The sequence below is a fragment of the Okeania sp. SIO2B3 genome, assembly GCF_010672525.1.
GTDB lineage: Bacteria > Cyanobacteriota > Cyanobacteriia > Cyanobacteriales > Microcoleaceae > Okeania.
On the sequence record NZ_JAAHGH010000004.1, the window covers coordinates 304,307 to 361,977 of the forward strand.

A 57,671-nucleotide genomic window follows, 5' to 3' on the forward strand; every position below is an offset into this window, starting at 1 on the left:
GTCTGCTACAACTTTTGCTTCCCCATTGACTTTACCCTTGAGTTTTGCTGGAGAAACATCAACTACTTCTTTTTCTTTAGCAGCATTTTCGACAATTTCATCCAGTGGCAGATGCAGTTGTAAACCATTATTTATATCCATAGGTGGAGGAGTTCCATCCACTTTCATACATTCGTTAATCTCTTCAGGAGATAAAACCCGGTCATAAATTCGTAGATTAGCAACCTTACCATTATAGTATTCGGTGTTAGGAATGTGGCTACCCAATCTTACCTCAGTAGCTGAACCTATAGGTATGTTTTTACCTTTACCACTGTGCCACAAAATACCACCAAGATAAATTTTCATCTCACCTGTGGCAACATTTTTAGTAAATGCCCAGTAAGTCCATTTACCTTTAAAATCACTAGTCTCAACTAATTTGTCTATTCTGTCAAAAGTGTTAGTATTACTGCCACAATCAAAGTAAATGCGACTATTTGACCAAGGTAAATGAATATTCACTACATAACCATTATTTTCTGCCCGAAGAAGAGTACTGTTTTTAGGTTGAGAATCGCCACCATATGCCCAAAAACCAATTGTGATTTCACCTGTTTGAGGAATAGTTGCTGTTGGTAGTTCAATATAATCATCAACTCCATCAAAGTTGATACAGTTGCCAAAGCGGGAGTCCGCTACAATTGCTGCACCATGAACTTTGCCATTAAATTTGTTGCCTGAAATATCAACAACTTCTTTTTCTTTAGCTGCATTTTCAACAATTTCATTCAGTGGCAAATGCAGTTGTAAACCACTATTTATATCCATAGGTGGAGGAGCTGCATCTATTTTCATACATTCATTGATGTCTTCTGGTGATAATACTCGGTCATAAATCCTTAGATGAGCAATTTGACCATTATAGAAACTATTATAAGTTTCACGACCAAACATCACCTTAACAACTGAATCTAAATCTATAGCTTTGTCTTTACCTGTACCACTGTGCCACAAACTACCATTAAGATAAATATTCATCTCCCCTTTGGCAACATTCTTAGTAAATGTCCAGTAAGTCCATTTATCTTTAAAATCAACAGCCTCACCTACCTTCTCAATTCTGTCAAAAGGATTTCCATAATCAAGGATGATGCGACGATCTGACCATGGTAAATAGACGCGAATAAGTGGCTGATTACCTTTATTATATGCAGATATTAAAACAGTATTTTTAGGTAAAGACTTGCCACCATATGCCCAAAAACCAATTGTGATTTCACCTGTTTGGGGAATAGTTTCTTTTGGCAGATCAATATAATCATCTACTCCATCAAAATGTACACAGTTGCCGAATTGCGAGTCGGGCACAATTTTTGCACCATGAACTTTGCCATTAAGTTTGTTGCCTGAAATATCAACAACTTCTTTTTCTTTAGCTGCATTTTCGACAATTTCATTCAGTGGCAGATGCAGTTGTAAACCACTATTTATATCCATAGGTTTAGTTTCAGGAGTTTCACTAATTGGACTTGTAGAAGTAGTATTACTAGCAACATAAATATCGTGTAGATCGTTAGGTATTGTACCTTTAATCTTTTTTTGTTTGAAAGTAAGAGTAATAGATGTATAACGTTGGTCACTCGGTAACTGAAACAAACCTAGACCCGTATCTGTGCCAAAAGAAGTACCTGGGTTGGGTGGAGTTGGACTGAACTCTTGTTTACCTTGAGAGTTTTTACCAGATATAGTTTGAGTAGCTGCATCTAGGAATACTCGAGCATTGTTCCCTTTGCCAAGGGTCCCACTGTTGAATAATTTCCAGTCAGCTAAATTTACTGGACTACCATCTAGAGTTGTTGCTGTGACTTTTATGGTTGTATATCCAGCTGCAGTACCGTTGAAAAATCTTGAGATGGCCAAATAAGTGTCACCACAGGTAGCGCCATCAGTTGCTTTTGAGCCAGCTAGAGAAGCTTTGTAGTTACTAAAATCTAGAGTAACAGAATAGTTATTTTCACGTCCTATAGTCCTGATTTGAGGCATAGTAACAGTGATACCTTTGACTTGACCCGTTAAGCTAAATTGATTCTCTATTTCCCCAGAGAGGAGGCGATCTTCTGTGATGGGGATACCACCATCTGGCTTTCCTTTCCAAGCACGGTCATCATAGTCTATTTGATTGTAGGTGATACCTATTGTACCTCCTAAACCATCAGAGATTTGCGCTGTTTGGCCAAACCCTGGATACTTATAGTCGGTAGTATCCCAAAAGGTGAGGTTTTTAGTAGCGACTTCAGACATTATAATGCTCCTTATTTATTCATTAATCGGCAATTTCTAGCGATACTAATAATTCTCTGATTGTCTGAAAAAATATACAATCCAGATATTTTTTGCTCAAGTATAAGTTTTTTGATGCATCAACTCAACATTTCTTAATAATACATTTTACCACTGATTAAATTATTCATAGAGTTAAATTTTATTAAGGATTATTGCTAAATTTTGTTCGGGAACAGGCATGGCCAATTTGTCATAAAGTCCAATATTTCAACGATAATAATGGCCTACTTGAAGCTCATAAAATCAAAAACTTTCTATCATTAAGTGATTGACTATATCAAAAAAAATAATGATTTATATGGTTTTTATATTTCAAAGATCAAATGAAATCGATATTAATTAGTAAAGCTGATATCAGTTGTTATTGAAACTAGCAAAATCAGGATTCAATATACTAATATTCCTGATACTATACCATGTCAAATATCAAACTGCTAGTTGCTGCAATACAATACAAAAATATTGGGGATATTCACAATTATATGATTTAATTTGTCTGCCTCAAAATGGTAAAAAAATATCTTTTAAAGAAAGTAAAATCAATCTTATGAATCAGGAAATATTAGTAGGAAATATATTAATTATTGACGATCAAATCAATAATTTACGAGTTTTAACTACTATTTTAAAGGGGAAAAATTATACAGTAAGAAAAGCTATAGATGGTGAAACTGCAATTGAAGCAGCTCAAATAGAACCCCCTAATTTAATTATTTTAGATATAAAAATGCCAGGAATGGACGGCTATGAAGTTTGCAAACACTTAAAATCAAATCAAAAAACTCAAGATATTCCAATTATTTTTATTAGTGCTTTAAGTGAAGTATTTGATAAAGTAAAAGCTTTTGAAGTAGGCGGAATTGATTATATTACTAAGCCATTTCAGGAGGAAGAAGTCTTAGCAAGAATTAACAGTCAGTTAACGATTCAGAAACAACAAAAACTTTTACAACAAGAAAAAGCACTATTGAAACAGGAACAAGAAAAGCTTAAGCAAGAAATTCAACAAAGAAAAGAAGCAGAAGCAATTTTATATCAATCTAGAGCCTTGATTTCTAGTATTTTAAGGAGTTCCCTTGATGGGGTTGCTGCCTTAGAAGCTGTTAGAAATCCCAAAACAGCAGAAATTGAAGATTTTCGCTGCCTGGAAGTTAATCCTATTATTGCTGAAGTCTTCAATCAAGAACGAGAAAATTTAATTGGAAAGTTGATTTTCAGAAGGTTTATCAATAAAATTGATCCTAATTTATTTGCTGCTTTTGTCGGTGTTGTAGAAACAGGAATATCCTTACAAAAAGACTTTAATTATAAGTACAAAGAAGAACAAAAATGGTATTCTTGCATAGCAGTAAAATTAGCTGATGGTTTTGCTATTACGGTCAGAGATATTACTAAAAGAAAAACATTAGAATTAGAGCTAAATCATCTCGCAACTATTGACGGATTAACAGGAGTTTATAACCGTTCCACTTTTGATCAAACTATCGCGCAAGAATGGCAACGTGCTCAAAGAGAAAAACAACCTTTATCTTTGATTTTATTTGATGCGGATTATTTTAAATTATATAATGATTATTATGGGCATCAAGCTGGAGATAATTGTTTGGTACAAATTGCCCATGCTGCTTCAGAAATGGTCAAGCGTCCGGGAGATTTTGTTGCTCGTTATGGTGGTGAAGAATTTGTGATCATTTTACCTAATACGGATCGACAAGGAGCGATCGCTGTCGCCGAGCGTATTCGACAAGCTATTCAGTTACTAGCTATTCCCCACGAATGTTCGGAAGTAAGTTCTGTTGTTTCCGTTAGTATGGGAATTGCTTGTGTTATTCCTACTACAGACAGTTCACCAGAGACTCTGATTAGTATGGCGGATCAAGCAATGTACAAAGCAAAACAGCAGGGGCGAAATCTGGCGATCGTCTACAGTACATAAGATGGGGGGATGGGCAGATGGGCAGATGGGCAGATGGGCGGATGGGCAGATGGGCAGATGGGGACCCACCCCTACTCCCAGGAGGGGAATATCGAGAAAGATTTGGCAATGGCGCTCAGATGGAACATTTTTTTATACCGAATTAAACTGATTTGATGTAAACAGGATTTACGCAAATTCACCTTTAAAATGCCATATGTAGGGGCGTTAACGATAGTTATGCGCAAGCTTTTGGCATTTGCGTTCCGCAAAGCTCCGAATTGCGCCCTCACTTGATACGCGTGTCCGTGCGTAAGTCCTGATAAACATAAGAATAATTAATGCGCTCCTAGGGTGTAATTATCAAAAAGGCGATCGTGTTTGTGTTAATTACTTAACATAGGTGGTGATATAAAGGTTAAAAGCTAAATAGAAAACGGTACAGTTTTTACTTTTAAAATTCAACTTATACCGTTTCACGGAATTCAAAAGTCAAAAGTCATGCATCGAGTGCGTAATTCTGAGGTTTCCTCAGAATGTAAGAGGCACTCAAGACAGTCATGCATTATGATTTTATAGCTCAAAACTTTGATGCTTCAATAATTTCAGCAAATTATTCAAAATCTAAAGTTTGAAACTATTTGTAACATTCTTTTTTCAAATTGGTATTACTATTGTGAATTCTGGGAATTTTAAAAATCAAGCAAATAAGTGTCAGATGATTGCCTTAAAACCTGGAATTCCATGATACAATCTTAATTGTCGATGACCGCCCCGATCGTCGTTTATTATTAATTAAACTTTTACAATCTCTAGTTTTTCAAATTGAAGAAGCTAGTAACGGACAATAAGCCATAGAAAAATGGGAAATAAGGTAACCTAATTTATGATTTATTAGATGTAAAAACTGTATATTTGGTCATCTTAAAATTCTTGATTTTGTTCACAATTTATAGATGTCAATATCAAGGTTTTCACTAACTGTAATAATACTTTGTTCTGGAAATTTTTGCCACCTACCTAAAAATAAAGGTTCAGAAGCTATAATCACAGCATTGGGGAAATGAGGATCGTCTTTTAGCCAATAAAGACTAGGGGGAGTCGCACCTTGGGCAAACCTAGAGGCAACTAATTTATGTCCGTCTGTAATGATTGTATTTGCCAAAAATTTAATTTCCTTTGTTTGAGCAATTTCTGTCAAAATTCCTAATATTTCCTGTAGAGCGTGTTTAAAATTACAGCCAATACCAATATTAGATAATATTTCATTAATTAATAATGCAAAAATATGTTCTGAATCTGTATTACCTTTAATCAATAAATAAGGAATTTCTTTGAGGTAATCGCGTATTTCTTTATAAAGAGTAAATCTGAATTTATCAATATAACCGTTATGAATAAACAATATATTTTTATAACTAAATGGTTGACAGTTACTCAAATCAATTCCTTGACCAGGAGTTGCACTTCTAACATAACCGATCATACATCCTGACTCTATATAACGACCGAGACTATTGAGATTTATATCATTCCATATTGGCTGAATATTTTTATAAGTAAAAGGTAAACTTTGTTTTTGATGATGATACCAACCCACCCCAAAACCATCAGCATTTAGTAATCCTTCTTTCATTTCGCGAGGTTGATAACCTTGAACTATTAATGAGTGTTCTGGTTGACTAACAATTGATTCTAATAAAATTGGCTCACCGAGATAGCCTAGTAATCTACACATATCAATTTTATATTGTTTATTTAATATATTGTCTACTTGTTAATCATAACATTGTGATTATCAAGACAATCAATTTAAAACTAATTCAGTGGTATTTTATGAGATTTTTGATGTCATCAATTACAATTAAATAGTTGAGTTGTGAGTTGACAATTAATATGAAATATGCTGCTTTATTCTTGAGTATTGCTATTGGTTTAATCGTACTGGGAATTAAATTTGGTGGGTGAGGATGGTTATTAGTTTGGTCTGGGGTAGTAATATCATGTCCGGATAATTAGTTATAAAAAAACTTTCTCTTTCAACTCCAGTTCTTCTTCTTTCTTCCCTCTTTCCTCCCAACCCACCCCTAACCCCTCCCAGGAAGGGTTAGGGGTGGGTTGACTCCTGAGGACTCCGTAGTTATTTATTTATCACTGTTTAACCGGACATGATATAACTATTCAACCGGACATGATATAACCCACCAAGGAAAACTAGGTGGGTTTGAGATGAGGGAAAAATATTGAATTATTCTATTGTCGAATTTTCACTTCTAACATTAGACATCTCCTTCAAAATAGGGAACAGGGAACAGGAGTAAAGAATTGACAATTTATAGATAAGAATTGCTTTGATTTTTGATTTTTGGAGATGTCTATTAGTTTAAGCAGCAGCGATCAAACCACTATGTCTCAACAAAGGTTCAGTGTTCGGTTCGCGACCTCGGAAAGTTTTAAATACCTCCATCGGATGCAAACTACCACCTAATGCTAATACTGTATCTCGAAAACGTTTACCACAACTGGCGATCGCTACTTCATCTTCTAAACCAGCTTCTTCAAAAGCAGCAAAAGCGTCAGCACTCAATACTTCTGCCCATTTATAACTATAATAACCAGCAGCATAACCGCCAGCAAAAATATGTCCAAAGGCACATAAAAATGAATCTTCTGGCAATGGAGCTAACACAGTAGTAGTTTGAGCGATGCGGTTACGCACATCCATCACTGTTTCTTCACCACGTGGTTGATAACGGTGATGTAGCTCAATATCAACTAAACTAAAATGCAACTGACGCAACATCCCACTGCCGCTCATATAATTTCTGGCAGCCAAAAGTTTCTGATAATAATGTTCTGGCAGAGTTTCCCCTGTTTCATAATGTTTTGCCATTCCAAATAATGTGGCGCGGTCGTAACACCAGTTTTCCATAAACTGACTGGGTAACTCCACTGCATCCCACTCTACATTATTAATACCAGCAGCTCCTGCATAGTCAACCTTTGTCAACATATGTTGTAAACCATGACCGAACTCATGGAAAAGAGTTTCTACCTCACTAAAAGTCATCAAACTAGGTTTACCATCTACAGGTGGTGTTTGGTTGCATTGCAAATAAGCTACTGGCAAACGCAAAGTAGTTTGACCATTTTCCACAAGTTTCGCGCGAGTTATACATTCACCCATCCATGCACCCCCCCGTTTTTCCGCCGGGCGACTATAAGCATCAAGATAGAAATAAGCGATCGGTGTATTTTTCTCATCACTAACTTGGAAATAACGCACATCTTGATGCCATACTGGTGCTTCCCCATCAGCAGCAGTAATATTAATACCAAATATCCGTTTAACTAAAGCAAATAAACCATCAAGAACTTGGGGGAGTGGGAAATATGGTCGTAACTCTTCGGCAGTAAAAGCAAACTTTTCTTCCCGCAGTCTTTCCGCCCAAAAACTGGTATCCCAATGTTTCAGGTCATTTGCCTCTAGTGCATTTTTACTGGCAGCAAATTTTTTCAATTCTTCCAAGTCTGTAACTGCAGCATCATAACTCACACTGCGTAGCTCTTCTAATAACTTTTCCACTGCTGCGACACCAGGTGCCATTTTACTAGCGAGACTCAGTTCTGCATAACTATTAAAGCCTAAAATTTGAGTTTTTTGTTGACGTAGCTCCAAAATACGTTGAATTAGAGGATAGTTGTTTAACTCTCCACTAGAAGCACGACTAATAAAAGCTTTATACAGTTGTTCTCGCAACTCCCGTCGTTTGCTGTGCTGCATAAAGGGCATAAAACTGGGATAGTCGAGAGTGATGCGCCATGGTCCGTTTTCTGGTGTTGCGTTCTCTGCTCCAGCATCTCTGGCACCTTGAGCTGCCAAACTTAATAAACTGGGAGGTAAACCATCAACTTCTTCTTTGTTTGTCAATGTGAGACTAAAAGCTTTTGTGGCATCCAGGACATTGTTGGAAAACTTTGTAGAAAGTTCTGCTAATTCTAGTTGAATGGTATTGAAACGTTCTCGCTGTTCGCCTTCTAAACCTACTCCCGAAAGTTCTGCATCTCTGATAGCAGCTTCAACTATGCGTTTTTGTCCTGAATCTAGATTTTGCCAACTATCACTATTGTGTAATTTTTTGAAGGCTTGATAAAGAGGTTGACTTTGGTTTAGTTTATTAGAAAATTCTACTACTTTTGGTTGTACTTCATTATAAGCTTTTCTTAGTTCAGGACTATTTTTTACTCCCATTAAATGCCCTACTATTCCCCAACTCCAACTTAAACGGTCTACTAATTTTTGTAGGGGTTCTACCAGGTCATTCCAAGTAGGCTTAACCGTGGTTTCTAAGTGTGTTAATTCTTGCTCTAATTCTATCAGAAGTTCTGTCATTGTAGGGACTACATCTTCTGGTTTAATAGATTCAAAAGGAGGTAATCCTTTACCATTTAATAATGCTTTATTTGTAACTGTAGCTTGAGCATTCATACGCTGTTTTTCTTGATATTCCAATCATCTTTATTTTTGGTGTTATATTATTGTAGCTTAAATGAGCAAAAAATCAAATTTTATTTCAGGTCATCTTTTGATAATTAGCAATAATATTCAAGTGAATTGACTATTAACCGATATAGTAGTCAGGAAGGAGTGAAGTTGAAATAAGTTTTATTTTGAATATTCCATTTTTTGAGGTAAGCTATCAGCTGACGGCTGATAGCTAATAGCTGACGGCTGTTTGCGCAGTATTCCCCAGGAAATGCTTACAAAATCGTTATTTGTTCAAAAATTCATGGGGAATAATTTGTTCGGGACAATTGGGGAACTCTGCCTGTTTCCAAATAGAAGATTTTTTCCAAATAGAAGAGAAAAGCTCTTTATCGGTTTTAAGATCTATTTGTTGATAGGAAATATAACCATATTCCTTCTCTTCATTGATTAGCATTCTAGTCGTAAAAGAGTTTCTTTCAACCAACGAGTTTTCATAAATCATCACATTAGTATTATGCAAATCGTGATTATCAACATTTTTGGCATTAGTACAACAAATATATCGAACTTCTACCCCAGCTTCTGCTTGCTCTCTAAGTACTTGTAGATGTACTTGTGTCGGAGATTCAGGAAGTATAAAAACTGCTTCATAAAACCGATATAAAACGTCATAATTAGTGACATTTTAATGTTTACTTCCTGCTTCCACCGGAACTGTCAGCAGCACTCCGTCCACAGGCATCAACGGTCAAGCCGACCGCATGTCTTGAGTGCGTCTTACATTCTGAGGAAACCTCATCAATTAGCACTCGCTTTCTATAATTTGTTCATCGTATTCACCAAAGCTAATATCTAATACAATACCAATTCCTTGACTTTGATTAATTTCTTCTTCTTCTGCATCTAGGAAAAAATCTAGCTCAACAAGCACTAATTCACCATCATATTTACTGTCTGTTTCTTTTAATGCTTTTAATCGACATACTTTAGCTGATTCTTGTTGTTGTGCATCTAAAGATTGAGAATTATTAAAAATTGCTTTACCATTTACATTGACTACTGAATTTTTATTTCCTTGTACATTATTATCACCTAGTATATTTTTATCTTCTTGTGTATTATTTGTACCAAAAATGGTAGATTTATTAGACGAATTTGGTAATTGATTCATAAAAATATCAAGGTAACATCATCCAAATTTTGCCAGCAGCATATCCTAGATATCCAGCAACTTTTACAACGGTGGGGAAAAGTTCATTGACTAATTCTTTTACTTCAAGAGGGAGTAGGGATGTTGCATGCAACGTCCCTACAGGGAAATAATTTATACAGCATATCCGCTGGTATTGTTTGTATAAAAGTTAGCGTGAATATCTACCAGGAAATTTAAGTTTTTTCTGGCTTTTAAACCTTTTTCCCTCTTCCTTCTTCCTTCCCTACCTAAAATTGATAATATCGTCTATTAAATTCATATCTACATAAGTTCTACCTTTAGCATTTCCAGCTATTACATTAAAAGGTTTATCTGGTTCTCCTAAATGATTTAAAACTAAAAATGCTCCAGTAAAATCTTGATTGTGCGTATAATCATTCACTGTAACAATTGTTTTTAATCCTGCCGCTAAAGCAGCTTTTAAACCATTATCTGAATCTTCAAAGACTAGACAATTATCTGGTTGAATATTCATTTTTTCTAACACATAATAATAAATATCTGGCGCAGGTTTTTTTTGTGGAACCATGTCTCCTGCTGCAATTATTTCAAACCATGATAAACTTTCCTTGCCCAAAGTATTTTCTAATAATGCAATTACATTTTCTAAGGTGCTAGTAGTAGCGATCGCTAACCGTATTTTCTGATTTCGTGCCTCTGTTAATAATCTTTTTACACCCAAGCGCAACGGAATAGTTCCTGTTGCTAATAACTTTTGATAATATTGAGTTTTCGTGGCGTGCAGATTATAAATTAATTCCTGGAGTGGAATAGATGATTTAAGCTCTGGTTGATACCGACTAATATAAAAGTTGATACGTTCTTTGCCACCCGATACTTCTAACAATTCTCCGTAGAGCGAAACTGACCATTCCCAGTCTAACCCCGCTTCAGCAAAAGCCTGATTAAAAGCTACTCTATGGCCATCTCGCTCTGTATTTGCCAAAGTCCCGTCAACATCAAATATTAAGGTCATTTAATTCAAAGTGTGATAATAAATTAATGATTATACTATTCTTAAGTTAAGTTTATTTTATAATCTCAACAAAACATTCACTTCATTAAACATCTACGATAATAAAAAATTAAATCAATTATCCCACTCTTGTTCATCAATTCTTTCTCCCTACTCCCTACTCCCTACTCTCTACTCCCCACTTCCTACTCCCTAAACTAAGCACTAATTCCAAAAGTGATAAAAGTTACTAGACGCTGTACAAGATCGTCAATTTCCTCACTAGAACTTTTTTCACTCAGGGGTTCCAATGGCTCAATTTGATTGAGAACTCGGATCAACATCGCTATCACAAGATCGAGTTTCCATTCTAATTCCATGGGAGATTCATTTGGAAGCACTTTCTGCATCATATCTAGAAATCTTTGGTGAGTTCTACTAAATTCTGCTTCAGCTAATCTCTGAACTGGATAAGGTTCTGTGCGACAACGGCCCATAAATTTGGCATGAATTAGACATTCCTCTGAGCGCTCCTGAATCATTCGTAGGGGTGGGGTAATTACAGCTTCTACAATTTCTGCCACTGAAGGGAGGTCTTCAGAGTCTTCCAAAATTGCCAGCTGTCGCATTTGTTCTTCGACAATAGGTTGCGCTACTCTTCTAATTACTGCAATAAATAGTTCCTCTTTGGAACCAAAATGATAATGGACTGCGGCCAAATTCACATCTGCTTCTCGAATTATGGCCCTTAGAGAAGTTCCAGCAAAGCCCAGAGAAGCAAAAAGTTTCTCGGCAGCATTGAGAATTTGCTCTTTTGTATCAACAGTTGAATTTTTGCTCATTCAGTCGTATGTATGATTTGCTCAATATTCTAGTTTAACACCGAGAGGTCCATTTTGACGGCTTTTGCTACCTGATATAGCAGTCGAAGCAAAGGTCGCGGAAGTATCAAAAGCTTACAGCAGTTTTCTAGTTGATGAGGTACAAAGTTTTATTGCTCTAGGCAACAGCTCCGGAAGGCAACAGCTCCGAAAGGGAATATAGGAATAAATAGTCTTATAGCTGTACCTCACGCTTCCTCAAAAGTGCTGTAAAAATCAGACAACGCAATATTTTTCCTTCTCTACTTCTTCCTTCTTCCTTCTTCCTTGTGCTATAAATCAACTCAGACCTTCTATTGCCCCCAAAGCTTTCAATACTTCCTTGTTACCCTCAGTTAACCCTTTCACTCCAGTAATATTCATACCTTCATAAGGTCTAGGCACTCGCCAAATTCTCCAACAAACACCAGTCTTAACATCCCAAAATTTAATTGTTCCATCCAAACTACCACTAATAACCGTTTCATTATCCCAACTACAATCAACTGATGAAATATGTTTATTGTTACCTTCCAAAGTCTTCAGACATTCTCCAGTAAAAGCATCCCAAAGTTTCAAACTACCATTTTGAGCGCCACTCACAATCAATTTACCATTGGCACTAAATTTCACAGGCCAAACCAAACATTTATGCCCCCGCAGCGTTTTTAGACATGACCCCATTCTCACATCCCAAAGCTTTAATGTACTATCCTCACTGCCACTTACTAAAAACTGACCATCCGGACTAAAAGCGATCGACCTCACGTTATTGCTGTGTCCCCGTAAAGTCTTCAGACATTTTCCAGTACAAGCATCCCAAATTTTGATAGTTTGGTCATCACTACCACTAGCGAGGGTTTGAGCATCAGGACTAAACACAACCCTCCAAATCCAACCTTGGTGTCCTGATAAAACCCTACACTCTCCAGTTTCAATATCCCAAATTTTGACCGTTGAATCCTGACCTCCACTAGCTAGAAACTGACCGCAAGAACTAAATGAAATAGTCCAAATACCCCCTTGATATTGTTGAGTGGGATATAGTAAATATTTCCAGCAGCTACCAGAATTAACATCCCAAATTATAATAGTTTCATCATCGCTACAACTGGCAATTTTCTTACCATCCGGACTAAAAACCACCGTCCAAATCAAACCTTTATGTCCTCTCAAATATTGCAAACATTCTCCCGTTTCCACATCCCATATCCTGACAACATAATCCAAATGACTGCTAGCAATTTTCTGACCATCCGGACTAAAAGCAACTGACCAAACTTGATCGGTATAACCTTGGAAAGTTTTTACACATTTCCCTGTTTTAGCATCCCAGAGTTTCAACACCTGGTCATTATTTCCCGTTGCCACAGTTTTGTTATCGCAACAAAAAGCCAGAGTCCGAATTCCAGTCTGATGACCCTTTCCCGTCGCCAGACATTCCCCAGTCTCAACATTCCAGAATTTAACAGTAGGTTCAAAACAAGCACTAGCTAAAGTTTTACCATCCGGACTAAAAGCAAGCACCTTGATTTCCTTTCGATGACCTGCTAGTTCCTGATAACATTCTCCTGTTTTCACATTCCACAAGCGAATAATTCTTTCATAACCACAACTGGCAAGTTTTTCACCATCTGGAGTAAAAGCTACTGACCAAACACCATCTTCGCTGCCTGTCAAAGTCCGAATACAGGTAAATGTTTCAACATCCCAAAGCTTGATATTGTGATCGGCACTCCCGCTTGCCAAAATTTTGCCATCAGGGCTAAAACTAACGCTCAAAACCCAACCGTTATGATCTGTTAAAGTTTGAAGACATTCACCTGTTGAAGCATCCCAAAGCTTTATAGTTTCGTCATTGCATCCACTGGCAATTATTTTAGCATCCGGACTAAAAGTAAGAGAAAAAATCCAATTTGTATGTCCTTCTAAATTTTGAATACACTGACCTGTAGCGATATCCCACACCTTAATTGTACCGTCAATACTACTGCTGATCAATTTTTCCCCATCGGGACTATAAGCAATGGATAGAACCCACCATCCGTGTTTGTGAAATGTTGCCATCTGTTGCCCATCTGCTACTCTTAATAAACGGACTAACCCATTGGAGTCCCCTGCTGCTAGTAGTTTGCCATCAGGACTAAATGCTAAGGAATGAATACCACCAAAAGATTGAGTAAAAATAGATTGCGTTAAGTCGCAATAGGAAAAGTTAACATTGTGTAAGTTAATTCCTTGGAGGTAAGCTTGTCTGATGGTCAGATGAGAAAAGTTGTAGCCTATTAAGTTGGTATTCAAATGACAGAATAAATTGAGAATATTTCCACTTATATACCCTGATTTAAGTGGTGTATTTTTGCGGAGTTCTTCTAGCAAAGATTGGCAATAATTTTCGAGGTTTTTTTGAGTCTGAAAAATATCAATTAGTCTTTGAATAATAGGTTCAATAAAAATTCTGATTTGAGTATTTCTAATATAGTCTTTGCCTGTAGCCATGAGTAAAGCATGATGATTAAAAAGTAGAAATTTCCCTGTTTCGATTTCTTGGCAAACTGTGGCAATAAATTTTTCTGTTATGTATTCTATTAGCACTGGCTGAAGGGTAAAAAAAATCCCCTCTTGACTTTTTTCTAAAGGCAACTTAATTTGTAGATAATGCAGAGTTTCTGAGATTCTTTCTTGGGCAGTTTTTGTAACTATATCCGATTTTAATTCAGCGATGGAAATCGGCTCTCGATGAATTGCTAGCCAATATAAAATTTCTTTCTCAAAATTAGAAAATCGTTCAAAGTGCCAATCTAATAACTCGCAAATATTAGCAAAAATCGGCTTTCCCTGTGCTAAAAATTCAGCGATATTTCCAGGAAAATCTTTAATATGATGAGCTGCTAGTTCTAATGCCAAAGGATTGCCATTATAAAGTTTAACTAATTGTTGCCATTGCTCATCAGTAGCTACAAAATCACCAATTTCATCAAAAATTGCACGTCCTTCTACAGAATTTAAACCCGCTAATTCAAAAAAACGAACTGGCTTCCGTTTTCCTGATAATCTCTCAATATTATTGATTTTTTCACGACTTGTTAATAGCAAACAACTTTGATGAGGTACTGAGGCAATTTTTTCGAAAAATTGACCATACTCTTCACATCCTGGTTGATATTTTCCCGCAGCATCTCCTGGTGCTAGAATTGTCTCCACATTATCTAAAATTAATAAACAACGATGTTTTTTTAAATAGTCAAGTAACAGAGAAATTTGCTGATATATTTTTTCTGGTAAATTAGTTATTTGTTGATGAGATATAAATTGAATAAAATCTGTAATAATTTCTGTAATGGGGGGCGTATTAATGAGCGATCGCCAAATTACACATTCAAATTCATCTTGAATATTTCGTGCTAAATGTAAAGATAAATCAGTTTTACCAATACCACCTTTGCCTAATTTGATCGACACTGCCGTTTTGCCAATACCACCGATCCCGATAATAGCAATGAGTCGGCAACGGTCTTTGATAATCCATTCTTTGAGTATTTCTAATTCTGTTTCTCTGCCAAAAAAAGCCGGAAGATCGGGAGCATCTCCCCAGTCTTGATGAGATATTTTTTGATGTTGTTCGCTTTGTTGATAATCAGATTTTTCTAAATCTAAGCAAAGATGACTAAAAAAGTTGTCCAGACTTCTTAAAGTCACTCCTTCATTCATTTTGATGATTTTTTTGATCGTAGTGCGGTGTAAACCAGTTGTTTCACAAATTTGATTATAGCTATATCGATCGCCAAATAATTTAGAAAATTGCTTATCAATTTTCTGTTTTCCTGCTGCTGTGAGAACATAAGTACATTTTCTATTGATTTTGGCCATTAGACATCTCTATTCATTTTCAAATATTACTAGATATTAATTTATGGACAGGTCTATTATCACAGTCGTTGCTAAATCTTGTCGATAATCGACAAAAGCTGAAAATATTTCTGTCGAAATTACAATTAGTTTTGTCTAAATAGCTTACTATCAGTAAGTTTGAAGGATTTAAATTATTTGTCAAAAAAATTATCGATCTTCACTGTCGATAATCGACAAAAAGTTGATTTGCTTATCTTACAATTCTTAATTAAGTTATTAGTCAGAACTTACACAAATGCTATATATGCTTTATAACAGGGAAAATACGTAAGTGATGTTAGTTATTTTTAACTAATATATCCGAAGATTTACGGTGCATCAAATAGATATTCAAGAATTAGTTCGTAAAAGTACGGAAAACTAGCCGAGACCTGACAATTAAAAACAGTGCTGTATCTTAAGTTCAGTTGGTAGGTCTAAGTTAGAAATCTCGTTGAGTAAATGATTAATACCATTTCTCTGTAACAATGCGCTTAATAATTCTTACCCAAACCTGAGTTTTACTAATAGCTTTTATCTTTTATTAAGCGCAACTTCATGGATAAATGGTATAAGATTATCGATCTTTAATATACTAGAAAGCAAACATGAACCTACAAACGCCAAGAATAACAACCCCGATCGCTGTTGTTGGATTAGGTTGCCATTATCCTGGTGCCGATGAACTATCAGCTCTTTGGGAAAATATATTAGCTAGACGTTGCCAATTTAGACAGATGCCAGATCGACGCTTACCTCTGTCTGACTATTATGACAGCGATCGGAATGCACCCGATCAAACCTATGGTAGTCAGGCATCTGTTATAGACGGTTTTGAGTTTGATTGGGTAAAGCGACGAGTTCCTCAATTAACCGTTGCCTCCACTGATATTGTTCATTGGTTAGCCTTAGAAGTTGCTTTGAAAGCTATAGAAAATGCAGGTTACAAACGTGAGAGCGTACCAACTCACAAATCTGGTGTAATTTTAGGCAATACCTTAACAGGAGAACACACTCGCTCTAATACGATGCGTTTGCGCTGGCCTTTTGTGAAGAAAGTTTTGTATGCTGCTGCTACAGCTAAGGGTTTACCTCCTCAAGTGATCGAGGAATTGAGTCAAACTATGGAACAATTCTACAAATCTGTTTTTCCCAAGATTACTGAAGACTCATTAGCAGGAGGTCTTTCTAATACCATAGGTGGCAGAATTTGCAATTTCTTTAATTTTGATGGAGGAGGATATACTGTAGATGGTGCTTGTTCTTCCTCATTAATGGCCATCGCCACAGCCGCTACCTCTTTAGCAAATGGCGATTTAGATATGGCGTTAGCTGGTGGTGTTGATATTAGTTTGGATACCTTTGAGCTAATTGGTTTTGCCAAAACAGGTGCTTTGACAGCTGAAGATATGACTGTTTATGACCGTCGTGGTAGTGGTTTTATTCCAGGAGAGGGCTGTGGTTTTGCAGTTCTCAAACGCCTTGAAGATGCTTGTGCAGCAGGAGACTATATCTATGCTGTTATCAATGGTTGGGGAATATCGTCCGATGGCAAAGGAGGTATTACTGCTCCCTCAATAACTGGACAGGCAAAAGCTTTGGGTCGTGCTTATGAAAAAGCAGGATATAGTCTAAGGCAACTTCATTTTATCGAGGGACATGGTACGGGAACGCCAGTAGGCGATCGCACAGAATTGGCAGGAGTAGCTTTAGCTATGGGTACTGATGGGGAAGCGAAAACCCGCTTCTGTGGTATGACTTCTTTTAAATCTATCGTTGGGCACACCAAAGCTGCTGCTGGTATAGGTGGATTTATTAAAGCTGTCATGGCTGTTAATCAAAGAATTTTACCCCCAACGGCTAACTGTGAACAACCGAATCCTGTATTTGATGAGGTAGCTAAATGTCTCTATCCAATTTTACAAGGAGAAATTTATGATCCGACAGAAACTCTTTATGCAGGAGTTTCTGCCATGGGGTTTGGTGGGATTAATTCCCATGTTACAATATCTTCAGGTGATGCTCCGGCAATTTCTTTAAAACCTTCCTTGGATGAAAGAGCTTTATTGGTTTCTCATCAAGATACAGAAGTGTTTGTTTTGAGTGGCGCTGAGGTTGCTGCCTTATTGGAACGAATTCAGCTAGTGAGTCAGCAAGCTGAAGGAATTAGTTTAGCAGAGTTGGTCGATCTAGCAGCAGAACTCTCTAGTCAAGTGAATCTAGAGTTTCCCTGGCGAGCAGCTATAGTAGCTGGAACTCCAAAAGATTTACTAGAATCTCTAAAACAGTTAGAGCAACTGCTCAACGATCGCCCCCCTGCTCCCAACGAAATCAGAGTTACTCAGCAACAAAATATTTGGCTTTCTAATCAAGTTAAGCGCAGTCGTGTGGGTTTTCTCTTCCCCGGTCAAGGGTCGCAGCGATTAAATATGGCTCGTACTCTGGTACAACGCTATTCTTGGGCACGAGAATTTTTGGAACAGAGCGATCTCTGGCTAGAAGAAATGGGATTTTCAGCCATTAGTGAGTATATTTATCGTCCCCTAGACCGTGCAGTTAATACCGAACAAGTACAGAACTGGTTTCAAGAACTGACTGAGGTTGCACCAACTGCAATTTGTTTTGTTTCTTTACTCTGGAAACGTTATTTAGAACGTCTGGGCATTAAACCTGTTGCTGTTGGTGGCCACAGTTTAGGAGAATTGGTTGCTTTTCATCTCGCTGGTGCTTATGACGAAAAAACATTACTAAAGTTTGCTGCCATGAGAGGAGAATTAATGACAGCACAAACCATTCTAGCTGGAAATATGGCAAGTTTAGGATGCGATCGTCAAACTGCTCAACGACTTTTGTCTGGAATTCCTGGTTATCTTGCAGTTGCCAACATTAATAGTCCCGTACAAACAGTAATTTCTGGTGAAAAAACAAGTGTAGAGCTTTTACTAAAACGAGCAGCAACCCAAAATATTCAAACTCGGCAGTTAGCTGTAGCTAACGGATTTCATTCCCAAATGATGGCACAAGCGGCACAACATTTGCGCAGCAATGCACCAATCCCTGAAAAACTTGAACCACCTAACGTTCCATTATTTTCTTGTGTTAATGGTCAGTTAATGGAATCTGGAGTTAACCTCAAAGAACATTTTGCTAGTCAAGTTACAGCTCAAGTAAATTTTATCGATTTGGTTCAGGCGATCGCTCCTCAATGCGATATTATACTCGAAGTTGGCCCTGGCAAGGTGCTTTCAGGATTAGTAAGTGCCATCACAGACTCGTCTTTATGTCTGCCATTGGAATCTAAAGCAGGAAAAGCAAAAGACCTTAATCGAGTTCTAGCTAGCTTTTTCGCCCACGGCGGTCAAATTAACTGGTCAACCGTTTACGAAAATCGTCTAGTTCGCCCATTTATCCCCGCCTCACAACGGCTATTTATTGATAATCCTTGTGAACGACCTTTCTCAGTTTCCGCAGAATACCTATCTCCGATGAACTTATCTTTATCTGGCGATCGGGAACAAGAGGTAGAGTCAAGTACACTATTCAACGATCATGCTATCGCTGAAATCCTATCTAATTATTTTGCCGAACGAGGCTCATTTTTAGCAGATTTAATTCGAGCAGATATCGAAAACTTTCCTCCCACTGTATAGAACCCATTTGAGTTCTATTTAGGGCTTGCTGAATAAAGTATGAGTGGTAGGGGTAGGAGACAGGAGACAGGAGACAGGAGACAGGAGACAGGAGACAACCCACCCCTCGCCCCTCCCAGGAGGGGAGAAATGGGAATTATAGAGGAGGTAGGAGGAAGAATAATCCCTTGATTATTCTGCACAACTCTTACCTAAAATGCGCTCTTTTTTGAACCATTACGACCATTAAGCTTGGACTTTTTTTAACTAAAAAATGCGCTCAACCTTTATATGTCAATGCTTTTAGATTTAATCAGCAAACCCTATTTAAAAAGAAATGGGGAGATGGGGAGTATTTTTCAACCTTTTTCCCTGATCAAAATCATAAGGGTCGCGCAACCCCCCCTTTTAAGGCGCAATATTTTTGGAGCGGGGTTCAAATCTCCTACTTCCCCTCCCCTCCTGGGAGGGGTTAGGGGTGGGTTGGGAGGGGTTAGGGATGGGTTGGGAGGGGTTAGGGGTGGATTAACTTCTGACTGAAATGAAGTGTGTCTTACATTCTGAGGAGACCTCAGAATTACACACTCGCTTCTGACTTCTGACTTCTGACCTTGTTAAACCTTCTCTCTAACTCCTGACTCCTGAGGACTGGCAAAAAAACTGAATCGCCGACAAAGATACGATCAGGGGTTCTATATATTGCGGAACAAAATACCCCTACTGAGTTCTGAGGACTGCAGCCAAAAATACATACCGTGTACAAAGATCCCACATGGGTTCTGTAAAACATACCAACCATCTATATTTTTTCTATGTCTTACTCTGAGCATTCAAATCACAAAGATCTGGTTAAACTCCTTTGCGCTTACTTTTCTCAGCGAGGTTCTTTTTTAGCTCAAGTCATTTGTGCTGATATTCAAAATTTACCTCATCTAACTAAACCTACTCAAACTACTGCTGATAATAAGTCTCAGCATCAGAACATTTCGCCTTCTATCAATAAAGTTACTACAAACCACCACGCCAACCAGGAGCATCCTGTAAAATCGACAAATCCTGTTACTCAAGAAGTTACTCCGCTCCCAAAATCTGTATCTCAATCTCAAGAACAAACTTTAGATGTAGAGTCAATTTTGATCGATCTAGTTGTCGAGCAAACAGGTTATCCAGCAGATAGTATTTCCCTTGATGCCAAACTTCTTGATGACCTGAATATGGATTCCATCAAAGCTAGTGAATTAATTGCTTCTGTTGCCAAAGCTTGCAACATAGCAGGTGTCATCGAACCCTCAAGTTTAGCTAACGCTAGTCTCAAAGAAATTATCCAAGTCATTCACTCAACCATGGGGGGAATAACTCAGACTACACCATCAATAGAACACAACAGTGAAATTATACCTCCACTTTCCCCTGCTACACAAGCAGATCAGGATTTAACCTCGTTACTCCTAGGTTTAGTAGAAGAGCAGACAGGATTTCCCAAAAATACTCTCAGTCTAGACTTGCGCCTGTTAGACGATCTCAATCTCGACTCTATTAAAGCAGCATATTTAATCGCTATAGCTGCGAAAAAAGCTGGTGTCATCGGCAAAATAGACCCCTCTACCCTAACTAACTCTACCCTAGGGGAGCTAGTAGTAGCACTTCAGCAAAACCAGCTAGTTTCACACTCAGAAGAAAAATTCATTCCCCAACGTCAAAAGATAACTCAGGAAAATCATTCCACCTGGGTACGCAATTTTGCCATTGAATATGTTCCTGAAGAAATTTCGGCGGTACAAACTAATTGGTCTCAAGCTCGTGTTTTGATTGTTACTGAAGAAGGCGATCGCCATTTTTCCCAAGTGCTCATGGCTAAACTGCAACAACATCAAGCTCAAGTGAAAATTATCACCTATAACCAAGTAAACTCCTTAGTGAAAATTATCACCTATAACCAAGTAAACTCCTTGGAAAATCATTGGTCAAGCCGTTTTACTCACTACTTAGCTATTTTACCGAAAACATCATCGTCACAGAAGATGCTTCCTTTAGCACAGATGATTGCTCGCCTCAAGAGTATTACCACTTTACCCCCAGCAAACACAAATTATTGTCTGACTTATGTACAATTTGGTGGCGGACATTTTGGCAGTCAAGGAGCAGCTATTTCTCCTGAATTATGTTGTGCGGGTGCTTTTGCTCGCAGTCTTCATTTAGAGCGTCCTCACAGTCGAGTACGAGCAGTCGATCTCTCTCCAAATATTGAAGACTCAAAGGCAGTCGAACTCGTGATCCAAGAAATGGGTACGACAGAAGCGGTCGTCACAGTAGGCTATGATCAGAAATTAGTGCGCTTAGTACCCCAAACTCGCCTTCAACAACCTGCTACCTATAAACCTCGCTCCCTCTCTTGGTCAGCAGAGGACGTGATTCTTGTTACGGGAGGCGCAAAAGGTATTACTGCTGAATGTGCGCTAGCTTTGGCAAAAACCACTGGTGTCAAAATGGCTTTAGTTGGTCGCTGTCCAAGGGAAAACCCAGAAGTAATGCAAACCTTAAAATGCTTCCAATATGAGGAACTAATTTGTCAGTATTATGCTGCCGATATTACGAATTCCCAAGCTGTTGTGGAGTTAGTACAGAAAATTACCTCTGAACTCGGTTTGATTACAGGTGTCATTCATGGTGCAGGGTTAAATACACCCCGTCGTATCGAACAAGTAACTCTAGAAGCAGCGCAAAAAGAAGTTTCCCCAAAAGTCTTGGGCGCTTATAATCTTTTACAAGCTCTCGCCACGACACCTCCTAAACTTGTGATGGCATTTAGCTCTATTATTGGTGTCACAGGAATGCCTGGTAATGCTTGGTATGCCTTTGCTAACGAATCTCTTACCCTTTTACTGCGTCAGTTTCAAGCTAAAAATCCTCACACTCAAGTTTTATCCCTAGCTTACAGCGTTTGGGATGAAGTAGGGATGGGTGCGCGGATGGGTAGCATCACAACTTTAGAAAAAATGGGAATAGAAGCAATTCCACTCCAGGAAGGAGTAGATCGTTTTCTTCAGTTGTTTGAACACGATCCTGGAGTTTTGCAAGTTGTTATTAGCGCTCGTTTAGGAGGTCTTGATACTTGGTCGCCAGTTAAATTAGGTCAAACCCATCTATTTCGTTTTATCGAACGGGTGCTTCATTTTGAGCCTCATGTTGAGTTAACAGTGCGAACCCATCTCAGTCTAGAACGAGATTTGTACGTTAAAGATCATGTCTGGCAAGGCTCTTATTTGTTCCCGACAGTCTTCGGTTTAGAAGCAATGGCGCAAGCAACTGCTTATGTTACTGGGGAAATACACAATAAAATTGCCAGGATTGAAAATGTATCTTTGCATTACCCTATTGTCATTAACCCAACTCATGGGGTAGAAATTGAAATTCATGCCGAAGTTATGGAAGCTTTGGCTAACGGAGAAAAAGCAGTTAAAGTAAGCATTCGCACTGAGCAAACAGAATTTACAACAGATTATTTTGCTGCAACCTTAATTATAGGAGAAATAAAACCTGGTATCAAAACCAATCTTCAGTTAGGAGAACCTCTAGCAATTAATCCCCAAACAGATCTTTATGGAGATTTGCTATTTCAAGGAGAACGGTTCCAACGCATAGGTGGAATATATTCTCTTAGCCAACACCACAGTGTTTTTCGTTCCTACGCCATTACTTCTGAAACAGAGCTAGTTCAAGAAAGCTTTGGCACAGAAATGGAAAGCTATATGCTACTCGGCGATCCTTATTTGAGAGATGTTTTACTACAGTCATTACAGTTAAATATTTTCCCATATATTTGTTTACCAATCTCAATAGGTAAAATAGAATTTTTCCAAAATTCTCATTTTCAGGAAGATGACAGAATAGTAAATGCAAGTGTTTTGTCGATCGAGCAAGAAGGTAAGGAATACATTGGTGAAGTATTTGTGAGCGATCAACAAGGGAATATCCTGGAAAAACTCACAGATTATCGCGTGCGAATTATGGAAGAAAATCTTTCTAATCCCACCGCTGAAGAACTAGCAAATCCAGGACAACGAGATGCTAAGACCCTACAAGATAAATTAAAGGCTGCTTTTGAGGCTTTGGAATTAAAACAACCGGGAGTTGCCTTAGGATATGCCCCAAACTTACAAGTTCTGCCCAAACAACAGCGACGACAACAAGAAAAGCCAATCATTGCCAAAGCTATTCAAGCACAGTTAGGGTTATCCTCAGAACATCCCCTAGACTTTGAAATTACCACCTTAGCATCAGGACAACCAAAATTAGTAGGTACCGCCGTGGCCGGACTCCATGTGTCTTTGTCTCACTGCGATCGCTATTGCCTGAGTGCTGTTGGCTATACTCCACAGGGTGTAGATATTGAACTAATCACTCATCGTAGTCCTCTGAACTGGGTTGCCCTTCTCAGTTTTAAACACAGTACCATTCTGAATGAATTAGCAGAGGAAGGTGACAGTCTGGATCAAGCAGGAACTCGTATCTGGTCATCAATAGAAGCAGTTCGCAAAGCCTTTAATGGAACTCATCCAGAATTCTCAATTGTCAAACATCATCAGGACAGCGTTTTATTAAAGGCCACGATCGCCCAGGGGGATTATTTAGTAGTTACCCAACCTGTAAAACTCACCCGTCACCCAGAACGCATGGTTGCCATTTTGGTTCCTCAAGAACAACTTGTTTCAACTCCATCCTCATCTGACTCTGAAGTAGCAGTATTCAAAGATGATGGCAATAATTCCCATATCCAAGAAGGCTATCTGGGACAAGTAGTTTACGAAAAACGATTTCAGCTCAGTTTTAAAGATAGTGGCAGTCTCAGTCGAAAAGTCTATTTTTCCCAATATTTCAGTTGGATAGGAAAAATCCGGGAATTTGCCCTGGAAAGTATTGCACCACAAATGTTATCTGACTTCTTTACCGGAGATTGTGGCATGGTAACAAACGCAGTCAGTATGCAAGTGTTAGGAGAAGCTACCTCCTACGACACCATTCAAGCAAGAGTGTGGTTAGGAAATGTAGTTGGATCTACCTTTGATGCTTATATAGAATTCTGCAAAGTCTTACCAGACCAATCTCTAGAAAGAATTATCCTTGCAGATGTCAAATCTACATGGGTGCATTTAGAGAGTTACGGGGTTCCAGCACAGGTGCCTTTACCTTCCTATTTCCAAAAATTCCTCAACCAATTTACTTCTAAAGAACCAGTTAGTCTCGATCTCAGAAACCCTCAAACTTTTTCCTTGCCATCATTACCCGCACCTCTTGCTAATATTGAGGCAGGAGCGATCGTCTACCAATCCCCTTCTGAAAATATTTATGGTAATTTACTGTATTCAGAAACTTATCAAACAACCTTAGAAGAGTCAAACCTAGTCGGCAATGTTTACTACGGTAATTATTTTATCTGGCAAGGGCGAACTCTAGACCTGTTCCTGTATTCAGTTGCCCCCGAATACCTAAGAGTCTCTAATCCTCAAGGAGAATTAATTTGTCTCTATACTCGCATGGACTTCTTACAAGAAGCAATGCCTTTTGACAAAATTCTTGTTCTTCTCTATGTAAAATCTATTTCAGAATGTGGGGCTGTTTTCAATTTTGAATTCTTCCGACAAGAACCTGATGGTAAACGTAAAAAACTTCACGTTGGTCAACAAGAGGCAATATGGGCTGGTCGAGGTCAGGATGGAAACCCTGTGGCAACTCCCTGGCCACAAGTTATTTTAGAAGCTCTGATGAATACCTCTGTTCAGCAATACCTTAATAATTAATTATTAATTATTAAGGTATTGCTGAAGCGCCTATTTGATATTAATCCTAATTACTTAGGAGTCAACCCACCCGCGCGCCCCTCCACCGGAGGGGTTATATCATGTCCGAATAATCAGTGATAAAAAAACCTTTTCTCTTCTAACCTTTTCTTTCCTTCTGCCTTCCCCTCCACGGTCGCAGGGCTAATTCATTGTCGTAGCGAGAATATTCATCAGAAATACATTTAATTGTGCAAATATACAAATCTCCCCATCTCCCCTGGGCTAATTCTTTGTCGTAGCGAGAATATTTACAACCCTATATTTTTTTGAGTTCCTTGCTATATTAGCTGTCAGCTATCAGCAACAAGACTCTCTCATATAGGATAGTGTTTAAATTAATATAGACTTTAAGGGCAAGGGAGCCAACTTTTGTAGAGAATTAATAAAGCTTTTATCGTCAACTAAAAGCAATAGCTTTTTGCGTAGCATCCCGCAGGGAAGTGCTGATAGCTGACGGCTGAATGCTTACGATAACTGATGACTGATAACTGAAATTACCTACTTATTCACTACAATTAAATCAAATAAAATATTGTGGAAATTTATCAAATATAAATGGTTATAATCCACTATTTATGCAGAGTCATTTCATTCTAGATTTTGGCAATTAATTTGGGTGTATCTCAATTTTGAATAAAGCCAAAATTTATCGCTTTTAGGCAAAAGCTCATCTGGTAACAGGGAATAGGGAATAGGGAATATATAGGCAAAAAGTATTTTTGCAAATATGAGATGCACCCATGAATTTATTGATTTTCAGACAGCAAAAGATAAATTTCCTAAAGCTTGAAATAACATGGTTTCATCAATATATAAAATGGCACAGTTTAGAATCAAACAGCCCTGCTATTTATGGGGGCTATTTGAATTTAGTAAAAGCATTAGAAGATGTTCTAATTAATTTGAGTTCAAAATATATAATTAATTTTGTGTAGGTACTTATGAATATACTACTCAGCAGGAAAACAGTTTTAAAAGTATGAAATGATTTTATACCAGTTTGATGCCGGGCTGTAAAGAATTATGAAATTTATTAACTTGTCTGTCTCAATTTACAGTCAACTCTGATTAAAATATTATTCTATGCAACTTGATATTAATTTGGTATTAAACCTTTGTTTATAGATATTGATAGTGAAAAATATTCTAAAAATCTTAACTCACTTATGGTATCATTGTAAGAGAGTATCTACGCAAGTAATAATTTACAAAATAATGAGCTTACTATGTAGATAATATTATTACTTTCTTAAAATTAGTTAAATGAAAAGAATAATAATTGTAGACAATGAGCCAGACCTGGAGTATTTATTCAGTAAAAAATTTAGAAAAGAAATTAAATCAGGTTCTCTCAAATTTATTTTTTTTATCTCAGCAATTGAGGTACTATCATACCTAGATTCTCAAGAAAATGATTCCATAGATTTAATTATATCTGATATTAATTTACCTACAATAAATGGCTTAGAAATGCTCAAAAAAATTAAAGAAAAATACAAGAAAATAAAAGTTTTTATGTTAACTGCCCACGGCTATGATGAACACTACAAAATTGCCAAAGAATATGGTACAGATGACTATCTAGTCAAACCAATTAATTTTGAAGAAATTAAACAAAAAATACTCGAATTATAGTACAAAAAATAAATCCTAAAAATCATGTTATCAAAAATACTTGTAGTTGATGACGAACCAGATCTACAATCATTAATTTGCCAAAAATTCCGGAAGCAAATTATGCAAAAAAAAATCAAGTTCGTGTTTGTTCATAATGGTATAGAAGCTTTAGAAGCCCTTGAAAATGAAACTGATATCGATCTAATGCTTACTGATATTAATATGCCTAAAATGGATGGAATAACTTTATTGACAAAGCTCTCAGAAAAACCAAATAAAACAATTAAAACAGTCATTATTTCTGCTTATGGAGATTTTAAAACTATCAGAAAAGCTATGAATTTAGGGGCTTTTGATTTTTTAACTAAACCCTTAGATTTACATGATTTAGAAATTACTCTAAGTAAAACACTCAAAGCTGTGCAACAGGAAAAAGAAGCACGAGAGCAGAAAAAGTTAGCAGAAAAAGCTCATGCAGAACTATTAAAACAACAAACATTGCGCAAAAGTGAAAAAAGATTTAGAGCATTAATTGAAAATTCTTTAGATCTAATAATGATTTTAAATCCTAATGGAAAAGTTATTTATTCTAGCCCATCAGCCCAAAGATTTTTAGATGATTTTAATCACAATAATTTGAATATATCAATTTTCAACATTATTCATGCTAACGACCGTCAATTAATCAAACATATATTGCAAAAAATAGTTAATAATCCATTAGAAAAACAGTATATTAATGAACTTAAAATCATAAATCAACGGCAAGAATTACAAATATTTGAAGCAGTATTTACCAACTTAATCTTGGATGATGATATAACAGGAATAGTAGTTAATTGTCATAATATTACAGAAATAAAAATAGCAGAAGAAAAATTACTCCATGATGCTTTTCATGATTCCTTAACTAAATTACCTAATAGGGCATTGTTTATGGATAGATTATCTCATGCTTTTTCTAGATACAAGAGGTCTCATCAATATAAATTTGCAGTTATTTTTATAGATTTAGATAGGTTTAAAAAGGTTAATGATAGCTTAGGGCATTTAGCTGGAGACCAGCTAATTATTGAAGTTGCAAATAGACTCACAGAAGATATGCGTTATGATGATACTGTAGCTAGAATGGGAGGAGATGAATTTGCTATATTATTAGAATATATTCAATCTGAAGAGAATGCTAAATATATAGCCAAAAGAATTCAAAAATTGCTACAATTATCATTTAAAATAAATAATCAAGAAGTTTATACCAGCGCAAGTATTGGTATTGCTTTCCCCAATCAAGATTATCAAAATTCTACAGATATTCTCAGAGATGCAGATACAGCTATGTATCGTGCTAAAACTCTAGGAAAAGCTCGTTACGAAGTATTTAATCCATCAATGTATGCCGATAATTTAGCACAACTTAAGTTAGAAATAGACCTTCGACAAGCCTTAAAATTTAATGAATTAGAATTATATTATCAACCAATTATTTTGTTAGAAACAGGTTTACTTTGTGGCTTTGAAGCATTACTAAGATGGAAACATCCCCAGCGAGGAATAATTTCTCCAAATGAGTTTATTCCTATCGCAGAAGAAACAGGATTAATTGTACCCATTGGTTGGTGGACACTAGAACAAGCTTGTAAACAAACTTATGATTGGCAAAAACAATTTTCTATCCAGCCTTTAACTATTAGTGTTAATCTTTCTGGTAAACAATTTTCTCAAGCTCAACTGGTAGAACAAATTGATCAAATATTATCTGGTACTGACTTAGATTATCATAGTCTCAGATTAGAAATTACTGAAACTACAATTATGGAAAATGAGAAGAATGTTATGGGAATATTATCAGACCTAAAAGGGATGAATATACAGTTAAATATTGACGATTTTGGTACTGGTTATTCTTCATTAAGTCGCCTGCGAAATTTTCCTATTGATACTTTAAAAATTGACCGTTCTTTCGTGATGACAATGGATACTGAACCAGAAAATTTGGAGATTACTAAAGCAATTATTAGTATGGCAAAAAGTTTAGAAATAGATGTCATTGCTGAAGGTGTAGAAACATCTACTCAACTGGCTTTGCTGAGACAACTTAAGTGTAAATATGGACAAGGATATTTCTTTTCTAGACCTGTTAATAGTTCGCAAGCTACTAATTTAATTGCAGCAGCTAAAATATGGTAAAATTAAATGTATCCCACTTAGTTTTGTGACTATATTGGTAATACAATAATTAATTCCAACTTAAATGAAGTTATGCGAGCAAAAATACTGGTTGTGGATGATGAACCATCCTTTCAATCAATCATCAACCAAAAATTTAGAAAAAGAATTAGGAAAAAAAACCTCCAATTTATTTTTGCTTCTAACGGTTTAAAAGCTTTGGAAAAGTTACAATCTGAACCAGATATAGATATGATATTGACTGATATTACCATGCCAGAAATGGATGGTATTACTCTACTATCTACTCTTTCTGATATTCATCATCCTACACTTAAAACAGTAGTTATTTCTGCTTCTAGCGATCTGACTCTTGTGAGAAAAGCGATGAACTTAGGAGCATTTGATTTTTTAACTAAACCCATAAATTTAGATGATTTAGAAATTACAATTAACAAAACTATAAATCATGTTCAACAGTTAAAAGATGCACTAAAACAGGAACATTTAATAGAAGCAGCTCAACAGTTATATGAAAGTGAAAAAAGACTAGAAAAATTCTTAGAAACTTTGCCAGTAGGAGTATTTGTAGTTGATGCTGATGGTAAACCTTTCTATACTAATCAAGCTGCAAAAAATATTTTTGGTAAAGGGATAGTAGCTGAAACTACTCCGGAGCAAATTCCTAAAATTTATCAAATTTACTTAGCAGGAACAGAACAATTTTACCCCGTTGAACAACAGCCAATTTTCATAGCCTTGAAAGGGCAAAATTCTACAGTCGATAATATGGAAATTCGTCAAGGAGAAAGAATAATACCTGTAGAAGTATCAGCAAGTCCAATTTTTGATGATACTGGTCAACTAATCTATGCGATCGCCACTTTTCAAGATATTACAGAAAGAAAAAAAGCAGAAGCAGAAAGAATTCAATTTACTCAACAATTAGAACTCAAAAATATTGAATTATCTAAACTTAATCAAAGTTATAGTCGGTTTGTTCCGAAACAGTTTCTCCGGTTTTTAGGACATGAAAGTATTGTAGAAGTTTCTTTGGGTGAATCTGTACAAAAAAAAATGTCAATTTTATTTTCTGATATTCGTGCTTTTACTACTCTTTCAGAAAGCATGACTTTAGCAGAAAATTTTAAATTTATTAATGCTTATCTTTCTCGTATGGAACCATTAATTACTGCTAATTATGGTTTTATTGATAAATATATTGGTGATGCCATTATGGCACTATTTGGTCGGTGTCCTGATGATGCCGTCCAAGCTGCTTTAGGGATGCTTTTAGAACTTAATCAATACAATATTATTCGTAATAAATATCAGAAATCACCTATTACTATTGGTATCGGAATTAATACAGGTTCCTTAATGTTAGGAACAGTGGGCGGTACAAACAGAATGGATACTACTGTCATTAGCGATGCTGTAAATTTAGCTTCTCGCCTGCAAGATTTAACTAAAGTATATGGTGCTTCTTTAATTATTAGTCAAAAAACCTTTCTTGAGCTTAAAGATTATACAAAATATAACTACAGATTTCTTGGTCAAGTTAACGTCAAAGGGAAAAAAGATGTCGTGTCTTTATTTGAATTATTTGATGCAGACCCCCCAGAAATAATCGAACTTAAAAAACAAACTAAGACATTATTTGAAGCAGGAGTTATTAGTTATTACTCTCAGCAAATGGAGCAAGCTACTCAAATATTTCAGGAAATTATTAATTTAAACCATCAAGATAAAGCTGCTTATTTCTATCTCGATCGAGACAACAGGGTATAGGGGTAAAAACAGAAGCTCAAATACTATCTAAAGATAATCTTTCCCTAGTTTATTTTCAAATTTTTTAGTGGTAATATCATGTCCGGATAATCACTTACGCTCTAAATAGGGTTTGCTTATGGAAGTCTTATGGGTAAGGGTAGGAGACAGGAGACAACCCACCCCTCGCCCCTCCCGCTCTCAGGAGGGGAAGACAGGAGAAATGGGAATTATAGAGGAGGTAGGAGAAAGAATAATCAAGGGATTATTCTGCGCAACTATAAGCCTAAAATGCGCTCTTTTTTGAACCATTACGAGCATTAAGCTTGGACTTTTTTTAACTAAAAAATGCGCTCAACCAATATAAGTCAATGGTCAAACCTAAAAACTATTGGTATTATGAAGTATCTAAAACAGCACCTCAATATGCTTTAAGGTATTTATCAGAAGCTTGGAAGCGCTGCTTTAACAGAGTATCTGGCCAACCTAAATTCAAGAAAAAAGGTAGGGATGATAGTTTTACTCTAGATGGCTCAATATCGGTAGGCTTTAATCAGATTAAATTACCAAGAATTGGATGGATTAAAACTTATGAAGTATTGCCAGATAATGTTAATCCCAAGTCTGTAACTATCAGCAAAAAGGCAGGTAGATGGTTTATTAGTTTCAAAATAGAGAAAGAAACTCAAATGACTGAGAAATCAGTAGATGTAGTTGGTGTAGATTTAGGTATAAAATCTCTAGCCACGTTATCTACTGGTGAAGTTTTTGAAGGTGCTAAGTCTTACCGAAAGTTAGAAGCTAAACTGTCTAGGTTGCAATATTTAAACCGACATAAAACGAAGTCATCTCGCAACTGGAAAAAAGCACAACTCAAGATAGCCAAACTACACAGCAAAATAGCCAATATTAGAAAAGATGCATTGCATAAATTAACTACTTACTTAGCTAAAAACCACAGCCATATAGTAATAGAAGATTTGAATGTATCAGGAATGATGTCCAATCATAAGTTAGCCAAGGCTATTGGGTCTATGGGTTTTTATGAGTTTCGTAGACAGCTAGATTACAAATGTCAACTGTACGGCTCATCTTTAACCATTGTAGATAGATGGTTTCCTAGTTCTAAGACTTGCAGTAGGTGTGGTTTTGTTAAAGAGTCTCTGTCTTTATCTGAAAGAGTGTTTAAGTGTGAACATTGTGGTTTCAGTTGCGACCGCGATTTAAATGCTAGCTTAAATCTAGCTATGGCGGGCAGTTCGTCCGTGTCAGCTTGTGGACTGGATAACGCCGACGTTGCCAGGTTGAAGCAGGAATAGAACAGATTATTTATAGAAAATCATAGATTTATGTAGATAATCGTAGGTTTCTAAGAACGGTTCTATATAATAAGTGTTAAACCGGATTTGATATTACGCAGGGACTCTATAGATAGCTAGTGCAAATGCCATTCGCTCCTACAGATGGTGCTTTAAAGGTCAACTTGTTTAATATAAAAGTAATTATGCGTAAGTCCTGACTTGGTCCTCTCCTACTGACTCGGTCCTCCCCCTCCCCTCCTGAGAGGGGGAGGGACGAGGGGTGGGTTGACTCCTAAGCAATTAAGATTAATATCATACACGGGCTTCAGCAACGCCGAAAGTCCCTACTACTTTACAAGTGGGTAAACTCTAATCACTACCCAAAAGACTTACTAATAAAGCTTTTTGAGCGTGCATCCGGTTTTCTGCTTGATCCCAAACTCGCGATCGCTCTCCTTCTATCACTTCATCAGTAATTTCTTCATCCCGATGAGCTGGTAAACAATGCAACACTATCACATCATCTGCTGCACTTTCTAGCAACTTTTCATTTACCTGATAGGGCTGAAAAATAGGTATCCGACTATTAGCTTCCTCTTCTTGTCCCATACTTGCCCAAACATCAGTATAAAGCACCTGAGCGCCCTTAACTGCCACTTGGGGATCTTCAGTAACTATCACTTCACTCTTACCATTAGTAATAGTCTTTGCTTGCTCCACAATTTCCATATTTGGTAGATAACTTGATGGAGTTGCTATCCTGACATTCATCCCTACCATTGCACAACCTAACAGTAAAGAATTTGCCATATTATTACCATCACCAAAATAACTTAAAGTTAATCCATCTAGCTTGCCAAAACATTCTTGAATCGTCAATAAATCAGCCATTACCTGACAAGGATGTTCCCTATCTGTCAGAGCATTAATAACAGGAATTTGAGTATAACTTGCAAAAGTTTCTAAATCTTTTTGCTCAAAAGTCCGAATAGCTAAAATATCTAAATATCGGTCTAAAACTCTAGCAGTATCAACCAAAGGTTCTCCACGACTAACTTGAGTAACATTAGGATTCAAATCAATAACTTGACCTCCCAATTGATACATTGCCACAGTAAAACTTACCCTAGTTCGTGTCGAAGCTTTAGAAAATAATAGCCCCAATACTTTATTACATTTGAGATTTATTTTACCTGATTTAAGTTTGGCTGCCAGTTGTAAAATTTCTTTTAATTCATCAGAACTCAAGTCTGCTAAACTTAATAAATTGCGTCCTTTTAAACTATCCATAATTTATCACTAATGTCAGGTTACCAATTATATTGTTTCAGTTAACATTGAAATTATTAAAAAGGTTGAGGCAAGTTTCATAACTGGGATGAAAATTTTCACACCAAATTATTTATATTTAAAACCCGCCATAACGAATTCCAAAGCTACTAGAATTAATATTATTTCTTGATGAGTATAGTTTTACACTTCTCAACTATTTAGAGCAAAGACATTATAATATCTTTACTTTAGTAAGTTAAAAGTTAATTTGGTTCCATCTATAACAATTTTTCTTCAAGTCCCAAAACAGCCGTCGGAGCATAAAGGCCATAGTCCGACACCTAATATCATGTCCGGTTGAATACTTATAAATATAACTATTTATTTGTAGCAAATATTGATTAAATTGGTATAACTGCTGTTTGTGATGCTTAAATTTGGCCACTATCTCCAGACCGACTCTAAACCTTAGTCTTTTTCCTCCTACCATAGGTATAGTTCTAATTTGACTGAAGGATTTCCTGTTATAAACCTATATTTAGAATCTGCCGAATTATAGCCAGAAGTACATTACATCATTTATTAATTTTAGCGATCGTCGATCTATTAGAGACTGTTTGTCAAATAATTTATTCAGAGATTATGGATCGAAGTTCATACAACAGCTAGTAATGGAATTATCAGACAATAATATAATTTGATGAGATGCTTAGTTGCGATAACAAGGATTAAAATAATTGCCAATATCTATCATTAAAACCTTTAATTAACTATCTAAATTTCGGCGATTTACTTGGGCTTGTATGATTCGTTTTTGAAATTATTTGAAATTATTTAAAATTATCAAAGCCCATGAAAAAAAATTACCAAGGACTACTAATAAGAGTAAATCCTGACCAATAAAAAGGATGAGAAAAATCTGTTTCTCCCAAGATTTGTAAACTCTGAGGCAAAAGAATTTCTCCTCTAGAAAATTTCAATTTTTCCCTAGCTAAATACACATCTCCATGAATCATTTTAATTTGAGCTTGTCTGATTGTTTCAGCCTTAGTTGATGCTGTTTTTAACTGTTCATAAAATTCACTCATTAAAGCCAAAGTCCCAAGATCATTAACATACCATAAACTTGCTAATGCAGATTGAACCCCTGCTTGTAAAGCTAATCCAGCAAAACCTAACTCCACATCTCGATCTCCCACGGCTGTTTTACAAGCACTTAAAACTAATAATTCAGCCGGAGGGTCATTCCAATTAATCTCTTTAATTTCGTCTAAATGGAGCTGAGTATTCCAAAGTTGAATATAAGACTTTTCAGGTTTTCCGGGTTTAAATTCTGCATGAGTTGCTAAATGAATAATATTAAAAGATTGAGAAGAAAGTTGATTTTTTAAGTTTTTTAAGGTGAAGTCCTGATTAAGAAATAATTTTCCAGGCCAACCTCTAGAAAGATTTTTAGTTGAGATATTTTCTATGAGATTTTTATCAACAATTGTTGATAGTTCAATTGGAACAGCAGGTAAAGGACTTTGGGTCGGAAATTCTGAAGCACCCATTGCCAAAATTCTGGCTTTTTGAATGGGAGTATAATTGGAATCAATTAAATTAAATGCAGGAATAATTGCTAGGCTATATTTCTCTACTAAAAATTGTTTTCCATCATGTAATGCGGCTATTGGTAGAGTACGCAAACCTGCTCCTAAACAAAACAATATTGTGTCTATTTTTTCTTCTTGGAGATTTGCTTCAAAGGGTTCAACTATCGATTGATAAAGTTGTTGAGCCAGACTTAAGTAAGAATCTGTGAACAGCGTCTGAGGATTAGTAATTTCATTATTAAATAATTTGACTTTACGAATAAGGCTTTCGCGTTTGAGGGAGTCAATATCTTGAACTAAAGGTTTTTTTCCAGGAGAAATTAAAACTAAATGTAAATGTTCAGATTCAGGAATTGCCCAAAATACGGCAGGTCTTATATTACTTTTTTGGCTAATTTCTAACAATTTTTGAGCAATGTCATTACCCGCTTTTGAAACTTCTGAAATTTCTCGATCAAAATAATCCTCAAATTCTTTTTCTAGCCTTTGTTCCATTTTCAGAATTTTTTCCGATTTAGTGATATTAGAAATCATATTGTATCTATCTTTCGGACTTACAGTTATGTCTTCAGAAAGGATTTTTTCAGAATAAAAACTAAGCAGAATAATTAGGGAAAGAATTAACCCAAAAATTGTTCTAACTTTGTATTTGCTCTTAGGAGAGAAGAATTTTCGGAACATATAATAATTGGTTTAATGAATTGAAGATTTAAAACTATATTTAAGGTATTTACATACCCTTGGAAAGTAATATAGCATTTCCCAAGCTAGTGAGGTACAGTAATCTTTTTTATTCCTATTCCCTATTCCCTATTCCCTGTTGCCTGTTGCTTGCTGCCTGTTGCCTAAAAAAACGAATTTTGTATCTCACCAGTATGAGAATTGCTATATTAACACAGTAGGGAAATATATTTGCTAGTGCACTCTGAATATTGCATAGATAATTAAATTACTACTCTATCTACTCTCCTATTTTATTAAACCTATCTACAACTATGGTTAACTCAGCTTATCTTTAACTAACGCCAATTTTGGAATTTTTGGTGCGGATGCTTCGTAAGCATTCAGCATTCAGCATTCAGCATTTCCGTTTGTCATGCTGCGCAAACAGATACATGAACATATTCAAGAAATTACTAAGGTTAGCTGAAGACATTTTTTTTATAAGTTTTAATTCTCCTTGAAGACTAATTCCTATTTTGAGCTGATAATGAGCTAAGAACTCATAGCTGATAACGTAGTTCCGACCATAGGAGGCTAGCTGATAGCTGATGGCTGAATGCTGACGATGCTTCAGTCTGCTTAGAGTTGAGAAACGTGGTATTCTATTTAAGAGTAAATAAATATTTATATGAAAAAATGACAAACGTTATTTGCGCAGAAACTACTCCTAAATTGCTAGTTGTCGCTACCGGTAATCCGGGGAAAGTTCAAGAAATACAGGAATATCTAGCAGATTTGAATTTACAATTACAACTAAAACCAAAAGATTTAGAAGTTGAGGAAACTGGGGAAACTTTTCTAGCTAATGCTCGCCTCAAAGCAACTGAAGTGGCAAAAGCTACTGGAAAATGGGCGATCGCTGATGATTCGGGATTGGCAGTAGATGCTTTGGATGGCAGACCAGGTATTTATTCTGCTCGTTATGCTCCTACTGTTGCTGAACAAATAGAGCGAGTATTAACAGAATTGGCAGATAATTCTAATCGTCAGGCACAGTTTGTCTGCGCTCTTGTCATTGCTAGACCTGATGGCACAATTGCATTAGAAACAGAGGGAATTTGCCGTGGAGAAATTCTATATAGTCTCCGTGGCAATAATGGGTTTGGTTACGACCCCATTTTTTATGTTCCTTCACAAGAAAAGACTTTTGCGGAAATGTCTGCTGAAATGAAGCGATCGCTCTCTCATCGCGGTCAAGCTTTCCAAATATTACTACCTCAGATGAAAGCTCTTTTTGCCTAGTGGTAAAGTGCGCAAATAAAGCGGGAGTTAAACTTATAATGGGAAGAGAAGGAAAAATTATGAAACTAAGATCACAGGAGCAAAGCCAATTGCTATTACTTTAAGCGATCGCCAAAAACAGATTTTAGAGAAAATTTTTTGCTCGCCCTCTTCACCCGGACATGATATTATACCTCAAATCAGCAATGTCAGTTTTTATGGAAAATCACAGACAAATTATTTGCAGGCATTTCTACCATCTCCACAAACCTTAACCCTTCTTTTTCCGCTACTGCTATAACATCCTCTAAATTTCTCAATCCCCACTCAGGATCTTGAGAACGCAAAGACTCATCAAAATTCAGATTACTCGGTGTAGTATGTTCCCCACCTTGTTTGTATGGACCGTACAAATACAGCACCCCATCCTTCGGTAACAAACGCCGCGCACCTGCCATTAATCCCAAACAAGTTGACCAAGGACTAATATGAATCATATTAATATTGACAATAGCAGCAATCTCAATACCTTCTTTTTCCACCGCCCAAACCGACTCTCGCACATCAATATCAAGAGGAGAATGCAAATTATCTGACGGACTATGTTGTTGCCAAGCCACAATACTATCGCGCAACATTGGGTTAGGGTCAGAAGGAAACCACTGACGAGGTTTTAGGTGGGGAGAAAAGAAAACAGAATGTTCTCCCGTACCACTAGCAATTTCTAAAATATTTCCCGTTGGAGGCAAAACTCGCTGTAGCACTTCCAAGATAAATGAGCGGTTGCGTTCAGTTGCGGGAGCATATTGCCGAGCATCGCTAAAAGAAGTCATAGTTCAAGAATTTAGAATTTAGAATTTAGAATTTAGAATTACTTCTTCTTATTTATAAGAAGATTGACTAATCATGAAAATTTTTCTTTATTATCCCCTTAAAAGGCTATGCTTTAAACCACAATTTTTCGGTAATGATTAAATTTTTTAACTAGCTATTAGCATTTATAGTCATTTAACTTTAGATTGAGACAAAGCTTTCTTGCTCTGAGGAAGTTTCAGACGAAAAAACGTCTCATTTTTAAGTTAAACAACTATAGTTGAGGACTTAGCAGTTAAGAATATGGTCAAGAATCACAACCCACCCCCATCCCCTCCCGGGAGGGGGGCAACAGGGGTGGGTAGTGATGCCAACTGGGGAGAATTAGTTAGGCAACTAGAATACAAAGCAGAATGGTATGGACGGGAATTAGTCAAGATTGACCGATATTTTCCCAGTTCAAAGCGTTGCTCTAATTGTGGGCATATCGTTGAGAAGTTACCTCTAAATATTAGAGAGTGGGATTGCCCAGAATGTGGTAGTCACCATGACCGCGATCTCAACGCTAGTATAAACATTTTGGCTGCGGGAGGAGCAGTGTCAGCGCCAGTCGCTCATGGGGGAGACCCCCAAGACCGCGCTGGCTTGTCTGTGGAGCGCGCCTTTAGACCTTCTGGGAGTAAATCCCGGAGGGCAGGTGCTATGTTAGCGTTTGCGAAGCATGACCATAGGAAAGCTCCTCCGGAGGAGGAAACAGAAAGCCCCTAACAGTAATGTTAAGGAATCCCGCGCTGTCACGCAAGTGCAACGTCGGGAGGATGTCAATTAACGGGACTGGCGCGATTCGAACGCGCGACCTAGCGCTTCAGATTTGTGCGAGTTTCCCCACTCTCTGGACTATCCCTTCACCATAGCTCTAAATAGCTTTAGGTGGTGGCCTAGTTTAAGCAGAATTTTATTTCTCCTTAAAACTCTAGTCTCTGCACCTTCTTCACCAATAATTAGGTAAAACTTGGCTCAAGATTACCATATCGACAAAATAATAGACTTAGGCTTCCTTGAATTTGACCACATTCACTCACGAAGTTTCCTCACATGGTGCCCGATACTTCAGGAGGCGCTTGCTCTATCCATCTGAGCCACAGCCCCATATTTTTTGATGGTCAGTAGAATATTTAACTTGTATGCTATACACTCTACATATCAACCTTGACATACTCCCGACGTTGTGCTTGAGCGACAACGTCAGGATTCTTCAACCCGCAAAGGAGTTGCAGTTTATACAGAGGTGATGCCCTCCCCCTGTGTTCTTATATTATAACATGGTCGCTTTCATCCCGACGTTCCCTTGCAAGAGAACGCGGGACTTCTCGCTATTTTTTGTTAACTTGGGACTTTAACTAAATTTAAGGTGCTAAAGCATTGCCCCGGAGAAGACTACCAATAGTTTTAGCAGTAATCTTCATCTGAACTAAAGGATTAGCAGGTACGACAGTTTTGTACAAATAACTATCAAAAGTTAGCTTTTGCACATCCATATCAGCACACATTTCTACAAAAGCTTCGCGAGTAGCATCAGAACGATAGAATACTCTCTGTAAAATATCTAATACTGTATAAGTCATGCCATATTTCTTATCCCACCGCTTCAGATAAAGCTTTAAATCTGCTTCAGTAGGAATAGTCGCACCATTATTAGAAGTCTCCACAATAGTTTCAGCACACATCCGAGCAGACTTAGCAGCAAAATAAATACCTTCACCAGAAGACTTAGTTACAGTACCAGCAGCATCTCCCACTAGAGCAACTCTACCACGAACCCGACGAGGACGAGGATGTTCGGGAATTGGGTGAGCTTCTACCTTAATAATCTCTCCACCTTCCAGACGCTTTGCAGCACGAGCGCGAATACCTGCTTGTAACTGTTTAATTCTGGCCTGGTTAGGTTTCATTGTGCCAGTACCAACAGCAACGTGGTCATGTTTGGGGAATACCCAAGCATAGAAGTCTGGGGAAACATCATCACCTACATACATCTCTGCTAGGTCTTCATAATATGCCATGAGATGTTCTGGCAGACGAATACGCTCTTGGAAAGCGATCGCGTAATTATAATCTCCAGCATCAATGGCCTTCGCTATCCGGGAGTTGGCCCCATCAGCTCCAATAACTAAATCTACTTTTAAGGTCTTAGCTGTCCCTTGGACATTACCTTCTGAATGGTCAGAGTAATGAAGAGTGTAGGGGTCTCTATCATTAGAAGGAATATCCAGTTTATAAACCGTGCCATTAATCAGGTTAGCTCCCAGAGAAGCTGCCCGGTCTCTAAGGAAGCCATCTAAAACTTCCCGACGGCACATACCTATATATTCATCTTGTTTTTGTATATGGATATCCACCTCAACATTGGAGGGAGATATCATTTTCATATTTCTGACCCGGCGATCGATAATTTCTGATGGTAGGTCAAATTCACTAACCATACACAGAGGAATAGCTCCACCGCAAGGTTTAGCATTATCTAGTTTACGTTCAAATAAATAAGTTTCAATACCTGCTTTTACTAAAGTTTCAGCAGCAGATGAACCTGCTGGGCCAGAACCAACTACAGCAACTCTTAGAGTCAAAGGTCTTCTCCCAATCTTTTTTTTATACTTACAAGTTGGGATAGTATCACGGACTTGGGTGTCGTGGTTGATTCTCTGAGGGTATGTGAAGAAATTGCAACAGACCTTAATACTTTGATACTTTTTCTGAAAATGGACTTCTGTAATATCATGTTCAGTTGAATACTTAATAAATAACTTTTGTCAGTCCTCAGTCCTCAGTCCTCAGGAGGGAAGGAGGAAAGTAAAGATAATTTCAGTATTTATTGGCTTTGTTGCATGAAAGTATATAGCTGCCACACTTGCTTGTGCATATGTACAACAATAACGTGCTGAAACTGCTGTAACTATTGGACAATAGATCAATAGAACATCAATGTTTGAGGTAAAAAAGGCTGAAACTTTTACCTGTAAAAGCTTTTAGGTTTAATCAGCACAGCAATAACTATTGGACAATAGATCAATAGAACATCAATAATCGCGAAATAGAGTGATCGCTTTCTGTGCACAGCAATAACTATTGGACAATAGATCAATAGAACATCAATAATCGTGAAAGATAGCGATATAGCTGCGGAATGGATGTTAAGAACGCTACTTTCATGCAACAAAGCCGTATTTATTTGGTACTGTCAATCCTTAAATTTTATTTATAATTGACCCGTCCGAACATAATTTTTTTGATAAAAATAGGCGATAGAGGTATGTATTGGGAAATGAGGGTTTAATTTTTGTAGTATAAATTGGCCTGAATTAATATCTTCTTTGTTATGAATAAAATTGCTGTTGCTTTGATTGACGGATATCAGCAGTACATTTCGCCGAGAAAAGGATTTTCTTGTGCCCATAGAATATTGTACAATGATGAATCTTGTTCTCAATATATAAAGCGTATGTTTATGGAGCAAGATTTATCAGGAGCTATTCAAGCTGCACGTCAAAGGTTTAAAGCTTGTAAAGAGGCTAATCAAATTTTGAAATTACAGGCAGTTAGTCTCGAAAAGAAATCCAAAAAAAAACAAGGTTCTAAGTTCATTAATTGTTGCGGTGATGTAGCGGAAGAGAGCTGTGAGTCTGTATTGCCAGACTGTAATTGTAATGACTGTGATTTTCCAGAATTAGATTGTGGTAGCTGTGAGTTAGATTGTAGCCCAGACTTTGACTGTTGTGGTTCATAATTATCATAGGGTTTGCGCTCAAAAGTTTTATGGGTGAGGGTAGGAGACAGGAGACAACCCACCCCTCGCCCCTCCCCCTCCCAGGAGGGGAAAGAATTGATAATTTATATGTGATGATTGATTTTATTTTTTATTATTGGAGATGTCTATTACTCTTAGGAACTATGGAATAGCTGAAACATAGGAATGTTAACTTCCTTCCTTTTATAACAAGGAACAAATTTGTTAGGACATAGAATGCTGATAAACCTTAGACAGAGAAATAGTTTTCCTACTTTTCCCTGTTCCCTGTTTCCTGTTCCCTGCTTCTATTATAAATTTTCAATTACCTTGTCAATCAAATCACAACCTTGTTCCACCGTTTCCACTTTTGCCAATTGACCCCGCAACTCACCCGCTCCAGGAAAACCCTTAGCATACCAAGTCATGTGTTTGCGAGCTTGACGAATACCGCGATCGCCTTTATATTCCCATAATGCTTGTAAATGTTCTTTAGCACATTCCAGTTTTTCTACTGCAGTAGGCGCTACTTTTTCTGCACCATTTTTCAAGAAATAATCAATTTCTCCCACCAAAAAAGGATAACCCAAAGTACCACGGGAACACATTACCCCATCAGCACCAGTTTCCTCCAAACAACGTATTGCAGCATCCACAGAGAAAATATCCCCATTAGCAATAACTGGAATAGAGAGTATTTCCTTAACTTTTGTAATCCATTCCCATCTTGCCGGGCCATTATATCCTTGGGCACGAGTCCGACCATGTAAAGTTAACATTTGTGCGCCAGCATCTTCCATTCTTTTAGCAAATTCAAGGATATTAATTTCTTTATTACTCCAACCAATTCTTGTTTTTACAGTAACAGGAACAGGCACAGCTTTTACTACTTTACTAACAATTTCTCCAGCTAATTCTGGCTGTCTTAATAAAGAAGAACCACCGCCATTTTTAGTTATTTTATTAACAGGACAACCCATATTAATATCAACAGTATCCGCCCCTTCTTTTACAGCCATTTCTGCTGCTTCTGCTAAGAAGTCAGGGCGACAATCAAATAATTGAATACTTATTGGTCGTTCATTATTATCAACCTCCATTATTTGAGGTAATTCTTTCACATAATGTAATCCTGTAGCGTTTACCATTTCAGTGTACATCATTGACTCTGGAGCATGACGACGTACTAGACGGCGAAATACTAAATCTGTTACTCCTGATAATGGTGATTGAAGCACGCGACTTTTTACTTCAAAATTACCAATTTTTAGTGGAGTAGCTAATTTTTGTTTTAATTCAGGAGATAGAACAGTCATTTCAGTTATCAGTTATTAGTTATCAGTTATTAATACCTCTGCAATAAGGAGGTTTGACATAAGGAATATTCTCTTCTCTTGGTCGATTAGATATGGCGAGGAGACCTCGCCATCTCTCGACCGCTTTTTTATCCCCTTAAGAGGGCGAAGCTTGAGACCAAAGTTTTTTGGTCATAGTTAATTACAGATAATTTTTAAGATAATTAATTATATTATATTAATTCTGGAAATTGTGGTAAATTAATTTTATCTATAACTTGTCTGTGCCTAGCCTCATAGCAGTTATAGAACGACCAAATATCAACCATATTGTAATATGTATGTTATGTATTCTCTGGTTGTAAATTTTTAAATTGTTATTACATTTTGGAGCAGTATCATGGAAATTTTTCAGAAAGTAATATCTATATTAGCTTTTTTATCCATAGGATTTTCTCTTGCAGAAGTTTACTTAACAATGAATCCAATCTGGAAGCGAAAACATGAGCGTGTAGTTGCAGAAAGTCAATCTGTTAGTGGTAATCTACTTTCTTTTACTATTGGAACTATTTTTGCAATTAACTCTCTTTTCACTAAAGAATATGTAAGTTTTATAGACAACATATTATTTAATGGTTTGGCATTGTTCTATATTTTTGTAGGAATGTCATTATGGGTACCTGGAGAAAGAAAAAAAGGCTTCTGGACTTTAATCAAAGAAGCCCTTAATTTTGAAAGAAAAGAAGCTGGAGATTTAGCTAAGTCATTTTTAAAACCTTCGGGAGCTAAAAAAATCATCAATATTTTAAGTCAGGTAGCTATGATTGATGAAGTAATTGACCCCAGAGAAAAAGAGTTTATTCAATCGTTTGCTGACCATTGGGATATTAATTTATCCTGGGAAAATTTAACTAAAAATCTAAGTGCAGGTGGTTCTATAAATTTGATAAATTTACGTCAGGATGTAAATGATTATTTGGCAACTTCTCCACCACAGAAACAAGTATCAGAATTAAAAGATATTATCAATGCTCTGGTGAATATTGATGAAGAAGTTTCTGAAAAAGAAAGGCTAATCATGGGAGAATTAGATGGCTTACTTTCTGAATATATTAGTCAAGAATCAAATGCTGCTAGATATCATGTAATAGTAGCGCCACAAAACGAACGACAGGTTCAAGTAGTGACTACTTCACTACCAGAATTAACAAGATATGAAGTAGGAGAAGGATTTGCTTATAATAGCGGTCCTTTTTATTCTAAAGAATATGCAGATATAATATCTGATGGTTATCGCAGTCTTAATCTTTTCAGCATTGTGACTTTAACTCTTCCTACAGAAATAAATTCTATAAATTCTGAAGATGAGTAAGCAAATTAATCAATTTTTATGAAGAAGGAAGAAGGAAGAAGGAAGAGGGATTTTTTTTGCAGTTCTGTAATTCTGAATAGCTACCAATCATGCTTCCATACCTTATGAGTTTTGGTATTATTGTGAACCGTCTTGGACTATAATACCATTTTGAAAAAAGAATGTTACGAATAATAAGTGTGATTAAAAGGCTTTAAAGGAGATGTCTATTAGAAATCTCCAAAAATCAAATAAAAAATAAATTATCGTACATAAATTATCAATTATTTTCCCCTAATCCCTCTTTTTTGGAGATATCTAATTAGGGATTGCTGATTAAATCTAAAAGCATTGACATATAAAGACAAGTGCCTTTTTGAGGTCGAATTGCAGTGCAAATTTTTCAGCTCTTCATGCTCAAAAAGGAGTGTATATTAGACGCATAGTTGGGCAGAAAAATCATTCTTACAATTCTTACTCCTACCTCCTTGCTCCCGAGCCATTTCTCCTGTCTTCCCCTCCTGGGAGGGACCCGCGGGTGGGTTGTCTTCTACCCCTACAAAAAGACTAGTGAAGCGCAAACCCTAATTATAACTTTGAAATGTTTGACTAAAGAGTAGAAACTGCATGATTGAAAACGAAAAAAATAATGAAACAGTCGGTATTACAACAATTGGTTATTATATTCCTTCAGGAGTTATGACTAGCGAAGCGATCGCTAAACTAGCAGATATTCCTCTGTGGGTTTTAACAGAAAAATTAGGCATGGAAAAAAAACCAATTGCTGCTGAAGACGAGCATCCTAGCGATATGGGAATTAAAGCAGCAATATCGGCGATCGAGAAAGCTCAAATTCAACCAGAAAAAATAGATTTAATTGTTTATTGTGGTGGGGGAGATTACGATTACAGATTTTGGTCTCCCGCAGCCAAAATTCAAGCTGCTATTGGTGCTGAAAATGCTCATGCTTTTGAAGTTAGAAATTTTTGCAACGGTGGCAATTTAGGCATTCATATTTGCCGAAATATGCTGCTGGCAAATTCGAGCTTAAATTATGCTTTAGTTGTTTGTAGCGAGAAATTATCCCAGTTGCTTAATTACTCGGATAAAAATATAAGTTTCATGCTTACTTTCTCCGACGGTGCAGCCGCCGCGCTGTTAAAAAAAGGAGAGTCTAGTAACAAAATTCTCTCCTATTATGGCATGACTGATGGGAGATTAGCTGATTTTATTCGAGTACCTTTGGGCGGTACTAAGTTGCCTGTAAAAGGTGAAAATATTGACTTAGAACTTAATTATGTTAAAGTAGAAGAAAGTGAAAAATTAGACAAAATTTTATCGGAAATTTATTTAAAAAACTATAAAAAAGTTATAATAACTGCATTGCAACAAAGTGGTTTTTCTCTAGAAAAAATAGACTTTTTATTTAGTAATCAAATAAAAAAAAGTGTATTTTTATCACTGCTTGAATCTCTGAAATTAAGCGAAAAAAATACATTTATTTCTATGACAGAAAGTGGCCATTTTGGAGGAGCAGATACTTTATTTTGTTTAGCTAAAACTATGGAGTTAGAGAAAATAAAGCCTGGTAATTTAGTGGTTTTAGCCAGTAGCGCTGCAGGGTTTTCTTGGGGAGCAACTGTGATTAAATATTAAACTGTATTGAAGAAGGAAGAAGGAAGAAGAAAGAAGGAAGAAGGAAGAAAAAATGGATGGGGTTAACGAAGTCAGAAGTTAGAAGTTAACCCACCCCTAACCCCTCCGGTGGAGGGGAAGTAGGGGATTTGAGCTTCGCTCAAAAAACCCGATCGCCTTAAAAGGCGGGGTTGCGCGACCCATATTATTTTGATAAGTCATTTCAGTTAATGGTCTTTCCGTAGTATTAAATGCCAGAAGAAATGAAATTATGGCTAATAAAGATACGCGGTTTTTAGTATAAAAATTAACGTGGGAATTCGCAGCAGGAGCAAAGAGTTGCGGGCGAATATATAGATGGTCGCTTTATCAAAAAAATGCTCGACCATACAGAGAAAATGAAACCTTATTTAACCAGTATGAAACTAGATTATGATAGGAAAAAACCTTTGATCGTCAACTAAAAGCAATAACTGATGGCTAATAGCTGAAGGCTGAATGCTTACATCCTTTGCAGATGGCAAAAGAGTCGGGAGTTGATTTGCCAATGATTTGTCTGCTTTATCAACAGTTGAATTTTTTAGATTTTATAAATCAGCTAGATAGTAAGTTTTTGCACATTTAAAAGAAGTCAAAATTCGTTGGTTTTAGGGAGTAGTAATTCAGGAAATTAAGGAACAAAACAAAGAAGGAAAAGAGCTAAATAGATAGCTTCTACCATTATACTTCAATACAGTTCAGTTAAGTAGGGCTTGCTGATTAAATATCAAAGCATTGATAGATCAATACTTTAGTTGTTTTAGGTTAAAAAAAAGTGCCAGCTTTTCGGTTATTTAAGGTCAAAAAGTTAACATTTTGGGCAGACAAAGGCAGAAAAATCTAAAGACAATTCTTACCGATAAATTGTGCTTTAAAGCCTCCCCTTTTAAGGGGATAATAAGCGGTCGTTTGCGGAGCAGTCCGTTAGGATGGGATGGCGAGGTCTCCTCGCCATATCCATGAGACCAAGAGAAGAAAAATTTTCATGATTAGTCAATCCTCTTCTTTTCAAGGAGAGGTAATTATTAATTATTAATTGTTGAATTATACCTCCTCTATAATTATCATTTATCCTGAGTTCTGACTTCTGACTTCTACCTCTACCAAAAGACTTTCCATACGCAAACCCTAATTATTAATTATTAATTATTAATTATTAATTGTTGAAAAGCTTTCCGTTTTCTCGCCTTCTTTTTTTTAATTGAACTATTGAAGAAGCGATCGCTAGACGGCAAACACAACACATAACTTACGGTTTGCCACAATGGCAACAAAGCCCTCAAGGAGCGTAAATTAGAAAGAGTAAAGGAGCAAAATTATAAAAGTTCCTCAAAGTCCAATATTCCCTGATGTTCGGTAAACACGCCTTCATGGAATTGTCTAAATAATCGCAGTATAGATATAAGTAACTTAATCTTAAAGACTGTATAAAAAATGGACAGGCCCTGGACTAAATCCAGAAGGCTCAAATATTAGTCCTTAAGTCAACCTGAAAAACTAGGGTTGACAAAAAGTAAAAAATTTTGTAAAGGTTGGAGCAAAAAAACTCTTATGGCAAAAGTAGTCGGAATTGACTTAGGTACAACAAACTCCTGTGTTGCAGTTATGGAAGGTGGTAAACCCACAGTAATTGCTAATGCAGAAGGTTTCCGTACAACCCCTTCTGTAGTTGCCTACGGTAAAAAAGGAGAACAACTCGTAGGGCAAATCGCCAAACGTCAAGCGGTGATGAACACCCAAAACACCTTTTACTCAGTAAAGCGGTTCATCGGGCGTAGATTTGATGAAGTAACCAATGAAACCACAGAAGTTTCCTATAAAGTACTCAATGTTAATGGTAACGTTAAATTAGATTGCCCAGCATTAGAAAAACAATTTGCCCCTGAAGAAATTTCAGCCCAGGTTTTGCGTAAACTGGTTGACGATGCTAGTAAATATCTTAACGAAACAGTAACACAAGCAGTAATTACCGTACCAGCCTATTTCAACGACTCCCAAAGACAGGCAACCAAAGATGCAGGTAGAATTGCTGGTGTAGAAGTATTGCGGATCATCAACGAACCTACCGCAGCTTCTCTAGCTTATGGGTTAGATAAGAAAAGTAACGAAACTATCTTAGTATTTGACCTTGGTGGTGGTACATTTGACGTTTCCATCCTAGAAGTAGGTGATGGTGTATTTGAAGTATTAGCGACTTCCGGCGATACACACCTTGGTGGTGACGACTTTGATAAGAAAATTGTTGATTTCCTCGCTAAGGAATTTGAAACAGCAGAAGGAATAGACCTACGGAAAGATAAGCAAGCACTGCAACGTTTAACAGAAGCAGCAGAAAAAGCTAAGATTGAACTTTCTAGCGTTACCCAGACAGAGATTAACCTACCATTTATTACCGCTACCCAAGATGGACCTAAGCACTTAGATACCACCTTAACTAGAGGTAAATTTGAAGATCTCTGTGCTGACCTGATCGACCGCTGTCGCATTCCTGTAGAAAACGCAATTAGAGATGCTAAGTTAGATAAAAGCGCCATTGATGAAGTGGTATTAGTTGGTGGTTCTACTCGGATACCCGCAGTCCATGATATAGTCAAGAAAGTCCTCGGCAAAGATCCAAACCAAAGTGTTAACCCTGATGAAGTGGTAGCTGTTGGTGCTGCAATTCAAGCGGGTGTATTAGCGGGTGAAGTTAAAGACATTCTTTTGTTAGACGTTACTCCTCTATCTCTAGGTGTAGAAACCTTGGGAGGCGTAATGACCAAAATTATTCCTCGTAACACAACTATCCCTACCAAAAAATCAGAAGTGTTCTCAACTGCTGTAGATGGTCAGACAAATGTAGAAATTCATGTACTACAGGGAGAGCGGGAAATGTCTAACGACAACAAGAGTTTAGGAACTTTCCGCCTAGATGGTATCCCCGCAGCACCTCGTGGCGTACCTCAAATTGAAGTTACCTTCGATATTGATGCTAATGGTATTCTGAATGTAGCTGCGAAGGATAAAGGTACTGGTAAAGAACAGTCTATCAGTATTACAGGTGCTTCCACTTTACCAGATTCTGAAGTTGATCGGATGGTGAAAGAAGCAGAAGCTAATGCTGCTGCTGACCAAGAGCGTCGTGAAAAAATTGACCGCAAAAACCAAGCAGACTCTTTAGCATATCAAGCTGAGAAGCAAATTCAGGAGTTGGGAGATAAAGTTCCTGAAGCTGATAAAACTAAGATTGAAGGGTTGGTTAAAGATTTGCGTGATGCTGTTTCTCAAGAAGATGACGAGCGTATTCAGTCTCTAACTACTGAGTTGCAACAAGCTCTCTACACTGTTAGCAGCAATATTTATCAACAAGATTCTCCTGATGGAGCAACTCCTCCTCCTCCTCCTAATGGTGATGGTTCTGCTAAATCTTCCTCAAGTTCTGCTAGTGGAGATGATGTAATTGATGCTGACTTTACTGAAACTAAAAGCTAAGTAGTCAGGAGTCAGGAGTCAGGAGTCAGGAGGGAAGAAAGAAGGGTGTTGCTGAATTCAAGTATGAATGCGCGATTGTTTGGTTCTAGTCCACGCCCCCGCGCATCCACCAAAATTGGGGGACTTTTAGAGTTTTATTCCCCCCAGAATTGGGTGGTTAGGGGGGCTTGCATCATACCCAGAATCAGCAACGCCGAAAGAAGAAGTAATCAGGAGTATGCTCCCCCTCTGAATCCGGACATGATATCGTACCTCAAATCAGCAACGCCGTAGTCTTTAAGCATAAAGTGTAAGTTCAGTAGGGTGTGGGTGATGTGACACCCTACTGAACTTACACTTTTATTGAATTTTACTCACATACTTCTAATGGCAAAACCATCTCCCACTGCTCCTGGCGATCGCTCTCAAGCAGCTAAAGTCAGACAATTGCGTAAAATTAGCGATTTACTAGATAATGCTATTCGTGTTCCTGGTACTTCTTATGGCGTTGGTATCGACCCACTTCTGGGATTAATTCCTGGAGGTGGTGATTTTTTAGGAGGACTTATTTCTGTTTATATTGTATTTTCAGCAGCAATGATGGGTTTGCCCAGGGAAACTCTGATGCGAATGTCTTCTAATATTGTATTTGATTCTTTGGCAGGAATTGTGCCTGTTTTTGGAGATTTGTTTGATGTCGCGTGGAAGGCAAATTCTAAAAATATGGATATTTTGGAGGCTCATTTAGAGTCTCCTAAAGTTAGTAAAAGTGCCGATCGCTGGTTTATTTTTTTGCTGTTGGGCGGTTTAACTTTATTTGTTATTGTTATTGCTACTTTGGGGTTTTTAGTTATTAGTTTATTGGTGCAGATTTTACAGTTTATTGTATCAGGTTAGATTGAGAAAAATGGTTCAGAAAATTGCACTTTTTAATCATAAAGGTGGGGTTAGCAAAACAACAACAACATTTAATTTGGGTTGGATGTTAGCATCGAAGGGAAAAAAAGTAATTCTGGTAGATACAGACCCACAATGCAATTTAACAGGTATGGTATTGGGGTTTTCTCGTAAACAAGAATTAGAAGAAATTTACAGTAAAAAACAAGATATCAAATCTGCTTTAGCACCTGCTTTCGAGTCTCAGCCAAGATTAGTAGAAGCGGTTAATTGTATTCCTATTGAACAACAAGATGGTTTATTTCTGTTACCTGGTCATGTGGGATTAGCTGAATATGAGGTAACTCTAGGAATAGCTCAAGAATTAAGTGGTTCTATTCAAACTCTTCAAAACCTTCCCGGTTCAATTTCTTATTTATTTGAAAAGACAGCAGAAAAATTTTATGCCGACTATATTTTAATTGATATGAGTCCTAGTTTAAGTTCAATAAATCAGAACTTACTTATGACTAGCAATTTTTTTATTGTGCCTACTGTTCCTGACTTTTTTTCTATAATGGCAATTGATTCACTAGCTAGAATAATGCCAAAATGGCATATTTGGGCAGAAAAAGCGAGTGACTTAAAAGTTTTGAAAGAAGCTACTTATCCTTTTCCGAAAGTAACACCTCTTTTTCTAGGAACGATTATCCAAAACTATCGAATCAGAAATAAACAACCTTCTGCTAGTTTTCAGGAATGGATAGATAAAATTCAAAAAGCTGTTTTAGATGAATTAGTTCCATCATTAAAAGAACAAAAGATGTTATTTCCAAATGAAGTTTACTCTTCTCAAAATATGAATGACTATTGTTTAACTCAAATGTCTGATTTTAATAGTCTTATTGCCATATCTCAGAACTGTCAAACACCTGTTTTTGCATTGACAAAAGAGCAAATTTCTAATCACGGCTCTAAACCTAAACAAGGAAAAGTTTTAAAAGATACCTTGCAAGCATCTTCTAAATTTAGAGATGCTTTTTCAACTCTAGCTGATCGAATCATTAATCTAAGCTCAAATGCAGTCTGCACTTGACCAATTTCATGTCAGTATTAATCGTGTTAGAGATTTGATAGCTGTTCATAACTCTGTTAAAGCTCAGTCTACCTCTGTTCTGGATCTTTCAGATATATTAAGAGCTGCCTTAGTTCTAGCTGTAAGTGCTTTAGACTATTATATACATGAAGTTGTGATACTAGGAATGCTAGAAATTCATCAAGGTTTGCGTCCTGAACCCCCTGCATTTTCTCGTTTTCAAATTTCTTTAGGTACTGCAAGAGAGGGGTTAAAAAATCCTCCAGATTTTGCATCTTATTTAGAAGATGAAATTCGACAGCGACATAGTTATAAAAGTTTTCAACAACCAGATAGTATAGCAGATGCAATTAGGCTAATTTCAGATAAAAAATTGTGGCAAGAAGTTGGAAATATTATGGGTAGGCCAGACAAAGATATTAAGCAAGAATTAAAAATTATTATTGACCGTCGAAATAAGATTGCTCACGAAGCAGACATAGACCCTACTTTAAGTTTAGGAAATAGATGGGGAATTGACGAAATTCTGGTGGGCGATGCAGTTGACTTTATTGAAGAGGTTGTTGATAGTATTCATTCAATTCTTTGATAATTTTTTTATACTGAAATGTTACCGAATAATTAATAATTAATAATTAAACAATTTGCGTCTTGAAGCCTCCCCTTTTAAGGGGAAAAAAAGCGGTTGAGGGATGGCGAGGTCCCCTCGCCATATCCAATCAACCAAGAGAAGAAATAATGTTTCCTTATATTCAATCAAGAACTGTTTTAACCAGAGGTAATTATCAATTATCCATTATCAATTATCCATTAATGAAGTTCCGATTCCAAATTGAACAAATAACCTTACGTCAATTTCCTCTTCAGGTAAATCGAAAAAAAACTCGGTTTTGAGTGTTTTAGTTATTAGTTTATTGGTACAAATCATACAATTTATTACATCTGGTTATGATTAATATCAAGTAAATTCGCAATTATTTCTTAGGAGTAGAACAACTAAAGTAACCACCCCAATATTGAGGTGGTTATTAACTGCTGTAAAAACGAGATTAGCAAGTGTTATTGGTATTAGCGTTTAACTTAACCTTGCGCTAACTAGACTTTAATTATTACAGACTTATAGATTATAAATCAAGAGGACTATTGGTATAACCCAAAATTTTTCTATTAGACATCTCCAAAAATAAAAAATAAAATCAATTATTATCCATAAATTATCAATTATTCCCCTCCTGGGTGGGGTTAAGGGTGGGTTTCCTGTTGCCTGTTGCCTCTTTATCTGGAGATGTCTAGTTCAAAAGTTTAAAACTCAGACAACGTAAAACTTTTCCTTCTTCCTTCTTCTTTCTTCCTTCTTCCTTCTTCTTCCTTCTTCCTTCTTCTTTCTTTCTTCTTCCTTCTGCTATATCACTTAGTCTGAAAAATATTTTGTACCATTTTCTTATCCGTACTAGCCGCAGCATTATCCAGTTCCGCAACTTCACCAGAATCTAATTCCCAACCCAATGCACCAATATTTTGTTCTGCCTGTGCTAGATTTTTAGCCCCCGGAATAGGAATTGTACCTTTACAAATACACCAGTTAATTGCTACTTGCGACATCGTTTTATTTCTTGACTTTGCCACTGCTTCCAAACATGATAATAAGGGGCGAACTCCCGGTAATATTTGCTTAAACAAAAAACCTCGAATACCTTGAGGAAGAGAACCATTTTCTGAATATTTTCCTGTTAATATTCCCAATGCTAAAGGACTATATGCAATTAATTTAATTCCCAATTCATCGCAGATTTCTTTAACTCCTAATTCTGTAACGGGATAGGTTGATAATAGAGAATATTGAACCTGTAGAGTAGTGATAGGAATATGGCGATCGCGAAATTTTTCATACACTTTCATCAACCGTTTTGGCCCATAGTTCGACAGCCCCACGCCCTTCACCTTGCCTTGTTCGTACAAGTCAGCCAAACCATCTAAAAGTCCCCATTCCTGCCAGGGTAGATAATTTGCTGTAGACCAGTGCATCTGTACCAGATCGACATTTTTTCCAAGGCGTTGGGCCGATGCTTTGCCAGCAGAAATCATTGCTTGGCGACCCCATCGCCAGGGATAAGCAGCAAGTTTTGTCGCAATACAAATACTATCTTGATTTGCACCTGTGTATGCTTGGGAAAACTGCCCCAATAGCATTTCACTACGTCCGTTTAATTTGCCTGTACCGTAGGAGTCGCCTGTATCAAATAAAGTCACACCATTAGCAACACAAAGATTAAAGACATTTTCCAACTCATTATCCATACTTTCATCATATCCCCAGAGGAGGCGGTTGCCCCATGCCCATGTACCACAGCCCATTTTTGGTAGGATAAGTTTTTGTTTAGTTTGCATCCTGACTATTTCTCTATTTTATTTATCTATTATTATTTTCTCACTAATTGAAGGTGGAGCCACTCGTTTTCAAGCTAAAAATACTTTCATAAATGTCTGATATCATGTCCGCTTGAATGCTTATAGAACCCCTGATCGTATCTTCATAAATACGCACGTTTTTTTAGCGAGGAGACAGGAGACAACCCACCCCTAACCCCTCCCAGGAGGGGAAGACAGGAGACAGGAGACAACACATCCCTAGCCCTTCCCCCTCCCAGGAGGGAAAGGTAAGAGGGAAGATGTGGGGAGAAATAATACAAAAAACACTCCTTCAGATGATTTTCGGTCAAAATTGATGCGCGAAAAGACTTGACTACCATAATTATATAGATATCATCAGGGTTCTATACTTTGCTGGAAGAAAGGCAGAGGGCAGCTATGCTGTTTGCGTAGCATGACCTAGGAAAGGGTTTTTTCCAATTGTGACTTAATTCTATACACGCTCCGATGCTACCGGACATGAGATGAGAAATAAAATCAACTTAGGCGAATAAATCTAGTTATATCAAGTCAATTCTTTGTGATATAGAGCAAATTTTCTTATTCTTCCCGTACCGTCACACACCCTACTCGATCTTTTGTTGACAAACAACCTCTTAAAACAAGAAAATAATTAACTACTTTTGTGAATCTATAATACCAAGCGTGAAAAAAGAATGTTACGAATAGTAAGAGCAATAAAAAGACTTCACAGGAGATGTCCCTTTGAAAAAAAAAGATAATTTATGCCATAAAAAATGGTATTAAAGCCATTCCCATATGACTCCTGATTCCTGACTTCCCCTCCTGGGAGGGGCTAGGGGTGGGTTGACTCCTAAGAAATATCCTAGTTATTTGTAGCAAAAATTTATCAAATTGGTATAATATCATGTTCGGATAATCAGCGATCAAAAACTTTATCCCTTCTAACCTTTTCTTCCCTTCTGCCTTCTGCCTTCTCCTCCAAAGTGTAAGTATTCAAGCAAACATGATATAATACGGTTAATTTTCAACTAAAATACAGCCTTTTCTAGGGAGTAAATTTAATTCTAATTCAGTAGATTCTTCTTGCCATAAAAATTCACAACTACCATAAACAATTTTACTAGGTTGAGAATTAAATTGAGTAACAGAAATATTTACTTTTGCTGCTTCTATACCACTATTAATAGCTACAATAATTTCCTCATCTCCTAAAATACGGGCAAATACATAAATATCTCCCTCTGCAAATAAAACCTCATAACTACCAGTACGCAAAGCTGAATATTTATTTCTAATAGCAATTAACTTTTTATGATATTCCAGAACTTGAGTATCCCATTTTTCAGTAGTAGGAAAACCACGACGAGAGTCAGGGTCTAACTTCCCTGGTAAACCTACTTCATCACCATAATAAATACTAGGTGCGCCGGGAAAAGTCATTAACAATAGAGTCGCTAACTCAACACTTGCTTTATCTCCTTGAGCAATACTCAAAACTCTAGCTGTATCGTGACTGTCTAATAAATTGAGTTGAGTTAGTTCAATTTCCCACGGATAAAGTTGCAGCAACTCCTGCATTTTTTGACCATATTCAACAGCAGATATAGCTGGGTAAGCTGAATAGTCACAACCTTTAACTAGGTCAATATCCACGCGATCGCCTGCTGTAAAAGCAATAGTCGGTCCAGTAAACAAATAATTCATTACCCCATCAAACTGAGTACCATCCAACCATTGCACACAGTCACTCCAGACTTCACCCACAATATAAGCTTCTGGGTTAATAGCTTTGACGCGATCGCGAAATTCTTGCCAAAACCCAGGAGTCTTAACTTCAAACGGCACATCCAACCGCCAACCATCAATGCCAAATTCTAACCAATATTCCCCTACTTGCATAATATATTCTTTCACTTCTGGGTTATCGTGATTGAATACAGGTAAAGCACGGTTGCCTATCCATCCTACATAATTAGCAGGTAAACTACCATCGTAAGCAGAAAGAGGCCAGTCTTCAACTTTGAACCAATGTAACCAGGGTGAGTGAGGACCGTTTTCCAAGATATCGTTGAAGAAATAGAGACCCCGACTAGCATGGTTGAAAACTCCATCCAGAACGACTTTAATATTGCGATCGTGGGCAGCATCTATCAATACTCTTAAAGCTTCATTACCTCCTAAAATTGGATCGACTCGATAATAGTCATGGGTATGATAGCGATGGTTACAAGCTGATTGAAAAATAGGGGTGAAATAAATAGCAGTGACACCCAGGTCTTGAATATAGTCAAGTTGTTCGATGACACCCCAGAGGTTTCCTCCTTTGTAACCTTGGGGAGTAGGAGGTTCATCCCAAGGTTCTAGGGTAGAAGGATAATAACCTTTGTCTATTCCTTTTCTGGTTTTGGTGGGTGGTTGACCTTTGGCAAAACGGTCTGGGAATATTTGGTAAAATACGGCGTGTTTTACCCATTCTGGTGTTTGAATTTGCATGAATAAATGTTTTAGTTAGGTTGTTCTACTCAAAGTTATCAGATAGTGAATTTCTTGTAAAATTCTGTAAATATATCTTCTATTTCTGTATTTAAGTTTAGTATAATGAGAGAATTAATTTAGTCTAAGGTTAGATAATTATGACATGGCTAAAATTGACAAAAAAGGCTCTACAATTAAAGGGAGCAAAGAGTAATGAATCAATAGAAGAAGTTAAAGTTGAATCTAATCCAAATAACCCTACAGAAGATTGGATAGAAGAATTTCCGACAAGATGGTTTGAGGGTTCAGATGCACCAAAAACTATGATTATTTCTAATAATGAGTATGAGCCACTGAACATTGAAAATATTAAAAAAGGAGCAATTCAACTTAAGATATTAGAGAAACTCGACCCAAATCTCGACCCAAATAATGATCTCGACGATCAGCAAATATCTGACAAAGTAAAAAAAATATCTGACAAACTAAAAAATTTAAGCCAGAATTCTGGGGTAGATGAATTAATACTGGCTTTTTATAGTACCCAACTTATCAGCAAAAAGAAATTAGAAGAAACATCTACCCAAGAACAACTTCAAAAAATTTGTGATATTTTAGGTTGTGAGATTAATGATTTAAAGGGAAAAGAAGTAGATATACCATTATTTAAGTTTGACATAGATCTTTATATTAAGAAAAAGTATCAAAATGAAGCTGAGTTTATGAAAAAGACAGGCACTTCAGCAGAATTTATAGAGATTCTTAGAACTGAGCATATAGATATATCTTTTAATAATCCTTTCGGTGATTATACATGGACAATTAATATAGAAAAATGGCTACGGAGATTTTTCAATCGGTAGTCCTGTACAAGTAGTGATTTTTGTGGTTAGATTCCTGAGTGTGAAAGGGGTTTACTTTATAGATACAGCGCTTTCTATTGCCCGTGAGGTAAACCTATCGCGGGCAAGATGCCCGCACTAGAAAGCTTTATAATTAATATTTGTACCTCATAACGGGCGGAATCTTCTGTATCACTACATTTACAGGACTATAGCAATCCTAAATAGGTTGGGACAAATCAAAAAGTAGATAAAAAAGTTGAAACTCCTACCTGTTGCCTGTTGCCTAAAAAACAGTAAGATTTTTGCTACGAATAAAATAGGATTGCTATAACTTTTAATTAATTGAAAATACTTCTGAAAGTATCACATGAAAAAGTCTAATTCAAATAATATTCGTAGTATTTATTTTACAAATAATCTGGAAAACAAAGACTTTGTAAATTCACAAGGTGGGCATCAGAGAATCCGTAAAATATTGGTCGTAGGAACTGGAATATTTGGCACTATTTTATCAACTACAATACCTTTACTTTCAGGAATATCGCTGAGTATGATATTTGAAACTCTATCAGATGAATATTACTTTGGTAAAATAGAACTTGGATTAATAATATTAGTACCTTATATTTTTTTCTTATATTTAGCTGCGAATGGCATCAAAATAAATACTTTTATTGTAATTGCTTTCATATTTTGTATTGCAATTGTATTGATTAATGTTATAAAAACATCTAATACAAGAATTGAATTACTAGCATTAATTGGATTGGTTATTGTCATAGCGTACTTAGGAATAATAATGATTGGATCTGCAATAAGTTTTACATCTGTAGCGG

Annotated in this window: 34 protein-coding genes and 1 pseudogene (1 of these 35 cut by a window edge); 19 read left to right on the plus strand and 16 right to left on the minus strand. The window is 36.7% G+C overall.

Annotation, left to right across the window (positions count from 1 at the left end):
* Window positions 1–2,283, minus strand: a 2,283-nt coding sequence (locus tag F6K15_RS05415; RefSeq protein WP_293058017.1) for a LamG domain-containing protein, incomplete at its 3' end; no start/stop codon positions are given.
* Between the two features lie 589 nt (window positions 2,284–2,872).
* On the opposite strand from F6K15_RS05415, the gene F6K15_RS05420 reads away from it, so the two are divergent.
* Window positions 2,873–4,261: a diguanylate cyclase domain-containing protein gene (locus tag F6K15_RS05420; RefSeq protein ID WP_293058020.1), complete on the plus strand. Its 1,389-nt coding sequence runs from the start codon at window positions 2,873–2,875 to the stop codon at window positions 4,259–4,261.
* Window positions 4,262–4,278: 17 nt separating this feature from the next.
* Window positions 4,279–4,407 carry a hypothetical protein gene (locus F6K15_RS05425; RefSeq protein WP_293058022.1) on the plus strand — a complete coding sequence of 43 codons (129 nt, stop codon included), beginning with the start codon at window positions 4,279–4,281 and terminating at the stop codon, window positions 4,405–4,407.
* 776 nt (window positions 4,408–5,183) lie between these two features.
* On the opposite strand, the gene egtC is transcribed toward F6K15_RS05425, so the two are convergent.
* From egtC to F6K15_RS05460, 7 genes are all read right to left on the minus strand, one after another.
* Window positions 5,184–5,978 (minus strand): ergothioneine biosynthesis protein EgtC, encoded by a 795-nt coding sequence (gene egtC, locus F6K15_RS05430; protein WP_293058025.1) that lies wholly within the window; start codon window positions 5,976–5,978, stop codon window positions 5,184–5,186.
* 645 nt (window positions 5,979–6,623) lie between these two features.
* The gene (locus tag F6K15_RS05435) at window positions 6,624–8,729 is read right to left on the minus strand and encodes a M3 family metallopeptidase (protein WP_293058228.1); all 2,106 of its coding nucleotides are present in this window, start codon (window positions 8,727–8,729) and stop codon (window positions 6,624–6,626) included.
* 283 nt (window positions 8,730–9,012) lie between these two features.
* On the minus strand, window positions 9,013–9,249 hold the full coding sequence (locus F6K15_RS05440) for a hypothetical protein (protein WP_293058028.1): 237 nt from the start codon (window positions 9,247–9,249) through the stop codon (window positions 9,013–9,015).
* A 282-nt stretch (window positions 9,250–9,531) separates the two neighbouring features.
* Window positions 9,532–9,900 carry a hypothetical protein gene (locus F6K15_RS05445; RefSeq protein ID WP_293058030.1) on the minus strand — a complete coding sequence of 123 codons (369 nt, stop codon included), beginning with the start codon at window positions 9,898–9,900 and terminating at the stop codon, window positions 9,532–9,534.
* A gap of 265 nt (window positions 9,901–10,165) precedes the next feature.
* The gene (locus F6K15_RS05450; RefSeq protein WP_293058033.1) at window positions 10,166–10,918 is read right to left on the minus strand and encodes an HAD family hydrolase; all 753 of its coding nucleotides are present in this window, start codon (window positions 10,916–10,918) and stop codon (window positions 10,166–10,168) included.
* A 197-nt stretch (window positions 10,919–11,115) separates the two neighbouring features.
* Complete coding sequence (locus F6K15_RS05455; RefSeq protein ID WP_293058035.1) at window positions 11,116–11,739, minus strand: TetR/AcrR family transcriptional regulator; 624 nt, start codon at window positions 11,737–11,739, stop codon at window positions 11,116–11,118.
* Between the two features lie 318 nt (window positions 11,740–12,057).
* Entirely contained in the window at window positions 12,058–15,627 is a 3,570-nt protein-coding gene (locus F6K15_RS05460) for an NB-ARC domain-containing protein (protein WP_293058038.1), read from the minus strand.
* Between the two features lie 629 nt (window positions 15,628–16,256).
* Between F6K15_RS05460 and F6K15_RS05465 the strand changes: the two genes are divergently transcribed.
* The 6 genes from F6K15_RS05465 (at window position 16,257) to F6K15_RS05490 (ending at window position 31,989) form a co-directional block, all read left to right on the plus strand.
* A complete protein-coding gene (locus F6K15_RS05465) occupies window positions 16,257–19,298 on the plus strand; it encodes a type I polyketide synthase (RefSeq protein WP_293058041.1) in 3,042 nt (1,013 codons plus the stop codon).
* 791 nt (window positions 19,299–20,089) lie between these two features.
* The gene (locus F6K15_RS05470; RefSeq protein ID WP_293058044.1) at window positions 20,090–25,075 is read left to right on the plus strand and encodes an SDR family NAD(P)-dependent oxidoreductase; all 4,986 of its coding nucleotides are present in this window, start codon (window positions 20,090–20,092) and stop codon (window positions 25,073–25,075) included.
* A 1,305-nt stretch (window positions 25,076–26,380) separates the two neighbouring features.
* On the plus strand, window positions 26,381–26,752 hold the full coding sequence (locus F6K15_RS05475) for a response regulator (protein WP_293058046.1): 372 nt from the start codon (window positions 26,381–26,383) through the stop codon (window positions 26,750–26,752).
* A 24-nt stretch (window positions 26,753–26,776) separates the two neighbouring features.
* Window positions 26,777–28,921, plus strand: a complete 2,145-nt coding sequence (locus tag F6K15_RS05480; RefSeq protein ID WP_293058049.1) for an EAL domain-containing protein — start codon at window positions 26,777–26,779, stop codon at window positions 28,919–28,921.
* Between the two features lie 72 nt (window positions 28,922–28,993).
* Window positions 28,994–30,691 (plus strand): response regulator, encoded by a 1,698-nt coding sequence (locus tag F6K15_RS05485; RefSeq protein ID WP_293058052.1) that lies wholly within the window; start codon window positions 28,994–28,996, stop codon window positions 30,689–30,691.
* A gap of 350 nt (window positions 30,692–31,041) precedes the next feature.
* Entirely contained in the window at window positions 31,042–31,989 is a 948-nt protein-coding gene (locus tag F6K15_RS05490) for an RNA-guided endonuclease TnpB family protein (protein WP_293058055.1), read from the plus strand.
* Between the two features lie 351 nt (window positions 31,990–32,340).
* Here the strand turns inward: F6K15_RS05490 and argF are convergent, their stop codons facing one another.
* Window positions 32,341–33,261, minus strand: a complete 921-nt coding sequence (gene argF / locus F6K15_RS05495; RefSeq protein ID WP_293058058.1) for an ornithine carbamoyltransferase — start codon at window positions 33,259–33,261, stop codon at window positions 32,341–32,343.
* A gap of 845 nt (window positions 33,262–34,106) precedes the next feature.
* Window positions 34,107–35,372, minus strand: a complete 1,266-nt coding sequence (locus F6K15_RS05500; protein WP_293058061.1) for a CHAT domain-containing protein — start codon at window positions 35,370–35,372, stop codon at window positions 34,107–34,109.
* Between the two features lie 825 nt (window positions 35,373–36,197).
* On the opposite strand from F6K15_RS05500, the gene rdgB reads away from it, so the two are divergent.
* Window positions 36,198–36,803 (plus strand): RdgB/HAM1 family non-canonical purine NTP pyrophosphatase, encoded by a 606-nt coding sequence (gene rdgB / locus F6K15_RS05505; RefSeq protein ID WP_293058063.1) that lies wholly within the window; start codon window positions 36,198–36,200, stop codon window positions 36,801–36,803.
* A gap of 188 nt (window positions 36,804–36,991) precedes the next feature.
* On the opposite strand, the gene F6K15_RS05510 is transcribed toward rdgB, so the two are convergent.
* Window positions 36,992–37,615, minus strand: coding sequence for a DUF938 domain-containing protein (locus F6K15_RS05510; RefSeq protein WP_293058065.1), 624 nt, complete (start codon window positions 37,613–37,615; stop codon window positions 36,992–36,994).
* Window positions 37,616–37,865: 250 nt separating this feature from the next.
* On the opposite strand from F6K15_RS05510, the pseudogene F6K15_RS05515 reads away from it, so the two are divergent.
* Window positions 37,866–38,363, plus strand: a pseudogene (locus tag F6K15_RS05515) (RNA-guided endonuclease TnpB family protein); the annotation flags it as partial.
* A 638-nt stretch (window positions 38,364–39,001) separates the two neighbouring features.
* Here F6K15_RS05515 and chlP read toward each other — a convergent pair.
* Entirely contained in the window at window positions 39,002–40,222 is a 1,221-nt protein-coding gene (gene chlP, locus F6K15_RS05520) for a geranylgeranyl reductase (protein WP_293058068.1), read from the minus strand.
* Between the two features lie 749 nt (window positions 40,223–40,971).
* Between chlP and yidD the strand changes: the two genes are divergently transcribed.
* Window positions 40,972–41,379 carry a membrane protein insertion efficiency factor YidD gene (gene yidD / locus F6K15_RS05525; protein WP_293058070.1) on the plus strand — a complete coding sequence of 136 codons (408 nt, stop codon included), beginning with the start codon at window positions 40,972–40,974 and terminating at the stop codon, window positions 41,377–41,379.
* A gap of 311 nt (window positions 41,380–41,690) precedes the next feature.
* On the opposite strand, the gene dusB is transcribed toward yidD, so the two are convergent.
* Window positions 41,691–42,695: a tRNA dihydrouridine synthase DusB gene (gene dusB / locus F6K15_RS05530; protein ID WP_293058073.1), complete on the minus strand. Its 1,005-nt coding sequence runs from the start codon at window positions 42,693–42,695 to the stop codon at window positions 41,691–41,693.
* Window positions 42,696–43,074: 379 nt separating this feature from the next.
* Between dusB and F6K15_RS05535 the strand changes: the two genes are divergently transcribed.
* From F6K15_RS05535 to F6K15_RS05560, 6 genes are all read left to right on the plus strand, one after another.
* The gene (locus F6K15_RS05535; RefSeq protein WP_293058075.1) at window positions 43,075–44,046 is read left to right on the plus strand and encodes a hypothetical protein; all 972 of its coding nucleotides are present in this window, start codon (window positions 43,075–43,077) and stop codon (window positions 44,044–44,046) included.
* A 606-nt stretch (window positions 44,047–44,652) separates the two neighbouring features.
* Window positions 44,653–45,681 carry a 3-oxoacyl-[acyl-carrier-protein] synthase III C-terminal domain-containing protein gene (locus tag F6K15_RS05540; RefSeq protein WP_293058077.1) on the plus strand — a complete coding sequence of 343 codons (1,029 nt, stop codon included), beginning with the start codon at window positions 44,653–44,655 and terminating at the stop codon, window positions 45,679–45,681.
* A gap of 1,569 nt (window positions 45,682–47,250) precedes the next feature.
* A complete protein-coding gene (dnaK, locus tag F6K15_RS05545; protein WP_293058080.1) occupies window positions 47,251–49,170 on the plus strand; it encodes a molecular chaperone DnaK in 1,920 nt (639 codons plus the stop codon).
* A 366-nt stretch (window positions 49,171–49,536) separates the two neighbouring features.
* Window positions 49,537–50,046 carry a DUF4112 domain-containing protein gene (locus tag F6K15_RS05550; protein WP_293058083.1) on the plus strand — a complete coding sequence of 170 codons (510 nt, stop codon included), beginning with the start codon at window positions 49,537–49,539 and terminating at the stop codon, window positions 50,044–50,046.
* Between the two features lie 10 nt (window positions 50,047–50,056).
* Window positions 50,057–51,121 (plus strand): ParA family protein, encoded by a 1,065-nt coding sequence (locus tag F6K15_RS05555; protein ID WP_293058086.1) that lies wholly within the window; start codon window positions 50,057–50,059, stop codon window positions 51,119–51,121.
* Complete coding sequence (locus tag F6K15_RS05560; protein ID WP_293058089.1) at window positions 51,105–51,710, plus strand: HEPN domain-containing protein; 606 nt, start codon at window positions 51,105–51,107, stop codon at window positions 51,708–51,710. The genes F6K15_RS05555 and F6K15_RS05560 overlap by 17 nt, the downstream gene beginning before the upstream one ends.
* 700 nt (window positions 51,711–52,410) lie before the next feature.
* Here F6K15_RS05560 and F6K15_RS05565 read toward each other — a convergent pair.
* From F6K15_RS05565 to F6K15_RS05575, 3 genes are all read right to left on the minus strand, one after another.
* Window positions 52,411–52,584, minus strand: a complete 174-nt coding sequence (locus F6K15_RS05565; RefSeq protein ID WP_293058091.1) for a hypothetical protein — start codon at window positions 52,582–52,584, stop codon at window positions 52,411–52,413.
* Window positions 52,529–53,509, minus strand: a complete 981-nt coding sequence (locus tag F6K15_RS05570) for an aldo/keto reductase (protein ID WP_293058094.1) — start codon at window positions 53,507–53,509, stop codon at window positions 52,529–52,531. Before F6K15_RS05570 ends, F6K15_RS05565 begins: the two co-directional genes overlap by 56 nt.
* A 1,023-nt stretch (window positions 53,510–54,532) precedes the next feature.
* Window positions 54,533–56,008, minus strand: a complete 1,476-nt coding sequence (locus F6K15_RS05575; protein ID WP_293058097.1) for a glycoside hydrolase family 13 protein — start codon at window positions 56,006–56,008, stop codon at window positions 54,533–54,535.
* A 140-nt stretch (window positions 56,009–56,148) separates the two neighbouring features.
* Here F6K15_RS05575 and F6K15_RS05580 point away from each other — a divergent pair, with 140 nt between their 5' ends.
* Window positions 56,149–56,853 (plus strand): hypothetical protein, encoded by a 705-nt coding sequence (locus tag F6K15_RS05580; RefSeq protein WP_293058100.1) that lies wholly within the window; start codon window positions 56,149–56,151, stop codon window positions 56,851–56,853.
* Between the two features lie 349 nt (window positions 56,854–57,202).
* Window positions 57,203–57,671 carry the 5' end (the start) of a pentapeptide repeat-containing protein gene (locus F6K15_RS05585; RefSeq protein ID WP_293058103.1) on the plus strand. The gene runs 1,499 nt beyond the window's last position, so 469 of the gene's 1,968 nt are visible here — the first part of the coding sequence; it begins with the start codon at window positions 57,203–57,205; the stop codon falls past the right edge of the window.

Excerpts from the sequence above, each read along its gene's own strand:
- F6K15_RS05465 (WP_293058041.1), top strand. The coding sequence starts at position 16,257 with ATGAACCTACAAACGCCAAGAATAACAACCCCGATCGCTGTTGTTGGA.
- dusB (WP_293058073.1), bottom strand. The coding sequence starts at position 42,695 with ATGACTGTTCTATCTCCTGAATTAAAACAAAAATTAGCTACTCCACTA.
- F6K15_RS05425 (WP_293058022.1), top strand. The coding sequence starts at position 4,279 with ATGGGCAGATGGGCAGATGGGCGGATGGGCAGATGGGCAGATGGGGAC.
- F6K15_RS05420 (WP_293058020.1), top strand. The coding sequence starts at position 2,873 with ATGAATCAGGAAATATTAGTAGGAAATATATTAATTATTGACGATCAA.
- F6K15_RS05460 (WP_293058038.1), bottom strand. The coding sequence starts at position 15,627 with ATGGCCAAAATCAATAGAAAATGTACTTATGTTCTCACAGCAGCAGGA.
- argF (WP_293058058.1), bottom strand. The coding sequence starts at position 33,261 with ATGGATAGTTTAAAAGGACGCAATTTATTAAGTTTAGCAGACTTGAGT.
- F6K15_RS05485 (WP_293058052.1), top strand. The coding sequence starts at position 28,994 with ATGCGAGCAAAAATACTGGTTGTGGATGATGAACCATCCTTTCAATCA.
- dnaK (WP_293058080.1), top strand. The coding sequence starts at position 47,251 with ATGGCAAAAGTAGTCGGAATTGACTTAGGTACAACAAACTCCTGTGTT.
- F6K15_RS05445 (WP_293058030.1), bottom strand. The coding sequence starts at position 9,900 with ATGAATCAATTACCAAATTCGTCTAATAAATCTACCATTTTTGGTACA.
- yidD (WP_293058070.1), top strand. The coding sequence starts at position 40,972 with ATGAATAAAATTGCTGTTGCTTTGATTGACGGATATCAGCAGTACATT.
- F6K15_RS05540 (WP_293058077.1), top strand. The coding sequence starts at position 44,653 with ATGATTGAAAACGAAAAAAATAATGAAACAGTCGGTATTACAACAATT.
- F6K15_RS05550 (WP_293058083.1), top strand. The coding sequence starts at position 49,537 with ATGGCAAAACCATCTCCCACTGCTCCTGGCGATCGCTCTCAAGCAGCT.
- rdgB (WP_293058063.1), top strand. The coding sequence starts at position 36,198 with ATGACAAACGTTATTTGCGCAGAAACTACTCCTAAATTGCTAGTTGTC.
- F6K15_RS05435 (WP_293058228.1), bottom strand. The coding sequence starts at position 8,729 with ATGAATGCTCAAGCTACAGTTACAAATAAAGCATTATTAAATGGTAAA.
- F6K15_RS05500 (WP_293058061.1), bottom strand. The coding sequence starts at position 35,372 with ATGATTTCTAATATCACTAAATCGGAAAAAATTCTGAAAATGGAACAA.
- F6K15_RS05580 (WP_293058100.1), top strand. The coding sequence starts at position 56,149 with ATGACATGGCTAAAATTGACAAAAAAGGCTCTACAATTAAAGGGAGCA.
- F6K15_RS05570 (WP_293058094.1), bottom strand. The coding sequence starts at position 53,509 with ATGCAAACTAAACAAAAACTTATCCTACCAAAAATGGGCTGTGGTACA.
- F6K15_RS05475 (WP_293058046.1), top strand. The coding sequence starts at position 26,381 with ATGAAAAGAATAATAATTGTAGACAATGAGCCAGACCTGGAGTATTTA.
- F6K15_RS05535 (WP_293058075.1), top strand. The coding sequence starts at position 43,075 with ATGGAAATTTTTCAGAAAGTAATATCTATATTAGCTTTTTTATCCATA.
- F6K15_RS05555 (WP_293058086.1), top strand. The coding sequence starts at position 50,057 with ATGGTTCAGAAAATTGCACTTTTTAATCATAAAGGTGGGGTTAGCAAA.
- F6K15_RS05450 (WP_293058033.1), bottom strand. The coding sequence starts at position 10,918 with ATGACCTTAATATTTGATGTTGACGGGACTTTGGCAAATACAGAGCGA.
- F6K15_RS05455 (WP_293058035.1), bottom strand. The coding sequence starts at position 11,739 with ATGAGCAAAAATTCAACTGTTGATACAAAAGAGCAAATTCTCAATGCT.
- F6K15_RS05480 (WP_293058049.1), top strand. The coding sequence starts at position 26,777 with ATGTTATCAAAAATACTTGTAGTTGATGACGAACCAGATCTACAATCA.
- F6K15_RS05560 (WP_293058089.1), top strand. The coding sequence starts at position 51,105 with ATGCAGTCTGCACTTGACCAATTTCATGTCAGTATTAATCGTGTTAGA.
- F6K15_RS05510 (WP_293058065.1), bottom strand. The coding sequence starts at position 37,615 with ATGACTTCTTTTAGCGATGCTCGGCAATATGCTCCCGCAACTGAACGC.
- F6K15_RS05490 (WP_293058055.1), top strand. The coding sequence starts at position 31,042 with ATGGTCAAACCTAAAAACTATTGGTATTATGAAGTATCTAAAACAGCA.
- F6K15_RS05470 (WP_293058044.1), top strand. The coding sequence starts at position 20,090 with ATGTCTTACTCTGAGCATTCAAATCACAAAGATCTGGTTAAACTCCTT.
- F6K15_RS05565 (WP_293058091.1), bottom strand. The coding sequence starts at position 52,584 with ATGCTGCGGCTAGTACGGATAAGAAAATGGTACAAAATATTTTTCAGA.
- F6K15_RS05575 (WP_293058097.1), bottom strand. The coding sequence starts at position 56,008 with ATGCAAATTCAAACACCAGAATGGGTAAAACACGCCGTATTTTACCAA.
- egtC (WP_293058025.1), bottom strand. The coding sequence starts at position 5,978 with ATGTGTAGATTACTAGGCTATCTCGGTGAGCCAATTTTATTAGAATCA.